We start from the raw sequence: 57,671 nt of genomic DNA, 5'->3' as shown, positions 1-57,671 counted from the left end.
CCGCGAGACGCTGACCCAGCCGGTCCAGTTCGACTACACCCACAAGAAGCAGACCGGTGGTTCCGGCCAGTACGCCAAGGTGCTGGGCCTGATGGAGCCGGCGGGCGAGGGCGAGTTCGAGTTCGAGAGCGCCGTCGTCGGCGGCCGCATCCCGACCGAGTACATCGGCGCCTGCCGCAAGGGCTTCGAGATGTCCCTCGCCGAGGGCATGTACATCGGCGCCCCGGTCCAGGGCCTGAAGGTGACCATGCAGGACGGCGCCGCCCACGCGGTCGACTCCTCGGACATGGCCTTCCAGACGGCCTGCCGCGCGGCGTTCCGCGAGTTCTACATGAAGGGCAAGCCGTCGGCGCTCGAGCCGCTGATGCTGGTCTCCATCGAGGGGCCGAGCGAGTTCCAGGGCGAGGTCATCAAGACCCTGGCCCAGCGCCGCGGCGTGATCGTCGGCACGACCGAGGACGAGGGCTTCGTGCGCGTCGACGCGAACGTGCCCCTGGCCGAGATGTTCGGCTACGCCACGGTCCTGCGGTCGAGCACCCAGGGCAAGGCCGAGTTCACCATGGAGTTCGCCCGCTACGCTCCCGCCCCGGCCGACGTGGCCGAGGAGCTCGTCAAGGCGTATCAGGCCCGCCGGGCCGAGGGCAAGTAGGCACGCAGGACCGGGGTTCCGGGCCCGCGGGCCCGGGACGCAACCACGAGGAAACCATGATGGAAAAACACCTGACCGACCGCAGCCCCGTCCGGATCTTCGAGCGCGCCATGGGCGGCGGCCTGGGCGCCGGCAACCTGGGCGTGGTCCTCTCGCGTCCGGGCGTGGGCAAGACCGCCTTCCTGATCGGCCTGGCCGTCGATCGCCTCCTGCAGCGCAAGAAGGTGCTGTACATCTCGACCAAGGAGTCGGTCGAGCACATCAGCGACTTCTTCGAGCAGATCTTCCACGCCATGGCCGAGGCCCTGGACATGGACGACGTGCCCCGCCGCCAGCTGCGCATGGAGCGCAACCGGCACATCCACGTCTACAACGCGGACACCTTCAGCCTCGAGAAGCTGGAGCAGGCCGTGGACTTCCTGGACGAGGCCATGGGCTTCGTGCCCGAGATGGTCATCATGGACGGGACGCCGCGCTACGCCAAGACCGAGTCCTGGGAGCTGGACGGCCTGCGCACCCTGGCCGGCAAGTGGGGCGCCGAGATCTGGACCAGCGCCAACACCCACCGCGAGGGCCAGGAGACGGACGCGCGGGGCGTGCCGGCCGAGGTCGCCCGCTTCGACGAGCGCCTGGACGTCATCGTGAACCTGGTCCCCGAGGCCGACCACATCAAGGTCAAGCTGATCAAGGAGCACGACAACGCGGTCATCGCGAACGTCCAGCTCGAGGTCGATCCGAAGACCATGCTGCTGCGCTGGCGGTAGCGCCGTGACCGGCGGCACGGTCACCGACAGACTCGCCGCGGTGCGCGAGAGCATCGCAACGGCCTGCGCCCGCGCAGGCCGTTGTGCGTCCGGGGTGCGGCTCGTGGCCGTGTCCAAGCGGGTGCCGCTGCCCCTGGTGCTGGAGGCCGCCCGCGCCGGTCAGCGCGACTTCGGCGAGAACCGGGTCCAGGACGCCCTGGCACGACAGGACGAAGTCCGGACCGCCGTCGGCGGGCCGGAGACGGGCGCGCCCGAACTGGCCTGGCACTTCATTGGCCACCTGCAGCGCAACAAGGCCGCCCGCGTGGCGGGACGCTTCGCCCTGGTCCACGGCGTCGACTCGGTCGAGGCGGCGGCCCGGATCAGCCGTCGCTGCGAGGCCGACGGGACGGCGCAGGCGCTGCTGCTCGAGGTCAACATCTCGGGCGAGGCGCAGAAGGACGGCCTGGATCCGGCGACGGTCGTCGACGCGGTGGGCGCGGTGGCGGGCCTGCCCGGGGTGGACCTGCAGGGTCTGATGGGCATGGCCCGTTTCGACGCCGAGACTGCGGAACTCGGACGCACCTTCGCCCGCTTGCGGACCCTCGCCGCCGACGCGGCCCGCCAGACCGGCCGGCCGCTGCCCGAACTGAGCATGGGCATGAGCGACGACTACGAGGTCGCCATCGCCGAAGGGGCGACCATCGTCCGGGTGGGAAGCGCCATCTTCGGACCCCGCCCTGCCTGAAACCTGTCCAATCCGGCCGCCGGCGGCCAGATCCGGTCCGGAAAGGAGTCTTTAATGGACCTCATCCGCCTCGCCCTCGCCCTGTTGAACGTGTATTCGTTCCTGATCCTCGTGCGGGTCATCCTGTCCTGGGTGAACCCCTTTCCCCGCAACGAAGCCCTCCTGTGGGTGATCCGGCTGACCGAACCGGTGCTCGGACCCATCCGGGCCCTGATCCCCCTGCGGGGCCTGGACCTGTCCCCGATCGTGGCATGGCTCTTGATAAGGCTGCTCACGAAGTTGATTGTCCAGGCCGGTGCCGGGACGGGTTTTTGATCTCAGGTGAGTCGGAGGGACTCGCCGCGCCCGCTCCGCAAGCTTCCGGCTTCCGCCATCCGGAGGATTGCCAAGATGAGGATCACGCCCCTTGACGCCCGCAAGCAGGAATTCAGCAAGTCCATGCGCGGGTTCGACTGCGACGAGGTTCGCGCCTTCCTGAACACCCTGGCCGACGAATACGAAACCGTCCTGGTCGACAACAAGCAGATCCGGGAGCGGGTTCTCGAGCAGGACGAGCGGATCGCGGACTACGAGAAGATGGAGCGCACCCTGCGGGACACCCTGATGACCGCCGAGCGCGTCATGCAGGAGACCCGGGACAACGCCAATCGCGAGGGTGACCTCATCGTCCAGGAAGCCCAGATGAAGGCCAAGGGCATCATGGAGGAGTGCCGCCTGCGCACCGAGGAGCTGCGGCGGGAGATCATGGGTCTGCGCAAGGAGAAGGAAACCTACCTGGCGCGGTTCCGCAGCCTGGCCGAGGCCCAGATCCAGTTCGTGGACAACCACAAGAGCGACTTCGAGGACCTCGACCGGCGCCTCGTCGACATCGTCGATACGGTCGTGACCGGGGTCACCGCCGGCGCCGCCGGGGCGACGGCCGTCCGCACGGCCCCGCAGCCGGCTCCCCGTCCCGCCGCGAATCCGGCCACCGCGCCGATGGCCGCCGTGGCCCCGACCCCGATCCCGGCTCCGGTCAGCACCGAGCAGGACATCTGGCGCGACTACAGCCCGGCGGTGGGCGAGAACGCCGTCCCGAACGCCGTTCCGAACGCCCCCGCCGCCCCGGTCGTCCCGGCTGTCGCTGCGACCGCCGCGCCGGCGGCGGCTCCGGTGGCCGCGTCCGCCGCGAACCCGACCTACGAGCCGGCGCCCGCGTCGCCTCTGGCCAACGACCCCTCCGAGGACGACGTGGCCGGCAATATCGCCGACATCGTTTCCGAATCCCTGGCCGAGACCGGCGACGGCCCGGACGACGCCTTCCGGCCGCCCGTGGAGCCCCTGGACATCGACGTGGTGTCCGACCCCCACCGGCCCGGCCCGGATCCGTTCGAGGAAGCCGAGGAGACCTTCACGATCACGACGGGTTTCTGAGCCGGATTTCGGGAATAGAGCGCACGGAAGGGCGGGAATCGGCAGATTCCCGCTTTTTCCTTGGTCACCTGCGGGGTCCGTGTTAGTTTGTCTCGTCCGGCAGAAACCGTACCCTGAGGCCCCGGGAGGCCCCCCGTGAGCGACATGTGGACCCAGATCGAGGAAGCCGCCGCCTTCATCCGCGCCCGAACCGATTTCACCCCGGAGATCGGCCTCATCCTGGGCACGGGACTGGGCGAACTGGGGGCGAAGATCGACACCGCCTGCACGATCCCCTACGGCGAGGTGCCGCACTTCGTCGAGTCGACGGCGACCAGCCACGAGGGCAACCTGGTCCTGGGCACCCTGGGCGGCCGCCGGGTCATGGCCATGCAGGGGCGCGTCCACTTCTACGAGGGCTACACCATGCAGCAGATCACGCTGCCGGTGCGGGTGATGAAGGCCCTGGGCTGCGGGGCCCTGTTCATGAGCAACGCCGTCGGCGGCATGAACCCGCTCATGGGGCCGGGCGACATCACGGTCATCACCGACCACATCAACCTGATGGGCGACAACCCTCTCATCGGTCCCAACGACGACCGGCTCGGCCCGCGCTTCCCCGACATGTCCGAGCCCTACGACCGGGCCTTCGTCGCCACCATGGAGGAGGTCGCCCTCGCGGCCCGCATCCCCCTGAAGAAGGCGGTCTACGTGGCCGTGGCCGGTCCCAATCTCGAGACCGGCGCCGAGTACCGCTTCCTGCGCGCCATCGGTGCCGACACGGTGGGCATGTCGAGCGTGCCCGAGTGCCTCGCGGCGGTGCACGGGGGCATGCGCGTCATCGGCATGTCGGTCATCACCGACGCCTGTCTGCCCGACAACCTGCATCCGGCCGACGTGCAGCAGATCATCAAGGTGGCCAACGCCGCCCAGCCCCATCTCGAGGCGCTGGTGACGGGCTTCCTGGCCCGGGTCGAGCTGTAGCCACCAGGAGAACCCGGCGCCCGCCCACGGCGGCGGCGCCCACGGAAAGCGACGGAACGATGTCCAGCGATCAACCGAGCAGCCTGTATCCGCCCCTGGCGCGCAAATTCCACGACGCCGAGTCCGAGGCGGCGGTCAGCGCCTTCTGGCGGGAGCACGACATCTTCGCCCGCTCCATCGCGCAGCGGGAAGGGGCGCCGGACTGGGTCTTCTACGAGGGCCCTCCCACCGCCAACGGCATGCCCGGCGTGCACCACGTCATGGCGCGCCTCTGCAAGGACATCATGTGCCGGTACAAGACCATGACCGGCCACCGCGTGCTGCGCAAGGCGGGCTGGGACACCCATGGTCTGCCGGTCGAGCGCGCGGTGGAGAAGGGGCTGGGCATCCAGGGAGCCCAGGCGATCGAGGAGTACGGTCTCGGGCCCTTCAACGACAGGTGCCGCGAGAGCGTCTGGACCTGCAAGGGCGACTGGGACGAGTTCACGACCCTGCTCGGCTACTGGGTCGACCTCGACGATCCCTACATCACCTACGACAACGACTACATCGAGACCGTGTGGTGGATCCTCAGCCGCTTCCACGCCGAAGGCATGCTCTACAAGGGCCACAAGGTCGTGCCCTACTGCCCGGTGTGCGCCACTCCGCTCAGTGCCAACGAGATGGCGAACAGCTACCGCACGGTGAACGACCCGAGCATCTTCGTGAAGCTGAAGGCGGTCGATCCGGCCGGCGACGAGGACGAGTTCTTCGTCACCTGGACCACCACGCCCTGGACCCTGCCCTCGAACGTGGCGCTGGCCGTGGGCGCCGACTTCGACTACGTGCGCGTGCGGTTCGGCGGCGAGGTGCTGATCCTGGCCGAGGCCCGGCTGGGCGTGCTGGAGGGCCTGCACGGCGACGAGCAGCCCGAGATCATCGACCGCTGCAAGGGCGCCGATCTGCTCGGGCGCCGCTACGAGCAGCTGCTCCCCTTCGTCAGCCCGGACGAGGGCAAGCGCGCCTTCGTCGTGGTCGAGGCCGATTTCGTGACCCTCGATTCCGGTACCGGCATCGTGCACATGGCGCCGGCCTTCGGCGAGGACGATTACCAGGTGGGGCAGCGGGAGAACCTGAGCTTCTTCCGGCCGGTCGACGCCAACGGCGCCTTCACGGCCGAGGTCACGCCCTGGGCGGGGGTGCACGTCAAGCAGGCCGACAAGGCCATCATCCGGCACCTCGAGGAGACGGGCCAGCTGCTGAAGGCCATGACCTACAGCCACGACTACCCGTTCCACGACCGCTGCGACAACGCCCTGATCTACTTCGCGACGCCGAGCTGGTTCATCCGCACCAGCGCCATGCGCGACGACCTGGTCAAGGCCAACGCCGAGATCACCTGGGCGCCGCCCGAGGTGGGGGCGGGGCGCTTCGGCAACTGGCTCGCCGGCAACATCGACTGGAGCCTGAGCCGCAACCGCTTCTGGGGCACGCCGCTCAACGTCTGGATCTGCGACGACTGCGGCCATCTGCACCTGCCCACCTGCCGGGCCGACCTCAGCGAGCTGACGGGCGCCGACCAGTCCGGACTCGACCTGCACCGGCCCCACGTGGACGACATCACCTTCGCCTGTCCGGCCGCGGGCTGTGCGGGCACCATGCGGCGCACGCCCGAGGTCATCGACTGCTGGTTCGATTCGGGCAGCATGCCCTTCGCCCAGTACCACTATCCGTTCGAGAACAGGGAGCTCTTCGAGAACCAGTTCCCGGCCGACTTCATCAGCGAGGGCATCGACCAGACGCGCGGCTGGTTCTACACGCTGCTGGTCATCTCGACCTTCCTGATGGGGCGCAGCAGCTACAAGAGCTGCCTGGTGAACGAGCTCATCCTCGACAAGAAGGGCAAGAAGATGTCCAAGAGCGTCGGCAACACCGTCGACCCCATGGCCATCATGCGCACCGCCGGCGCCGACCCGCTGCGCTGGTACATGCTCACCTGCAGCCCGGTGTGGACGCCCACGCGCTTCGACCCCGAGGGCGTCAAGGAGGCGCAGCGCAAGCTCATCGCCACCCTCGAGAACACCTACAACTTCTTCTCGCTGTACGCGAACCTCGACGGTTTCCGCGTGGCGGACGCCGGCGAGCAGGAACTCGACCAGCTCGACCGCTGGATCCTGAGCCGCCTGCAGAGCGTCGCCGCCGAGGTGGCGGCCGACCTCGAGTCGCTCCATCTGACGCGGGCCGCCAAGACGGCCGGCACGTTCTTCATGGACGACGTGAGCAACTGGTACGTGCGCCTGAGCCGACGGCGGTTCTGGAAGGGCGAGATGACGCCGGACAAGCGGGCGGCCTTCACCACCCTGCACACGGTGCTCGGCGCGAGCCTGCGTCTGCTGGCGCCGTTCATCCCCTTCACCACCGAGGAGATCTTCCGCGCGCTGGTGGCCCACGCCGACGCCGGGGCCTCGGTCCACCTGACCGGATTCCCGACGGCCGATCCGGCCCTCGTGGACGCGGAGCTCGAGCGGGCCATGGCCGCGGCCCAGGCCGTGGTCGGGCTCGGACGCAGCCTGCGCCAGGAGTCGTCCCTGAAGACGCGGCAGCCCCTCGGGCGCCTGCTCATGCACGCCGACGACGACCGGGTGGCCCTGCTCATGGCCGACCCGCGCCTGCAGGGCTATGTCCTCGAGGAGCTGAACGTCAAGGAGATCGGCACGGTCGACGATCCGCGCGAGGTCGCGCTGCTCTCGGCCAAGGCCAACTTCCGGGCCCTCGGGCCGCGCTTCGGCAAGCAGGCTCCCGTCGCGGCCAAGGCCATCACCGCCATGACGCCGGAGCAGATCCTCGCCCTGCGCGACCAGGGGCGGGTCACGCTGGCCGTCGACGGCGACCAGGCCGAGTTCACCTTCGAGGAGGTCCAGGTGGTCGAGGAGGGGGTGGCCCCGTTCGTGGCCGGAGGCGCCGGTGGCCTCACCGTGGCCCTCGACACGACGCTGACCGGCGATCTGCTGGCCGAAGGCCTCAGCCGCGAACTCGTCAACAAGGTGCAGAACCTGCGCAAGAAGAGCGGTCTGGAGGTCAGCGACCGCATCCGGTTGCGGATCGACGGCCCCGCAGCGGTCCTGGACACCGTCGCCCGCTTCGCCGACCACATCGCCGCGGAGACCCTCGCCACCGGCGTTGCCGCTCCGGGCGAAATGCCTTATAAAGACACATTCGATATCGACGGCCAGGAGATCAGCATCGCCCTGGACCGGGCCTGAGACCGGCGCCGCGGCGCTGCCATTCGGGGAGGGACCCCATGCGGAAAACGGAACTGGCGAGATTCCGGAAACTGCTCCTGGAGGAGAAGGAGCGCGTTTCCGCGTCGTTGGCCAAGCACGAGAAGATCATCAAGCACACCGACGACCAGTCGGGGCTCGAGATGGGCAAGGCCCACTCCAACCACATGGCCGACCAGGGCTCCGACGAGTACCAGTACGAGACCACCATCAAGTTCGCCAACACCGAGGGCCGCTACCTCTACAACATCGAAGAGGCCCTCAGCCGCATCGAGGACGGCAGCTACGGCAAGTGCACCGAGTGCGGCGGCAACATCGGCATCCCGCGCCTGACCCGGTTGCCGTACACCCGCATGTGCATCGAGTGCAAGGAGAAGGAAGAGGCGGGCACGCTCTGATGTCGTCTTCCCGCCCGATTCTGCCGCCCTGGCTGTGGGCCCCGCTGGTCTTCGTGGTCGATTTCGTGACCAAACGCATCGTGCTCGCCAACGAGGCCGCCTTCCGGGCCCGCATCGAGGTCATCGGCGACTTCGCCCGCTTCATCTACGTCCGCAACGACAGTTCGGCCATGGACCTGTTCCCGGTCGGGCGCTGGCCCCTGGTGGCGGTGAGCGTCATCGCGGCCGTCTTCATCGTCTACCTCTACCGCACGACCGATCCGGTGCACCGCGTCCGCCGCGCCGCCATGGGCGCGATCTTCGGCGGCGCCCTGGGCAATCTGGTCGACCGCATCTTCTACGACGGCAAGGTGGTCGACTTCATCGACCTCGGCCTCGGCACGACCCGCTTCTACACCTTCAACGTGGCCGACATCGGCGTGTCCGTCGGGGGCGCGATCCTCTTCGCCTGCCTGCTCTTCGACCGGGGCCCGGCGCCTGTCGCGGCCGACCCCGTCGATCCGAACGACCCCGCCGGCGGTCCGGCGGGGGATCCGGCGCCGGCGCGCCCCGACCTGCCGTGAGCGCCGCCGCCGCGCCCATCGTCCTGACCGTCGGTCCCGACGACCACGACACCCGCCTGGACCACTTCCTGGTCGAGGCCTGCGACGACGTGTCGCGCAGCCGGATCCACGCCGATCTCGCCGCGGGACGCATCACCGTCGACGGCCGGGCGCGGCCCAAGAACCACCGCCTGCGCGCCGGCGAGATCGTCCGCTACGAGCCGGCCCCGCCGGCCGAGATGCGGGCCGAACCGCAGGACATTCCCCTGGACATCGTCTACCGCGACGACCACCTCGTGATCGTCGACAAGCCGGCGGGCCTGGTCGTGCACCCGGCGGTGGGACACCCGGACGGCACCCTCGTCAACGGACTCCTGCATCACCTGGGGGCCTGGCAGGCCGGCGACGACCCGCTGCGGCCCGGCATCGTCCACCGGCTCGACCGGGACACGAGCGGCCTGCTCGCCGTGGCCCTCGACGAGGCGGCGCACCGGCACCTGGCGGCCCAGCTCCAGGAGCGGCGCATGGGGCGCACCTACCTGGCCCTCAGCTGGGGTCGCTGGCCCGAGGACACCGGCCGCCTGACCGGCGCCATCGGGCGTCATCCCCGCTTCCGCCAGAAGATGGCCGTGGTCGAGCGGGGCGGCCGGGACGCCGCGACCCGCTACGAGGTGCTGGAGGATTTCGCCTTCGCCCAGTACTGCCGCGTCGAGCTCGAAACCGGCCGCACCCACCAGATCCGCGTCCACTTCGCCTACAACGGGCACCCGGTGGTGGGCGACCCGCTCTACGGCGACGACAAGCGGGTCCGGGGCATCCACAACCTCGACCGCGCCCGGGCCGACCGCATGGTGCGCGACGCCACGCGCCAGATGCTCCATGCGACGCGCCTGCGGCTCGAACATCCGGTCACCGGCGAGGCCCTGTCCTTCGAGGCGCCCCTGCCCGCCGACATGGCCGGGGTCCTGGCCGCCCTGCGCGGGGACGACTGACCGCCCGGCGGAGCAGTTGTGGACACGGAACCCGGGTTGTCCTATTGTCTTCTGATCACGGAGCCCGCCGGACGACGGGACGCAGCCGGATCGTCGCGCCCCTGCGGGGGAGCGGCGCGGAACCCAGCAAAGCGAGATGCGAGTGAAGCTCAAGGAACGCAAACGGGACGGCGTGGCCATCCTCGAGATGAGCGGCAAGCTGATGGGCGGCCCCGATGCCGAGTCCTTCGACGAGACCCTCAAGACCCTCATCCACGAGGGCTGCAACAACGTCATCGTGGACATGCAGAAGGTGAAGTGGGTCAACAGCACCGGATTGGGCATCCTCATCTCGGGCTACACCACCCTGAAGAAAAGCGGCGGCGAGCTGAAACTGCTGAAGGTGTCGGACCGTATCGAGAACATCTTCATCGTGTCCAAGCTCTACACGGTCTTCGAGTCCTTCCAGGACGAGGACGAGGCCATCCAGAGTTTTTCCTGAGGTTTTTGCCGAGTCGTCCATCAATCTTCCACCGGTGACAGCGGGCAGGTGAACGTGGCCTCCAGAATCGAGATCAGATTGCCGAGCAACATGGAGTTCCTCGGTGTGCCCGATGCGGTGCTCATGGAGATCGGTTCGGACATGGAATGCTGCCGCCAGTCGCTGGAGGAACTCGGCACCTCGATCATCGAGGCCTGCACCAACGCCATGGAGCACGGCAACTCCCTCGACGACCACCTGCCCATCCAGGTCATCTACGAAGTCGATGACGACAAGGTCACCGTCACCGTGCTCGATGAGGGCCCGGGCTTCGACCACGAACACTGGAAACCGTCCGACGAACTCATGCGCCAGCGGGGGCGGGGCATCCAGATCATGCGCGAGTTCACCGACGAGCTCGAATTCGGCCGCCACGAGGATGGCCGCTTCCTCATCCGCATGGTCAAGAACCTGCAGCCCGCCGCGGACGACGAGTCCTGATCTCCCGGGAACCCGACTGATGCCTGCCTGCCTCGGACTCGACTACGGCCTGCGCCGCATCGGCGCCGCCGCCAACGACGCGGGGTCTTCCCTGGCCCTCGCCCTCGGCACCCATGTCGAGGGCCGCGACGGTTCCGTCTTCACCTGGCTGGCGGACCTCGTCGCCGCGCGGGGGATCGAGCGCATCGTGGTCGGACTGCCCCTGACCGCCGACGGGCGCGAAGCCGAACTGGCGGTCCGGGCCCGCGAATTCGCGGCCAAGCTCGGCGCGCGGCTGGGGCTCGAGGTCGTCCTCTGGGACGAGCGCTACTCGAGCCAGGAAGCCGACCGCTGGGTCGCCGGGGCCCGTCGCCCGGAGCCCGGAGCCCGCGACGCCGTGGCGGCGGCGATCATCCTGCAGAGCTACCTCGACCACCTGGCGGCCGCGGGGGAGGAGCGGTCGTGCTGAGGCGCCTGCTGCTCGTCGTGCTCGCCGGGATGGCGGTGGGGCTGGCCGTCCTGGCCTGGGGCTGGTCGCGCTGGACGGGACCCGGGCCCGGCGCCGGGGGCACGCCGGTGGTGGTGCGCATCCCGCCCGGAATGACGCTGGGCGCGGCGGCCGACACCCTGGTCGCCCGGGGCCTGCTGGCCGACCGCCGGGTGCTGCTGGCCGGGGCCCGCCTCACGGGCCGCGACCGGGGGCTGCGGGCCGGACTCTACGAGTTGAGTCCGGGTCAGGCGCCGCGCGATCTGCTGGCCGACCTCACCGCCGGTCGCTCGATCCAGGTGGCGGTGACGATTCCCGAGGGACTCGACGCGGGGGAGATCGGGGCGATCGTCGCCTCGGCCTTCGGCTGGCAGGCGGACGCCTTCCTGGCCGCCGCCGATTCGCTGGCGCGTCTCGCCACGGAGACCGGCGGCTGGCTCGGTCCGGACCAGGCGGCGCGTCTCGATTCGCTCACGGCGGCCACGGCCGCCGCGGGACCACGCCGCTTCCGCTGGTGCGAAGGGCTGCTCGCACCGGACACCTACCGCTTCGCGACCGGCACCGGCCCCGACGTCGTGGCGGCCCACCTTGTGGACACCCAGGCCGCCCGGCTCGGGCAGGCCGTGGAGGCGGCGCGGGGTGGGGTCAACGCCGCCCTGACCCCGTTCGAACTGCTCACCCTCGCGTCGATCGTCGAGGCCGAAGCCCGCCGCGACGACGAGCGGCGGTTGATCGCCGCGGTCTACACGAACCGGATGCAGCGGGGGTGGCGCCTGGAGGCCGATCCCACCGTGGCCTTCCTGCTCGACCGCAAGGGACAGCGCCTCTACTTCAAACACCTGAAGACCGACTCGCCCTACAACACCTACCGTCGCCGGGGGCTGCCGCCGGGCCCCATCGGCACGCCCGGTGTGGCGAGCCTCGCCGCGGCGGCGACGCCCGACACTTCCTGCGAGGCCCTGTACTTCGTGTCCGACGGCGCCGACGGCCACGTCTTCAGCCGCACCGCGCGCGAACACGAGGACGCGGTGCGCCGGTTCCGGGCCTTGCGCTCCGGCGACCGGGCGGCGGATTGACGGAACCGGGCCCCCCGGTTATTGTTCTGCCCCGGACGACAGGCTTCGTTTCCCGCACGCCCGCACACCCGCACCTCCGGATGGTCGGAATCCATGGACATGTTGCGCAGATTCGGATTGCTCGCCGCGGCCGTGGCCGCCATCCTGGCGGGATACGCCACCCTCGCGGCGGGCATGCTCTCGACCGGACCGCTCCTGCTCGTGGCGGGCTATTGCGTGCTGCTGCCGTTCTACCTGTGGCGCTCGTTCCGCCGCAGCGTCGGCCGATGAATCCTCCGGTGGGCGAATAGTTCAGCTGGTCAGAGCGCCTGCCTTACACGCAGGATGTCACAGGTTCGAATCCTGTTTCGCCCACCATCTCCTTCCTGCCGCGCCGCCGCTTCCGCCGTCGCCGGCCGCCTTGGGCGACCGGGCGGCGGTTTTTGTGCTTTGATCCGCGTTTTTTGCTGCGATTTCGTCAGGAAATCCTCTTTCACGGAAAAAAAATAGGGTTTCACGCGGGCTCTTGTGATATCATCGGTGGCGTCAAGTGCTCGCTCTGCGAGTGGGAAGGAGAGCACATCACCACACGTTCACCCTCAGCTTGGGCTAGCCACCCTCGCATCCCGAGTACCCCATTGGAGGTATCCAAATGGCATTGAAGAAGATCATGGGTATTTTTGCCTGTACCCTGATTCTGGGTTCGGCCGCCCTGGCGACTGCCGGCGTGCCCGACCTTGCTCAGTCCACGGCCGCGCGCGCCTATCTTGGCCCCGAGACCGCGGTTCTGTTCAACGCGCCCAACGGTGGTGGTTCGGCGTTCACCGAAGCGGTCATCCCTGGTGGTGCCGTGGTTGACGCGACGATCACCCTGCACCTCGTGGACGGTTCCGGGGCTGATATCCCGAACTTCCCCTTCGAGGATGCCTGGATCGAGTCCGCCGATGGCGGCATGGTTGCTTGTATCGGTGGCGCGACGGCCGACGCCAACACTGATGCCGGCGGTCTGACGCAGTGGCAGACGCCCCTGCAGGCCGGTGGTGCCAGCCAGGCTCTGACCGTGGTCTACGTCTCCGGTGCTCCGCTGACCAGCGGCGCTGGCGTGGCTGTGAGCCACAACAGCACCGACATCAACGCCGACGGCGTGGTCAACCTGACGGACGTGCCTCTCTTCGCCGGTGACTTCTACGGCGGGCTGAACCCGTTCCGTTCGGATTTCGCCTACGACGGGTTCGTGAACCTGTCGGACGTGGTGAAGCTGGCCCAGTCCCTGGGTGCTTCCTGCCCGTAAAGCGGACAACCGCTTTTGAGGTCAGTTCTCTTGATTCTTCGACTGCGGTCGAAGACGGGAAATTTCGAGACGACGCACTTTCCGGTTCGACGACTCGGACATCCCACCGGTGAAAGAGATCCCTGGTGGCCCTGCAGATGCAGGTTGTAGGGCCACAATTGACTCGCCCGCCTCAACGCGGCGAACATCAATCGATCCTGCGTCTTTTGAGGAGATTCAACATGAAGAAGTTGGTAGTTCTGCTGCTTGTCAGCCTGATGGCGACCTCGGCCTTCGCGGTCGTGGATCCCGACACCGACATGATCGGTGTGTACTTCGACCTGACCGCTGACAACAACTGCACCACGGCGTCCCCGAGCATTCCGTTCTTCGCCTACGTGACGATCACCAACCCCTCGGCTTCGGAAGTCTGGGGTCTCGAGGTTGGTTACGAGCTCGTCTCGAGCGCTGGCGTGGGCTCCATGTTCCGTCTGGCGAACACCCTGCCGGCCGGCGCGGTCGATCTGGGCACCAGCACCGACCTGTACGCGGGTGACTACGTGGTCGGCCTGGCGAACCCCCTGCCGGGTGCGCCTGCCGTCCAGTTCATCACCTGGCAGTTCCTGCTGCTGGCCCCCCAGACTGTCGAGATCTTCCTCGGCCCCTCGGTCGTGCAGTCGATCGACGATGGTCTGCCGGCCTACGAGATCGGTGGCTCCATCCGTTCGCTGGGTCTCGCTGCTGGCATGGGCAACCCCGTTGCCACCGTCAACGGCGACTGCCCGGTGGCGGTCGAGGACGCTTCCTTCGGCAGCGTGAAGAGCCTCTTCCGGTAGGGAGTCGGCACTTCGCCTGACGGCAGAAGTCGCGGCCCGGGTGGGAAACCACCCGGGCCGTTTTTTGCGTTCCGGTGCGGTCCCTTGGCGGGACCCGAACTTGACAGCGCCGAGCCGATTCCTGATCATCATGGCGGCTGGGGGCCCGGGACGAGACAGGCCGGATCGGGGGGACGGCACCAAACGCCATGCGTAAAAATGGAGTCATCCCCCAAATCTGTTCTTGTCCGTCCCGACGGTTGCCTGTATGTTACCGACGATGCGAGTTGGTGGTCCGTATTCGGGGTCACTTCGCGGCGTCGTCAACGCCATGGAACTTTGCCTGAGGGCGTTCGCCGTGACCAGCCTGCCCAGCCGGTTCACCATGGTCCCAGGGCTGAGAAATCGATTTTCCTAGAAAGGGGAAACCGGAAATGAAGAAACTGCTCTTTGCTGTCTCCGCGCTGGCCGCGCTTTCGCTGCTGGCCCCGAGCGCCGGCTTCGCTCAGACGGCCGCCAACCAGTTCGGTATCTACACGAGCCAGGACGGCGCCCCTGCCTCGGCCAATGCCACCGCGGTCGCCAACCAGCCGGTCACGGCCTACCTGGTGCTGACCAACCCGATCAACCACACCTACCGCGCCGTGTCCACCGATCCCGATTCGGAGCGCGCCGTGAACCTGGTCGACGGCTGGGAAGCCAAGGTCATCAAGCCGACCGCGCCCACGTTCTTCGCCCTGACCGAGAATCTCGGCCCCCAGGCCATCGACATCGGCACCAAGCCCGACTACGTCGTGGGCTACGCCTCGCCGCTGTCCGTCAGCGCCGCGGCCGTGACCCTGTGCACGTGGTCGTTCCTGCAGCTCGACGGCGGCACGTACGAGTTCTTCCTCGACGTGACCGACATCCCGGCGATCGTGGGCACCATGGCCTACCAGGACGGTGAGGACGCGCACCAGCCCCTGGTGTCGGCCTATCCTTCGTCCGGCAACTCGGCCAACCCCGTCTTCACGATCAACGGCGCGGCCGTGGCCGTGGAGGACGAGACCTGGGGCGGCGTGAAGGCCCTGTTCAAGTAGCAGCCTCTTCCGATCCCCGGATACTCTACAGGAAGCGGGCCCAGGGCCCGCTTCCTGTTTTTTGTGCCCCGTCGCCGGGGGGCGCCATTGACCGCAACCGCTTGTGGTTCTATACTAAAGACAGCGCCGCCGTGCGCATTCCTGCCCCTGATCGCCATTTCAGCCGAGAACCACCCAGGAGAGAGACATGGGCCGTTTCGCATGCATCGAAACCGGGCGTGAAATCGCATTGAGGGGGCTGCTGGCGGCGGCCCTGCTGACCGTGGGGGCGACGGGCGCATGGGCGGGACCATCCGATCTGCAGGTGGCGTCGAGCACGTCCGAGGCGATCCGCTTCTCCCTGGCGGGACTCGAACCCGTCTGGCGCGCGCTGGACACGTCCGGCGACGAGGAGGCCCGCTTCGCCCTCGACCTGCCGGGCTTCGTCGCGGCCGGGGCCGTGGGCGAGCCGCGGGTGCCGGGGCGCGGAGGCTGGCTCGTGGTGCCGCCGGGCACGCGTCCGGTGGCGCGGACCATCCGGGAGGACTGGACGGCGGTGGGCGACCGGCTGCTGGCGATCATGCCCACCCCGGTCATCATCGGCGAAGGGGCGGAGCAGACGGTCGGGGAGATCGTCGTCCTGCCCGGCGAAGAGATTCCCGCCGGCCTGGCCGTACCGGAAGGCGCGCGGGCCCAGCTGGACAAGCGCGGCGTCGACGTCGCGGCGCCCGGCCTCACCCTCGGCGAAATGAGCTGGTGGCGCGGCCACCGCGTGGTGCCCTACCGCCTGACGGGCGCCCGGGTCGATGCCGGCGGCCGGGTCGCCGCCGTCCTGGGCGGTGGCGAGTGGGAGGTCCGCTTCGTCGCCGACAAGGCCCTCGGTTCGGCCGACATCCCTCCCCTGCAGCAGCGACGCCGCTCGAACGAGCATGATGACCGCTTCGCGGGCACGTTCCTGAACGGCCATCTCCTGGGCCGGATCCCCACGGCCGCGAGCCACTTCCAGGTCACGCCGCCGGCGGCCCCGGAAAAGGTGGCGGCTGCGCGCGGCGCCAAGCGCGGCACGCTCCTCGGCAACGAGAGCCGCCTGGCGGTCACCAGCACGCGGCTGCACCGGGTCACCTACCAGAGCCTCGCGGCCCGCGGCCTGCTGCCCGACGTGCCCGTGCAGGAAAGCGAGATCCGCCTCTACCAGCGGCGCTATCTGGCTTCGCTGGATGACGGCCAGTCGGTGCCCTACGTCGAGATCGAGGTCCCGATCCACATGATGGGCGAGGGCGACGCATTCGACGGCGACGACCAGTTCGTCTTCTACGGCCTGCGCCTGCGCGACGACACCGGCTACGTGGCCGACCTCGGCGATGGCGTCGTGAACGTGCCCGGCTGCGGCGACAATTTCGAGCAGGACAACGAGGCCAACGTGTACTGGCTGGCGGCGAGCACGCCGGCGGCGGGAGAGCCGTGGTCGCGCATGGCGGTAACGACGCTGGCGCCGGCGGGCGGCACGCCGCGCGCGTCGTACCGGCGCACCGACCACGTGGAGGAGCAGGTCGGCTTCCGCGAGAACGTCCGCACCAACGCCACCGACCGGCTCTACTTCAACAACTACCAGGCGTCCGAGGTGACGGCCGTCATCAACCCGCTGTACCCGGCCGATCCGGTGCCGCCCCTGGCGCCCGAGCTGAAGGTGGGCATCGCGGGCTGGAACAACCTGTCGCGCAGCCTCCGCTTCGAGATGGAGCAGAACGACGTCATCGTGCACCTCGAGGACTACGCCCTGGCGACCATGAACGAGGTCGTGCGGACGTACACCCTGCCGCCCTCGGCCCTGCAGAGCGACACCGCCATCGTCCGCATGATGAAGGCCTCGGGGACAGGCTACATCTACGCCTACCTGAACTGGGTCGAGCTGTCCTACGACGCCCTCTACCGCACCCGCTTCAACCGGATCGATTTCAACGGCGGACCGGCGGGTCAGATCGCCTCGGTCGAGGTGACGGGCTTCGACACCTCCGACATCGGGCTCTACGAGATCACCGATCCGCGCCAGCCGGTCATCGTCCAGGTGCAGCCGACGAACCTGGTCGCCGACGGCAGCGGCTGGAAGCTCTCCCTGAGCATCGACCAGACCGCCGGCCAGCGGCGTTTCGCGGCGGCGGGCGACGCCACGACCGACGGCATCGGCGAGTACGTGACCTTCCTCTCGACCGTCGCATCCGATCCCGTCGACCCGACCGACACCGGCGGCACCACGCCGGATGTCCTGGTCATCACCCACGGCGATTTCCGGGCCGGCCTCGACCGTTGGATCGACCACCGTGTGGCGCGGGCCGGCGGCGACCTGGACATCCACGTGGTCGACGTGCAGGATGTCTACGACTGGTACGGCGGCGGTCTGCGCGACGACTGGGCCCTCAAGCGGATGGCCAACCACGCCATCACCGCATGGGGGACGTGGGCGCTGGTCATCGTGGGCGACGCCAACGAGAACTCCCTCGGCAAGCAGGTGCTGCCCCAGGCGCGGGCCTGGTCGCGCGACTGGGTCCCCACCCACTACCACGTGCAGCAGGCTTCGGTGTACGCGCCGGAGCTCATGGCCTCGGACAAGTGGTACACGAGCCTCGAGGTGGGAGCGAACTACCCCACCGACACCTTCCCGTACGACCTGACGGGGCCCTACGACATGATCACGGGCCGGCTGTCGTGCAACTCGCTGGCCGAGCTGAACGTGATGATCGACAAGATCATCACGGTCGAGGCCATGGACGGCAACCAGGACTGGCGGCAGCGCGCGCTCTTCATCGCCGACGACGAATGGTCGAACGGCCTCGGCATCCTGGCCCTCACCCAGCTCGAGTACAGCGCGGCCGAGACGATCTTCGCCCGCAACGAGCGCGAGATCGCCGCGGCCTGGGCCGGCATGTCGGCCGTGCCGCTCGATTCGGTCGTCATCACGCTGAAGCCCTACATGGACGCGGTGTTCCCGCCCTACACCCTGCCCGACCCGGCTCCGCGCTCCCTGACCACGGCCCGCAGCCAGTGCGCGGCCACCGCGGTCGATCCGCTGATCTCGGTGCTGAACCAGGGCGGCCTGATCGCCCACTTCCAGGGGCACGCCAATCCCTACCTGCTGGCGTCGGAGGTTTGGTTCGAGGATCGCCGCGAGACCCCGGGACGCCAGGACATCGACCGCCTCAGCAACACCAACCGGCCCTGGCTCTTCATGGGGCTCGGCTGCCACATCGCCGACTGGGCCCAGAACGCCTTCCGCACCGAAGTGGCCGCCAACGAGCCCAGCCTGGCCGAGAAGATGCTGCTGCGCTCGGGGCGGGGGGCCAGCGCGGCGTACGCCAGTTCGGGTTTCGAGTTCATCACCGCCAACTCGGTCATCAGCACCTACATCTTCGACCGGTTCGTGGCGAACCCGCCCGTGCCGGGCGACGTGGGCGGCGGCAGCGCCATCGCCAATCCGCGCAACCGGTGGCTCACGGGCGAAGTCTTCTGGGCCGCCGAGGCCGACCTCAAGGCCCAGTACCCCAACTCCTACCCGTACCGCGAGGCCATCACCCAGTACGTGCTGCTGGGCGACCCCCTGATGACCCTCGACGCCGGCGCGCCCCGGGTCACGGCGACCCTGCTCGGCGAGGGCGACCAGGAGATCTCGGGCGAGGTCGACCTCGTGGCCCTGGACGCCACGAACCTGCGCCAGGTCACGGTCGAAGCCCGGGACGAGGCGGGCATCGACCGCCTGGAGGTCATCGATTCGACGGGCGCCGACCTCACTTCGCAGGTCGCCGTCGAATCGCGGCCGGTGGGCGCGACCACGTGGGGTGTGGTGAACTACGACCTCTCGCTGCCCGTGCGGCCCTTCGACCACAGCCTGACGGTGCGGGTGTACGACACCGCCGGGCATCTCGCCGGCGACCGCCACTACGAACTGGTGCTGAACGTGGCCCAGACCGCGGCCTTCCTGGTGGAGGGCGAGGCCGTCGATCCGGACACCTGGGTCTTCCAGGCCGGCGAGCCCGTGGCGATGGTGGCCGAGATCACCAGCGCCGCCCAGCTCGACGGGGCCATGGTCGCGACCCTCACCAGCGAGACGCTGGTGCTGTCGGACATCAGTTTCGACTTCGCCGCCAAGGGGCGCGAGCTCGACGTGTCGTTCACGGCCGTGGCCAACACGACCGACCCGGACCAGCGCCACGCGGTGGTGCTCACCCTCGACGGCTACCCGACCGAGTTCACGGTGCAGACCGGCGCCAAGGCCGGCGCCATCGACGGCATCAGCCAGGTCTACAACTTCCCCAACCCCATGCACGGCGAGACGCGCTTCGTGTTCGACAGCGACGCGCCGGCGGGGTCGGGCATGATCCGGATCTTCTCGGTGGCGGGGCGGACCGTGGCCCGCCTGCCCTTCTCCCACGGCGGCAGCCGCAGCGTCGTGCCCTGGGACGGCCGCGACGGCGAGGGCGACGAGTTGGGCAACGGCACGTACCTGTACCGCGTCGAGCTCGATGCTCCCGGGGGCAGGATCGTCAGCGACATCCAGCGCCTGGTCGTCATGCGCTGATCCGACCCGGGAATCCGCGGCCCGTGCGGCGGGCCCGACTTGACGGGATCCGGGCTGCCTGATAAAGCTGGGGTCCCGTCTTTTTCATCCTGAGGAGAGCCAGGAGAAGTGCCATGAGAAGGATCTCGGCATGGCCGCGCCGCGGACTGGCGCCCGTGCTCGTCGCGTGCGGCCTGCTCGGCGCGCTGTCCGGCTGCGCCGGCCCCAAACGCGTGCCGCCCGTCGCCACCGGCCCCCGCATCCCGCCGGAGACCCGCCCCGAGCCGGGCGTCCCGGCCCTGCTGGGGGTGGGCCTGGTCGAGAACGCCGACGAACTCGTGGTCTCCGGCCTGGGGCCGGCGCGGCTGCTCGACGCCGCCGACGGCCGTCTGCTGGCCGATCTGGGTGGCGGCGAGAAGGTCACCCTCGGCCGCGACGGTGCCGTGGTCCGCTGGCGCACGCCGTCCGGATCGGGTCGGGCGGAGAACATCGTGCTCCGGCCGAACGACGTGTCGACCCGGGTCCACCATGGCGAGCACGAGTACCGGGGCGAGCTGCAGGTTTTCGGGTCGCCGCGGGGCGGCGGCCTCACGCTGGTCAACGCGGTCGATCTGGAGTCGTACCTGAAGGGGGTCGTGCCCTGGGAGATCGGGCGCCACGGACCCGAGAAGATGGCGGCCCTCCAGGCCCAGGCCATCGCGGCCCGGACCTACACCGTCTCCCACCTGGGCGCCCGGCGCGAGCGCGGCTTCGATCTCTTCGCCAGCGTCATGGACCAGGTCTACAAGGGTGCCGACGGCGAGGACCCGCGCTGCAACGAGGCGGTCGACTCCACGGCCGGCCTGGTTCTCCGGCACGCAGACGAGGAGATCGAGGCCTACTACTCGGCATGCTGCGGGGGTGTCTCGAGCGCGATCGAGGAGGTGTGGGCCCGCGGGGGACGGCCCTACCTCGCCGTGGCCAACGATGTGCCCGACGACGGGAGCGCCGCCTACTGCGCCGAGTCCGCGCACTTCCACTGGCGCGAGACCTGGACCATCGGCCAGCTCGAGGACATCGTCGCCGAGACCCTGCCCGAGTACCTGGACTGGCTCGCGGAGAGCCCCCAGCGGCAGGCGTGGGCCGGTCCGGTCTTCACGCCGCGCAGCGGCGCGAGCAACGCCCGCCGTCCCGGCCGCGTCTGGAATCTGGAGATCACCGACCGCACCACGAGCGGGCGCGTGGCCGCCCTGGAGATCAGCACCGACGCGGGCGTGTACACGGTGCGCGGCGACCGGACGCGCTGGGTGCTGCGCCCGGTGAGCGGGCACCCGTTCATCATGCGGAGCGCGCTGTTCGACCTGGAGCTGGAGCGCGACGGCACGCGCCTGACGCGCGTCGCCACCCGCGGTCGCGGGTACGGCCACGGCATCGGCTTGTGCCAGACCGGAGCCCTCGCGCGCGCCGCCCGGGGCCAGACATTCGCCGAGATCCTCGCCCACTACTATCCGGGAGCCCGTCTCATGGCGGCCGGTGCGGGGGGCGCGCCGTGAGCGCGGCCGATCTCGCACGGCGCCTCGTCGTGGGTCTCGGCGGGCCGGTGCCGAGCGCGGAGGAGCGCGCCTGGCTGGCCTTGCACAGGCCGGCTGGGGTGATCCTGTTCTCCCGTAATTGTATTGAATATAGTCAGTTGTCGAAATTGTGTCAGGATCTGCATGAGCTCTGTCCCGGGCTGGAGATCATGGCGGACCACGAAGGGGGACCGGTGTCGCAGTTGGCCGCGGCGGTGGGGCGGCCGCCTGCGGCCTGGACCCTGGGTGTCCTCGACGACGCCGCCCTGACGGCCGACGTGCACGCCGAAACCGCCCGTCGCCTGGCGGCGGTGGGCGTCGACCGCGTGCTCGCGCCCGTGGCCGACGTCCTGGTCGCGCCCCGGAATCCGGTCATCGGCAGCCGCGCCTTCGGCGACGATCCCGGCCGGGTGGCGCGGCAGGTGGTCGCGGCCGTGACCGGCCTCGTGGACGGCGGGGTCCGGGTCTGCCTCAAGCACTGGCCCGGCCACGGGGGCAGCGAAGCAGACACCCACGAAACGACGGCGGCGGCGGGGGCGGGCGCTCTCGCCGCACCGTTCGAAGCCGGCCTGAACGCCGGGGCCGACGCGGTGATGGTGGGTCACGTGGGCGTGGGCGAGACCGGCCTGCCGGCGACCCTCGACGGGGGGCATCTCGCCGAGGCCCGGGCGCGGCTCGGCGCCGGCGGCGCCCGGCCGCTGCTGTTCGCCGACGACGTGACCATGGGGGCTTTGCGTCCGGCGCTGGCCGCGCAGGGCGTCGTGGTCCCGGGCGCGCCCCGCGGCCTGCTGGAACCGACCGTGCTGCCCCTGACCTGGTTCGAAGCCCTGGCGGATGCCGGATGCGACCGGTTCCTGGTCCGGGGTCTGCCCCTCGCCGCCTGGCCCGTGGCCGGGGAAACGGCACCGCCCGCGACGCGGCGAGTGGCGCCGTCCGGCCGCTCGGCAGCACTGCCGGAAGCTCCTGCCTGGGCCCGGGTCCGCGAGCGGGCCTGGCGGACATCGGGCGCCGGGTTCGGAGATCGGGGTGCCGACCTGCTGTGGTGGGACGCCACGGTCGGCGACCGCTGGCAGGTGGCCGGGGGTGATCGCGGCACGACGCGGGAACTCCTGGGCGACCTGCTGACCGCCCGGTTCCGCAGGGTCCGGATGTGGGGGGACGCGACCGCGCCCGCCGGCGCCGCGACCCGTCTGCTGGTGTGCTCGCACCGGCCCCTCGACCCGTCCGGAAGGCCGGATCCGGGACTCGCCAGGGAAGGCGTGGCGCTGGCTCTCGGACACCCGTCCCTGCCGGCCTCGCTGCGGTCGTATCTGCCTGCGGGATGGCGGGTTGGACACCTCGCGGACATCGCTCCCGAGGACCTGTTCCGGGACCCCTGACGGACGCCACCGGCCCGGAAAACAAAATTTGACAGCGCCACGGGGTGTCGCTATATTGCGGCTTCGCTAAAGTCCCGGCGGGGGCGTAGTTCAGTTTGGTTAGAACGCCGGCCTGTCAAGCCGGAGGTCGCGAGTTCGAGTCTCGTCGCTCCCGCCACGCACTTCATGCCGACTCTGCGCGCCGCCGCCGTGACCCCCGGGTCGCGGTTTTTTTTCGTTCCCGACTCTGCTAGAGTGGCGCCCGGAACCCCGCCCCCCTCCAGCCCAAGGAGCCCCAGATGTCCCGCATCGCCTGGTCCCTGCTGCTCGTCGCCGCGCTCGCGGCGGGCTGCGGCTCGCAAGAAGGAGCCCGGATGAGTGAGAACACCCCCGCCGAGGATTGCGCCTGGGTCGCCGAGGGCGATCTGGCGATCAGTCCGGAGTTGTCGACGCGCCTCGCGGGCTACGTGCCCACCGAACTCTCGCCGGACATCTCGCACCTCTCGGCTGTCGACGTGCAGGTGCTCGACAAGCTCGTCGCCGCCAGCCGCATCATGAACGACATCTTCGCCCGCCAGGCGACACCCTGCCGCGCGGAGATCGCCGCGCGCATCGCGACGTTGCCCGCGGCCGAGCGGGCCGAGGTCGAGCGCTACTTCCGCATCAACGTCGGACCCTGGGATCGCCGCTTCCACTCCGAGCCGTTCGTCGGGAGTTGGACCCATCCGGAAGGCGCCAACTTCTACCCGCGCGACCTGACCGCAGCGGAGAAGGACGCGATCGGCGCCGGCGGGAACGGGCTGGACGATCTGTTCACCATGGTCCGGCGGGTCGACGGCCGTTTGCAGGCGATTCCCTACTCGGAATTCTTCGCCAGCGAGCTGGCCGCCGCGGCCGATCTGTTGCGCGAAGCGGCCGACCTGACGGACAACGCGAGCCTGCAGGCGTTCCTCCGCAGCCGGGCCGACGCCTTCCTCAGCGACGACTACTATGCGTCGGACATGCTCTGGATGGATCTCGACAGCGCCGTCGAGATCACGATCGGCCCCTACGAGACCTACGAGGACGGCCTCTTCGGCTACAAGGCGTCCTTCGAGTCGTTCGTCACCGTGACCGATCCGGTCGAGAGCGAACGCCTGGCCGCGTTCAAGGACGAGCTGCCGTGGCTCGAGCGCCAGTTGCCGATCCCCGACGAGCACAAGAACCTCGACCGGGGCAGCGACTCGCCGATCCGGGTCGTCGACGAGGTCTACTCCGGCGGCGACACGCGCGCCGGCATCCAGACCATCGCCTTCAACCTGCCCAACGACGAGCGCGTCCGCGAGGCCAAGGGCAGCAAGAAGGTGCTGCTGCGCAACGTCATGAAGGCCAAGTTCGACCAGATCCTGGTGCCCATCGCCGAGAAGCTCGTGGCGGCCGACCAGGTCGGCAACCTCACCGCGGAGTCGTTCTTCCTGCACACGCTGTGGCACGAGATGAGCCACGGCCTCGGCCCCGGCAAGATCACCGTCGGCGGCCGCGAGACCGAGGTTCGCCTCGAACTGAAGGACACCTACTCGACCATGGAGGAGGCCAAGGCCGACGCCATGGGCGAGTGGGACATCTTCGTGCTCACCCGCGCCGGCCGGGGCTACTTCTCCGGGAACATCCTGGCCGAGCAGGCGGCCACCTACCTGGCCGGGCTGTTCCGCTCGGTGCGCTTCGGCATCGCCGAGGCCCACGGCCAGGCCAACGCCATCCAGTTCAACTACCTCGTGGAGAAGAAGGCCATCGGGCACGACGCGGCCACCGGCACCTTCCGCATCGACGTGCCGGTCTTCGAACGCGCGATCGCCGATCTGGTGCGGGACATCTGCATCATCCAGGCGGAAGGCGACTACGCGGCGTCCCAGGCCTTCATCGCACGCTACGGGGGCATGGCGCCGGTCCTGGCCCAGGCCCTGGAGAAGCTCGAGGGGATCCCGGTCGACATCGAGCCGGTCTTCACCCGCTACGAATAGCGGTATGCCGGCTGTCGGATATGGCTGAGGCGGGCCCCCGGTGGGGCCCGCCTCCCTTCGTCACGGGCGGTTCCGGCGCGGTCAGGGCGCCGGGAATTTCTCGGCCAGCAGGGCCTGGAGGGGCTCGTAGATCTCCGGCGCCAGCGGCGGCACCGTCTCGACGAGGTCGACGCCCGGTGCGCCGGCCGTCGGCGGCGGGACGGGATTGCGGGACGCCGCGGCCTGGAACGCCGCCAGGAATGCGGCCGGCGAACGGTGCACCCGGCGGAGTTCGTCCTCGCCGGCATGGTGGCTGATCACCGCGGCCATGGCGAGCCCGGTGCCGGTGAAGGCGTTGCCGCCGGCCAGGCGGCGGGCGAAACTCTCGCCCCGCGCGACCATCTGGGTCCGGTCGCCGAGCAGGGGCCCGAGGGCCGTCGGGAACGACTCGATGGTGTCGCGGGCCTTCACGAAGAAGTCCTCGGGAATGATGCGCACCGAACCGAGCGTCGGATGGTCGGGTGAGAAGTGGATGCCTTCGGTCTGTTCGATGTGGCTGGCGACGCCTTCGTTCATGATGATCCGGAAGCTCTCGGCAACGGCATCGGCGCCGGACATCTGGAGCGGATTCTCTCCGGGCAGGGCCTCGCGGTTGCGGTAGAGCAGGGCGGCCACATGCCGCACCGTCTGGTCGATGCCGCTGGCCGCGAGCAGACCCGTGTCCACGAAGATCTCGGATTCCTCGACGCGGACCTCCGGCCGATTCGGCAGGAAGACGAGGCGCCAGCCGGCAGGCATCCGTTCGGGTGCCACCCACGAGGCGGCGAGGTCATGGATGCGGCAGGCGGCATCGCCGGCGGTGAATTCGGCGAGCAGGCCGTCGATACGCTGCCGCTGCTCCTGGCTGTAGCGATAGGTCCGGCGGAACTCGGACCGGTTGGCGTTGGCCTTGTGCGCGTCGGTGCGGCCGAGTTCGTCCCACCACGCCGCTTCGAGCCAGTTCGCCACGTTCCCCGCGGTGGGGGAGTTGGGGGTCTGCACGCGGCGCCAGGCGGCCACCGCGGGAAGGGCGGCCCAGGTTTCGAGCTCGGCCCGCGGCACGCCGTGTCCGGCGGCCATGCTGTCGGCGAGGGGCACGAAGCCGGTCCAGGCGCTCCCGTCGACGGTGACGCCGCAGGCGGCGGGACCGGCGCCGGACGCCCCGGCACGACCACCGGCGGCCTCGTCGCGGCCGCCCTGATCGCAGCCGGCGAGAATGAGCGGGATCGCGACCGCGGCCGCGAGAACCGTGGAGCGCCCTCGGGCGGGCCTGTTGTGCCGCCCCGAACGATGGATTATCTTACGCAACTCGTCACTCCAGTCTGTGGCGCCCCACGAGGCGCGACCACCGATGATCGGCAGGCCATGCTCCTGATCAATGAAATATATCCGGCCATCTGCGGCGAGTCACGCTTCAGTGGCCGCCCCTGCACGCTGGTGCGCCTGACGGGCTGCCACGTGCGCTGCGCCTGGTGCGACTCGGCCCACAGCTTCAGCGGCGGGGAGTCGCTCACCGTGGGCGACGTCGCGGCGGCGGTCCGCGACCACGGCTTTCGCACCGTGCTGGTGACCGGCGGCGAGCCCCTCCTGCAGCGCGATCTCGTGCCGCTCTGCGAGGTCCTGCTCGACGACGGCCGCACCGTGCTGCTCGAGACCAGCGGCACCCTGGGCCCGCCCAACATGCTCGCCCTCGCCGAAGTTCCCGCCGGCGTGCACCGCATCGTCGACCTCAAGGCGCCGGCCAGCGCGATCCCGGCCGATCGCATCGACTGGGACGGGCTCAAGGGCCTCGGCGCGGCCGACGACGTGAAGATCGTCTGCGCCGACCGCGCCGACTACGAGTGGGGGCGCGACATCGTCCGGGCCGGCGAACGCATCCCGCCGGCAGCCCGCGTCTGCTTCTCGCCGGCCCACGGTGCCCTGGCGGCGCGCGAACTGGCGGGCTGGATCCTGGCCGACGGCCTCGACGCCGACTTCCAGATCCAGCTCCACAAGGCCGTCTGGCCCGACGTCGCGAGGGGCGTGTGATGGCGGCCGCGCGTCCCCTGGTGATCGCCCTGGTCAGCGGCGGCCTCGACTCGGCCGTCTGCCTCGCCGAGGCCGTGCGCGACCACGAAGTCGCCGCGCTGCACATCAACTACGGCCAGCGCACCGAGGCGCGCGAGTTGCAGGCGTTCCATGCCCTGGCCGACCACTACGGCCTCGCGCGGCGGCTCGTGGCCGACATCTCCTACCTGCGCGAGATCGGCGGCTCGTCCCTGGTCGACGCGGCGCTTCCCGTGGAGACCGGACTGCCCGACGGCAGCGGGGGCATCCCCTCGACCTACGTGCCCTTCCGCAACGCGCACATCCTGTGCGTCGGCGCGAGTTGGGCCGAGGTCATCGGTGCCGGGGCGCTCTACATCGGGGCGGTGGAAGAGGACAGCAGCGGCTACCCGGACTGCCGACGGGAATTCTACGACGCCTTCACCGCCGCCATCGACGCGGGCACGAAGCCCGCCACCCGCATCGCCATCCGCACCCCGCTGATCGCCCTGGACAAGGGGGCCATCGTCAGGCGGGGCCTCGAACTCGGGGCCCCGCTGCACCTGACGTGGTCGTGTTACACGGAGTCCGACCGCGCGTGCGGTGCGTGCGAGAGCTGTCGCCTGCGCTTGCGCGGGTTCGCCGCGGCCGGCGTCGCCGACCCGATTCCCTACCGCTGAGCGCCGCCGTCGACCTCGAACCGCGAGAAGTCGTAGCCTTCGTAGGCGTTGCAGCGACTGCAGAGATGGATCAGGTCGCGCCGCCCGTCGTCCAGGATGCCCCGCAGGCACTGGGCCGCATAGCCCTCCCAGATCTCCGTCACCGAGGATTCGTTCACGTTGCCGATGACGGCCTTCTCGTGCACGTCCCAGCAGCAGATGGTCGCGTTGCCGTCGGTGTAGAAGAACATCTCGTCCAGCACCTTCAGGCAGGGCTTGAGCACCACGTCCTCGGGCTTCTGCCCGGTCCAGGGCCACTGGTACATCTGGGTGACGAGCACCTCGGTGCACTTCGGCCCCCAGAAGTCGCGGTAGGCCGCAATCTCGTGGCGGTTCTCCGGCACCTCGATCATGCGCAGTTCCGTGAAGACCTTGTCCCGGTAGCCGCCCTCGTCCCACAGTTCGAGGAAGCGCACCGTGCGCTCGAGCACCGTCCCGTACCTGATCCCCACCCGTGAGGGCTCGTAGGTCTCGGGGCTGAAGCCGTCGATGCTGAAGCGCATGATGTCCACGCCGGCCTCGAGCAGTTCGATCGCCAGCTTCTCGGTCATCAGTTCGCCGTTGGTGTTGAACTCGACCCGGGCCGTGGGGTCGTTCTCCTTGATGTAGCGCACGATCTCGGGCTGCCGCTTGTCGACGAAGGGCTCGTTGGTCAGGAAGGGCCGGTAGGTGATGCCCCAGCCCCGCGTGTCGTCGACGATCTTCTTCCAGGTCGCCTCGGGCATGCGGGCCGGATCACGCACGATCTCGTTCTGGGGGCAGAACGGGCACTTGGCATTGCACTTGGTGACCGTCTCCATCTGGATGTAGCGCGGCCGCTCGAGGTAGGGCATGCGCCAGCGCGCGCCCTCGCGGGCCAGGGGCAGCGACGAGTCGAGGGTGGTGGCGTTGGCCTGGTCGGGTCTCAAGGCGGTCCTCCTGGGGACGGGTTCACGCGGGCGCGCCGAGGTAGGGGGCGATGGCCGCGAGGCTGCGGGCCGTGGCGCCGCGCTGGTCGAGCACGACCCGACGGGCCAGTTCGCCGCGGCGTTCCAGTTCCCCGGCCGTGCCGAGCAGTTCCCGGGCCCGGGCGTCGGCCGCCGCGGGCGTCTCGAGCACGAAGCCGGCGCCGCGCCGGACGAGTTCGCCCGCCTCCTCGGCATTGCCGATGCGCGGGCCGAAGAGCACGGGCATGCGGGCCACCGCCGGTTCCATGGTGTTGTGGACCCCGGTCGTGAAGCTGCCGCCCACGTAGGCAAGATGGCCCGCCCGGTAGATTTCCGCCAGCACCCCGATCGAATCGACGAGCGCGACCCGCGTGGGGTCGGCGGGCGAAACGTCGCCACCCTCCATGAGGGCCGAAAGGCGCACGTGGGGGATCGCGGCCCCGTCGAGGGCGGTCGCCAGGGCCTGCAGGCGCTCGGGCAGGGGTTCGTGGGGAGTGAGCACCACGCGCAGGTCCGGAAAATCGGCGAGCAGTCGGCCGAGCCCGGGCAGCCAGAGGTTCTCGTCCGGCGGCCAGGTGCTGCCCAGGACGAGCAGACGTCCGCCCCACTGCCGCAGGCGCGCGCAGGTGGCGCCATCCTCGCTCGCTTCGTAGCGCAGGATCACCTGCTCGACCCGCGTGTCGCCGGTCACCGTGACGGGCGCGCCGGTGCCGAGATCGGCGACGAAACGGCGGCGGTCCTCCTCGGTGCACACCCCGATGTGGGCGAAACGGTCGAACATGTCGCGGAAGAGGGGGCGGGCCGCAGGCCGCAGGCGGGCGCTGCCGGGCTGCAGGCTGCCCGCGAGCAGCACCACCGGCACCCCGGCGGCATCCGCGGCGAGCACCTGGTTCGGCCAGCAGTCGAACTTCACGAAGACGAGGAGCCGGGGCCGCCACGCGGCGACCAGCCGCTTCATGTCGCCGGCGTCGTCGAACGGCAGGTAGTCGTGCAGGTCGGCGCACGGGCGCCGTCGGGCGAACTCGTAGCCCGACGGCGAGAAGTGGGTCACCGCGACGGGCAGTGCGGGGTGCCGCGCCCGGATGGCCGCGATCACCGGTCGCGCCTGCTCGTACTCCCCGACCGAGGTCACGTGGAACCAGACGCCGCCACGCACCGCCGGGGCCGCCGCCAGCAGACGCTCCATGAGGCCCCGGCGTCCGGCCACTCCGGCGGCCAGCTTGGGCATCCAGGGCGCCGCGAGTTCGGCCGCGCGGATCAGCGCCGGGCTCAGCGACCGGTACAGGCGCAGGGGGAATCCCGGTGCTCGGTTCATGCCGGCACCTCCCCCCGCAGCACCGCCGCCGCCGCCGCGGACACGGCCCCGGGCGCGATGCCGACCAGGCAGGCCAGATCGCCCCGGTGGCAGGCCCGTTTGCCGTTGCGGGAACAGGGGCGGCACGCCAGGTCGCTCTGCAGGACCCGGCTCGTCGGCAGCAGCGGGAAGTAGCCGAACTCCCTGACCGTGGGGCCGAACAACGCCACGACCGGGGTGCCCACCGCCTCGGCGACGTGCAGCAGGCCGCTGTCGTTGGTCACCAGGGCGCCCACGCCGGCGAGACCCGCCGCGACGCCGGGCAGGTCGGCGTCGCGCACGATTTCCACGCCGGTGTCGCCGCCGGCGGCCCGGGCCAGCGTGCTGCCCTCGTACCAGGTCTCCTCGCGCGGGCCGAGGAATATGCGCACGCGGCCGCCCTCTCGACGGTGGGCCGCCAGGACCTCGGCAAAGCCGGCCTCGGGCCAGCGCTTGGTGTCCCAGCGAGCGCCCGGGGCAAGCCCCAGCAGCCCGGCATCCCGCGGGGTGGGGGTGTCCGGCTCGCACGGCGGCCGGGTCGGGTCGCCGACCGTCCCGACCGGCACCACCGCATCCAGGGCCTCATCGAAGCGGTCGAGCATGCGCAGGTCGAGGCGGGGCGAGGGCCGGCCGAAGGTCATGAAGGCCAGGCGGGCTGCGGTGTCCTTCGCCAGGCGCGCGTCGGGCCGTCGGCCCAGCAGGCCGAGCAGCAGGTGCGACCGCAGGATGTTGTGGGCGTCGATCACGAGATCCCAGCGGCGGGACCCGATCCGGTCGGCGAGTTCGCGCAGTCCGCCGGATTCGTCTTCCGGCAGGACCAGCACCTCGTCCACGCCCCGCATGCGCGCCATGAGCGGCGCGAAGCCGGCCTTCGTCACGAGCGTGACGCGGTCGCGGCCGGGGCCCGAGCGGTCGGCCAGGCGGGCCAGGGCCCAGCCGAGCACGCACAGGTCGCCCAGGGCGCCGAAGCGAATGACGAGGATCTCGCGCATGGGACCTTTCCTCGGGCGCCGCAGGGCGCGGGGATCGGGCGGAGGCCGGAGGGGCATCATACCCACAAAGCCGATGGGGGAAAATGGTTTTCCGGCCCGGCGGGGGCAAGTCCGGCGGGGCCGGTCCGGCGGCGCCGGATTCGCGAGGCGCTCCTTGCCGCCGGGCCGGACAGACGTTACGATCCCGCCGCGCCGCGGGATCGGTCCCGCGGGCATGGGGCGCCGCCGCGCCCGCGGAGGGCCCCGGCCATGGAACTCGTCCTGCTGATCATCCTGCTCGCCCTCTCGGCCGCCTTCTCAGGCACCGAGACGGCGTTCTTTTCCCTCGGGCCGGCCGATCTGGCCCGCCTCGGGCGGCAGGGAGGCGGCGCCGGCCGCAAGGTGGCCGAGCTGCTCCGCCGGTCCCACGATCTGCTTTCGGCCCTGCTGATCGGCAACCTGCTGGTGAACATCGCCTCGAGCGTCGTGGCGACGAGCCTGGCCCTGGCGTGGTTCGGCGCCAACGGAGTCGTCATCGCGGTGCCCGTCGTCACGGTGGCCCTGCTCCTCTTCGGCGAGATCACCCCGAAGATGCTGGCCCTGCGCTTCCGTGAACGCGCCGCCGTGCTCGGGCAGCCGCCGCTGACGATCTGGCTCCTGGTCACCGGCCCCCTGGTGCGCGTCATCGGCGCCTTGACCTCGGGCCTCGTCCGCGCCCTGCCCCTGGACCAGACCGGGTCGGTGCCCCTGTCCATGGCCGAGCTGCAGACGGCCTGCGACATGGCCGTCGCCGAAGGCACCCTGACCGAGACCGAGGGCCGCAGTCTCGCGCGCCTGCTGCTGCTCGAGGACCTCGAGGTGGCGGCGATCATGACGCCCCGCACGCAGGTGGTCGTCCTGCGGCAGGACATGTCCCTGCGCCAGATCCTGGCCACCGCCCGGCGCGCCGGCTTCAACCGCTACCTGGTCACGGGCCCGGACGACGACCGCCCGCGCGGTCTGTTCCACCTCAAGGACCTGCTGGCCCATGACCCGGTGCCGGAGCAGCCGCTGCTCGGGCCCCTGCGCGAGCCGCTGTACGTGCCGGAGAGCAAGGACGTCGCCGCGCTCCTGGACGAGATGCGCGCGGGGGGCACCCACCTGGCCGCCGTCGTCGATGAGCACGGCGACTACACGGGCATCGTGACCATGGCCGACTGCCTGCAGGCGCTGCTCGGTCCGGTGGCCGACACCGCCGGCCGCGGCGAGGAGGTCGTGCCCCTCGGAGGCGGGCGCTGGGTCATCGGCGGCCGCACCGATCTGCGCGAACTCGAGGAGGCCTGCGACCTGCGCCTGCCCCCGAGCCGCGATTACGTCACGGTGGCCGGCTACATGATGACGACCCTCGGGCGGGTGCTCGCGCCGGGCGACCGGGTCACGCTCCCGGAGGCGCGCCTGACGGTGCTCGAGATGACCGGGCACCGGGTCGACCGCGTGAAAGTTACGCTGCTCGCCGCCGAGCGGGCCGGCGAAGGGGGCGGCGAGTCGTGAGCACGCTCCAGCTGATCCTCGTCCTGGGCGTGAGCCTCGCGGCGACGGCGTTCTTTTCCGGCGCCGAAACCGGCTACATGAGCGTCAGCCGCATCCGGCTGCGTCGCGCGCCCGATCCGGACGGCCGCTCCATCGCGCGCCTCCTGTCCCAGCTCCGCAACATCGAGGACCCGATCCTCACCTGCCTGATCGGCACGAACCTCTTCAACGTCCTCTTCACCGCGGTCGTCACCGCGGCCCTCACCGCGCGCTTCGGCGAGCATGGGGAGTGGCTCAGTCTCATCGTCAGTTCGGTGGTGATCATCCTGCTGGGCGAGATCGTGCCCAAGGTCCTCTACCGCGAATTCCCCGAACGCCTGGCCGTCCGCTCGGCCGGCATCGTCGCCGTGGCCATGGTTCTGCTGACGCCGGTGCGGTGGCTGCTGCGCGGCTACACCGCCCTGTGGCGGCGCATCCTGCCCGAGGACGACGCCCGCATCCAGGGCATGGACCGCCGCGATCTGGCCGCGCTCCTGCTCGCCAACCCGACGCCGGGCACCGATGACCGCCGGTTCGCCGAGACCCTCGACCGCTTCCTCGAACTGGCCGGCCATCCCCTCACCGGCATCCTGCGCCCCCTGGACGCGGTGGTCCACGTGGGGCCCGACGCGACGGTGGCCGAGTGCCTCCGTGTCGCGGCACGCTCGGGCTTCAGCCGGCTGCCCATCTCGCGCGAGGACGGCCGCGACCTGCAGGCCTACGTCCTGGTCCGCGACCTGATCTTCCTGTCCCGGGACGAGCACGAGCGGCCGGTGCCGCGGAAGCTGTGGCGCACGTTTTTGCTGGTGGACGAACGCATGTCGCCGTACGAACTTTTCGAGGACATGCGCGCCCGCGGCCGCCAGGTGGCCGTGGTGGTCGACGCCGCCGGGAACCCGCGGGGCCTCGTCACCCTTGAAGACCTGATCGAGCGGGTCATGGGCTCGATCCGCGACGAATTCGACCATGGGCTGGGTGCCCTCACCCGGCCCGTTCCAGCCGAGGAGGCATCATGAGCCAAGGCGAACTGAGCAGGCACGACCACGTGCTGGCCGGCCTGGTTTTCAGCCTGCAGGCGGCCGCCATGCAGCAACTGGGGAAGATCCAGAATCCCGCGACCGGCGAGACCGCCGTCGACCTCGACCAGGCGCGTGCGACGATCGACGTCCTGGAGATGCTCAAGGCCAAGTGCCGCACCGACACGCCCGAGGCCCTGCTGCGCACCCTCGACGGGGCGGTCATGGACATCCAGCTCAACTACATGGACGAGTTGAAGAAGAGCCGGCGCGGGCAGGCCGCGGACGACGCCGCGGATCCGGCGGCGGCCGCTCCCGCCGACGGGCCGGACGCGCCTCCCGTGGACGGCGCCGGATCTTGAGGAACGCGCGTCGGCAGTCCGGATGCCTCGCGGCCCTGGCCGTGACCCTCCTGCTGGGCGGGATCGGGCCGGCGGCCGCCCAGGACGACGTGGTCCCGCCGCCGCCCATCGCGGGCCCGGCCGGTCGCGACCCGTCGCCGCATCAGGATTCGGTCCGGCTGACGCGGGCCACGTCGGCCAAGCTGCCGCCCGACGGGCTGTTCACCTTCGGCCTGCAGTTCCACAACGGCAGCACGGTCTACATCCTCGACGATTTCCTCTACCGCATCTCGCAGCGCGACGTGACGGCCAGCCTCGAGGCGGGGCTGCTGCCCTGGCTCCACGTCTGGGGCGAGGTGCCGTACCGGACCTGGTCCGGCGGCCGCGAGTGGATCCCGGAGTCGGGTTCGGGGCTGGCCGACGGCCGCTTCGAGGTCGTGGCCGGCAGGGGGCTGGTGGGCGAATCGGTCCACGCGGCCCTCATCGGCGGCGGCAACCTCCCGGTGGGCGATGCCGGCGCCGGATTGTCCGAGGGCGTCTTCTCGCCGCGGGTGGCCGCCGCGCTGACCTTCAGCTTCTGGACCCACGCCACCCTGCCCGAAATGCGCCTGCACCTGAACTACGGGCGCACCTGGAACCGGGCCGAGGAGGCCGGCTTCGGCTGGGGCGAGGACACGTTCCAGCCCTGGCCGCCCCGCTACCAGCCGGCGGCCGTGGCCGGAGGCGAGGGCGCCAACGACACCGACGACCTGGCTCTCGCCCTCGAGTTCCGCGCCGGCACGACCAGCCTCTGGGTCGAGTACACCCGCTCGCGCTTCCGCGGCAACGACACGGTCGGGGACTCCGAACAGCTGAGCCTCCTGGGTGCGGGGCTCCGCTGGGGCGTGGTGGAGGGGTGGGCCGTGCAGGGGGACTATCTGGTCAGCCTCGCGGACGACGACGAAGGGACGTCGTGGTGGCCCGCCTTCCCGGACCACGTGATGAGTGTCGGCTTCTCCCGTCAGTGGGGCTTCGGCGGGGCCGATCGCGATGGCGACGGGGTCCGCGACCGGGACGACCGCTGCCCGGACGAAGCCGAGGACATCGACGGCTTCCAGGATGCCGACGGCTGCCCCGATCCGGACAACGACATGGACGGCGTGCCCGACGTTGTCGACGAGGCGCCGAACGATCCCGAGGACTACGACGGCTTCGAGGACGAGGACGGGGTGCCCGACCGCGACAACGACCGCGACGGCATTCCCGACCGCGACGATCTCTGTCCCGACGAACCCGAGGACGTGGATGGCCGCGCCGACGACGACGGCTGCCCGGACGACTTCGCCGACCGGGACGGCGACGGGATCGAGGACCAGGACGACGCCTGTCCCGACGAGGCCGAGGACGTGGACGGATTCGAGGACGACGACGGCTGCCCCGAGGACGACAACGACCTCGACGGCATCCCCGATGCGGACGACGCCTGTCCGGACGAGGCCGAGGACTACGACGGGCAGGCCGACGACGACGGCTGTCCCGACCTGCCCCCGGCCGCCGAGGATGGCGCCGCGGGTTGACCCGGGGCGGCCCTGCGGCCTATCTTCCTCGCTCGACGCCGCCGCACACCCGCGGCGGTCGCCCGGCCGGCGACCCCGGTCCGCACCCCGCGGAGGCCCCATGTTCGACCGCCAACAGGATCTCAAGACGATCCGCCGCTGCAAGCGGGGCGAAGAGGACGCGTTCGCCGAGATCCTCGGGCGCTACCGGGGGCCCATCTACAACCTCTGCTACCGGATGACCCGCAACGCCGAGGATGCCCGCGACCTGGGGCAGGAGGTCTTCATCAAGGTCTTCTCCCTCCTGGACCGCTTCGACGAGAACTACGCCTTCAGCAGCTGGCTCTTCCGCATCGCCACCAACCACTGCATCGATCACCTGCGGCGCAACCGCCTGCGCTTCATGTCGCTCGATGCCGGCGTGGGCCAGGACGGCGAGGAATTCGAGTTCCAGCTGCCGTCGCCGGGGCCGGAGCCGGATACCGTGATCCAGCGCAAGGAAGCCCTCGAGCGCCTCGAGGAGGTCATCGACGCGCTGCCGCCGCACTACAAGGCCATCACCCTGCTGCGCCACGACCAGCAGATGAGCTACGAGGAGATCGCCGAGACCCTGTCGCTGCCCCTGGGCACGGTCAAGGCGCGGATCCACCGGGCCCGGCAGCAGATCCAGCAGCTGCTGGCCGTGCGCTCCTACGACATCTGAGGAGGCCGGTTTTTTTTCGGATTTTCGGAGAACCGGTGCAACAAAGCCCCGGAGTGGGCGTAGACGGGGATCAGACAGGTGATCATGTCATTGTCGGGGGATACGACACCTGTCCCATAAGGGGGTGAAGCGGAGTGGAAGTTCCGCCTCGCTTCCCCCCTCAAACGATTTCCGGAACCGCCGTCACATCCCATGGCCCCCCGACGGGCCGGACGGTGGGGAAGAAGGAGCCGAGATGAACGGCAAGGAACTGGACACCGGTCGCGACGACGCCCCCTGCGGGTGCGACGATTGCCGGACCGGCCTTCAGGAATACCTGGACGGCACCCTCGAGAAGAAGGCGTCGCTCCGGATCTTTCTGCACCTGAGGGACTGTCCGGGCTGCGCAGACGAGCACGCGGCCATGCAGGGCCTGTTCCACATGCTGGACAGCCTGCCGGCGCGCGAGGTGCCCGCCGATTTTGATGATGCAATCCTCGCTTCCGTCCCTTACGCTGCCTACCGCGCCATGGAACCGCTCCGTCGCGAGCGGGTCCCGGTCTATCTGGAGGAGCACTTCCTCCCGGCCGTGGTGCGTTCGCCGGCGACCCGCCTCGTGGGCGTCGCCGCTTCGTTGCTCGCGGTCGTTGCGGCCGCGGCGTTCGAGGTCCCTGCCTGGTGGCCCGTCGTGGTCGCCGCGGGCCTGGTGCCGGAACTGCTGGTCCGGGCCCAGGGGTTGGGGCGCAGAGTGGTCGCGTTGCGAAGGGCGGAAGGCTGACAGCGATGTCGCAGGATTGCGGGGCAGGCGCCGGACCGGTCGGCGGTTCCAGCGGGAACCGCATTTCCCTGATCCCGCGTCGCCGTGACCTGATCTTCCTGCTGGCCCTGGGCCTGTCGGTCCAGGGCCTCGTGCTGTCGGCAAGGGCCGGGACGGTGGCCGAAGTTTCCCGCACCGAGGACGTTCCCCGGGCACCCGCAGCGCCTCCGGCGGAAGTCCGCCTCGCCGAGCGGGATTCCCTCCTCTCCGAGATCCGGATCTATTCCGAGATGATCAGTGCGCTGAAGGACTCCCTGACCGGTCAGGGTGGCGTCCTGGCGATCACACCGGCCCGGCGCGAGATGATCGAACAGAGCGTCGACGACCTGACGGGAGCCATCGACCGCGTCGCCAAGCAGTTGGCCCGCATGGAACTGCAGATCAAGGACAACCGCATCTCCTTCCTCAACGAGGAGGGCGAGGGCATCGTCTTCAACGTGCCCGAAGATCTGGACGACCAGGTCAGCCAGGGCCTCAAGGCCTTCACCCAGGTCATCCTGAACGACCTGCCCGATTCCACGGGCTTCGACCACGCCAAGCGGTGGGACTGGAAGGGCTTCCGGCCCGAACCGCCCCCGCCGGCGCGCCGCATCATCAACGGCAACATCGTCAAGGTGTGGCAGGACGTGCAGATCTCCGCCAAGGAGGACGTCCGGGGCAACGTGGTGGTCATCTTCGGCAATGCGCAGGTGGCCGGCCGGGTCGATGGCGCGGTGGTCACCGTGTTCGGCAACCTGCTGCTCGATGACGGGGCCGAAGTCACGGGCTCGGTGGTGACGGCCGGGGGCTACCTGGACCAGGATCCCGGGGCCACCGTCGACGACGTGGTCGCCATCGACCCCCTGAATCGCGGACGCGGCGAAGGGTGGCAGGGGCTCTTCCGCCACGATGGCCTGACCTTCCTCATCAGCCAGGGCCTCTTCCTGCTGACGCTGCTGCTGGCGGTCGTAGCCGTCGTGGCGACACCGCGGCGCCGCTTCGAGGTCGTTGTCGGAGCCCTCACCGGGGCGCCGTCCGCGAGCTTCGGCCTGGGTGTCCTGGTGGCGCTCGGGGGCCACGTGGTCGTGGCCGTCCTGATGGCGGTCCTGATCATCACGGTCATCGGGTTGCCGCTCGCCCTGCTCGTCGCGGTGGTCCTGGCCATCGCGGCCGTCCTGGCCGTGGCCGTGGTGGGCGCCGTGCTCGGCGACCTCATCTGCCGCCGGCTCGGCGGGCGCTGCCACGCTCCCTGGCTGGTGGTGGTGGTCGGCATGACCGCCCTGCACGTCGTGAGCTTCGTGGGTTCGCTGCTGGGCCTGATCGGCAGTCCCGAGACCCTGGCCTCCCTGGTGGTCGTCCTGGGCATGACCATCAAGATCGCCGCCTATGTGTTCGGGCTGGGAGCGCTGGTGCACAGCCGCTTCGGGCTGCGCCCGACCGGGGCCTGATCCCCCTCGCCTCCGTTGCCACGTCGGAGTCCCGCACTGGACAACTTCCGTCCATTTCCCTATCTTGATAGGTGAGGAAAAATTCCCGCAAAACGGGGAAATATCCACACATTGGCCCGGTGCGAGCGCGTGTTTGCCCAACAACGCGGCGACCGGTGCGGGTCCAGGTGCCGTGTCCGGGCGGTGTCCAACCTCGCAACTTCCTGCCCTGTAGGAACATCCGTTTGAGGAAGGGATTCCTCCGCGGCACGGCTGTGCCTGTCGGATATTTTTGATATTTAGGCACAAATGCTGCGAGTTTGTTCGCAAAGACGGAGGCGGAGGCGCGGCGGGGCGCATCGTATCCGGACCGGGCCGAAACGACCGCAAGAGGGACGATCATGGCGCACAGGGGATTCTCCACCACGATGAAGCGAGCGGCCGGCCTGGTCGCGGCGCTGCTGTTCGTGGCGGCGTCCGGCGCCGGAGCGGTGGAGGTGCGGTCGTACGCCAACGGGATCCGGGCCACGATCTACGGGCCCGGGGAGATCCTCGGCACCATGAAATCCGGCGACGTGCCGGGTGGAGTGGAGATCGTGACCCGCAACGGCACCGTCGTGCTCGCGGGTGATCCGGACAAGCTCGTGCCGTTCGACCTCGACGTGGTCGACGGAGCCCTCGGCGCCATGGGCGGTTTCCACGCCCTCGTCGACGTGAACGTCTATCTGCTGCCCCTGACGCCGAGCGAAGTGGGCAGCAGCTTCGCCCGCCAGGACGGGATCTACCTCGCGCCGGGCACCGGGCCCGTCGCCGTCTCGACCCAGGCCTACATCGCGACCCACGAGATGGGCCACGTGCTCACCTGGGCGTTCGTGGACAGCGACCCCGCCCGCTGGAAGCAGTACCTGACCCTCCGCGGCCTCGACCCGGTGCTCAACGGCGCGACCGCCGACCACGCCGACCGCGCCCGGGAGATCCTCGCCGAGGATCTGCGCCACCTGTTCGGCGGCCCCGAGGCGACCGCCACCAACAGCATCGAGAACCACGACCTCGCCCTGCCTGAGCGGGTCGCGGGGCTCCGGGAACTGCTCGTCTCCTTCCTGTCGGACCGGCCTGCCGGCCCGACCGCGCAGCAGGCCACCGCCTACCCGAATCCCTGCAATCCCCTGACGACCATCGCGATGGCCGTGCCGGGTTCGGTCGGTGCGGCTTCGTCCATCGAGCTGCGGGTGTACGACATCCGTGGCGCCCTGGTGCGGACCATCGCCGGGGGCCACGTGGCCAACGGTCGGGTCACCGTCCAGTGGAACGGAGCCGACCAGTCCGGCGGCGCCGCCTCGTCTGGGCTCTACCTCTACGTCCTGCGCGTGGACGGCCTGGTCGCGAAGGGATCGGTCAACCTGGTCCGGTGAGCCAGGGCGGGCCCCAGCCCGCCGCCTTCACCGACTCTCGCCACACGTGCCGATGACCGCCGGCGGGCACCCTCGGGGACCGGCCGGCCGGTCCGGAAGATGCTGGATCCGGGGTGGACACCCCGACGACAGGAGAACCGGGACATGAACATGCATCTGATGAGGGGGGCGGCACTGCTGCTCCTGGCGGGAACGCTGGCCGGCTGCAGCGGGGACGACGCGCCCGTGGCGGCCGACGCCCCACGTCTGCCGGACGCCGTGCAGCTGACCACCAACGACGACGTTTTCGAGGCGAATCCCATCTACTCGCCGGACGGGCAGTGGATCCTGTTCGAAGCCGAGGTGGACGGCAACCGGGATCTCTGGCGGATGCCGGCGGCCGGGGGCGATGCCGAACGCCTGACGAGCGACCCCGCCTTCGACAGCTCGCCCTACTGGGCGCCCGACGGCGGCGCCATCGTCTTCGAGTCCGACCGGGACGGCCGCAAGCACATCTGGATCCTCGACCTCACCACCCCGGGGGCGGCCCCGACCGCCCTGACCTCGGGTGACGGCGACGACGGCAGTCCGGCCTGGTCGCCGGACGGCACCCGGATCGTCTACGAGTCGAACCGGGAGCGGCGCCTGGGCACCGACCTCTGGGCCTCCCCGGTCGCCGGCGGCGAAGCCGAGCGCCTGACCAAGTCGGACGACGGCGTGTACCACCGGTCGGCCGACTGGTCGCCGGACGGCACCGAGATCGTCTTCGAGGCGAACCTGGACGCGGGCAGCGTGGCGCTCCACATCCTGCATCTCGAGAGTGGCGAGATGCACCGGATCACGCCGCTGCCGGGCTACGAAGGGCATCCCTCGTGGTCGCCGGACGGGGCGCGGATCGCCTTCGAGGCCATGGTGAACGGCACCATGGAGATCGGTGTGGTCGCCGCGACGGGAGGCAAGGTCCGCATGGTGACCGACACCGGCGGCTACTGGCCGCGCTGGTCGCCCGACGGCCGCACCATCGTGTACGGCTCCTTCGGCGCCAACGAACCGAACCTGTGGTGGATCCCGGTCGAGTGATCCGTCGGCGGAACGGCGAACGAAGAACGGCCGCTTCCCGGAGGAAGCGGCCGTTTCGTATTTGGCATCCCCGACGGGGATCGAACCCGTGTTGCCGCCGTGAAAGGGCGGTGTCCTAACCACTAGACGACGGGGACGCCGAGCTTCAGCGCCAAAAACTAGTGCGGGCCCGTCCGGATGTCAAATGGCGCGAGACGGGCCCGTCGCCTCCCTAGCGCGCCGCTTCGGCGAACAGGGCGGCCGTGGTGCGGGCGCCCCGCCAGAAGTTCTCCAGGTGGAACTTCTCGTTGGGCGAGTGGATGTTGTCGGTCGCCAGACCGTAGCCCAGCAGCAGCACCGGGGCCTTCAGGCAGGCCTGGAACGTGCCCACGATCGGGATCGAGCCGCCCTCGCGGATGAAGACGGGCTTGGCGCCGAAGCCCATTTCCAGGGCCCGCATGCCGGCCTGGACCATGTCCGAATCGCGGGGGACGAGCACCGGCTTGGCGCCGTGGTGGTCGATCACCTCGACCTTGACCCCCGCCGGCGCGATGTCGTGGACGTAGCGGGTGAAGGCCGCCGCGATCTCGGCGGGATCCTGGTTCGGCACCAGGCGCATGGACACCTTCGCGAGGGCCTTGGCCGGGATGATCGTCTTGGCGCCCTCGCCGCCGTAGCCGCTGGCCAGGCCGTTCACGTCGCACGTCGGTCGGCCCCACATGCGCTCCAGCGTGGTGTAGCCCTTCTCGCCGAACGGGGCGCAGGCGCCCGTCTCCTGGAGCAGGATCTCGTCGGTGTAGCCGAGGGCGGCGAAGCCGTCGCGCTCGTCCCGATCGAGGTCGAGCACCTTGTCGTAGAAGCCGGGAACCAGGCATCGACCGTCGGCATCCTTCAGCCGGGCGACGATCTCGGCCAGGGCGTTGGCCGGATTCTGCACGGTGCCGCCGTAGCTGCCGGAATGGAGATCCATGGCCGGGCCCTCGAGCCGGATCTCCATGTACGCCAGCCCTTTCAGGCTGTAGCAGATGCCGGGTGTCGTCTCGTTGTAGAGGGTCGTGTCGGAGATGACCACCGCGTCGCAGGCCAGCTTGGCGGGATTCTCCTCGGTGTACTCGTAGATGCTGTGGCCGCCGCACTCCTCTTCGCCCTCGATGATGAACTTGAGGTTCACCGGCAATTCGACACCTGCGCGCACGTAGGCCTCGAGGGCCTTGAAGTGGGCGTAGACCTGCCCCTTGTCGTCGCAGGCCCCGCGCGCGTAGATCACGCCGTTCTCGACCCGCGGCTCGAAGGGCGGCGTGTCCCACAGATCGAGGGGATCGACCGGCTGCACGTCGTAGTGTCCGTAGAAAAGGAGGGTGCGACGGTCGGGACGCTGCTCGGTCTCGGCGTAGACGAGGGGGTGTCCGCCCTTGTCGATCTTCTCCACCGCGAGACCCAGTTCCCGCAGCTCGGCGGCGACGAAGTCGGCGGCGCGTGCGATGTCCGGCTGGTGCGCGGACACGGAACTGATGCTCGGGATGCGGAGGAACGCGGCCAGCTGATCGACGTGCTGCTGGCGATGGGCGTCGAGATAGGCGAGCACTTTTTCGCTGGCCATGAAATGCTCCTTCTGCTAGTTTTCGGGCACTGTGAGCCGATTGCGGTGTGTATTCCCTTCCGGCTGCAGAGGGCTCGACAGCCGGTTTCCGGTCGTATTCACCCGGGAAAACTACTCTTGACAGGGACCGCTGTCGAGGCGATTGTGTCGCAGCTTGCCGGACGCCCGGTTCTCCGGGACGTTGAATCTACGGATTGATTCCGGCGCTGGAATTCCAATTCTTCCGCCGACGCCGGCCGTCGTCGTTCCGCGACGGGGGACGTGGGCAGAACCACCTAGCTAGGGAGGACCCCAATGGCTGACATGATCATCAGCAAGAGCAAGACCAAGGAATCCGTCAAGGAGTGCAACGTGTCCGGCGAGTTCTACTCCGCCCTGGACGGCAAGGTCCGCGAGCTGATCAAGGCCGCCGAGAAGCGCGCGGTCGAGAACGGTCGCAAGACCGTCCGCCCCTGCGACCTGTAAGAGCAGGTGGGCCGGCCCGACGGCCGGTTTGATTCGGAATCGACGGGAGCCTCGCGGGGCTCCCGTTTCCCTTTGCCCCCGGACGTCGCGCGGTGGCGCCGCGCGGGGACGGTTTCCCCCCGACGGTCGCCTCGCGGCCACCTCTCCCTGATCTTCCTGCGCGAGTATCCGGTCCGGGCGGCCCCGTCGGGACTGTCCGCGGTTCGGCTTCCCGCTTGCACGGTGCCCCTCGCGCTGTGCGCGGAAAGGAGGGGCCATGGCCGCCAGGAGAATGGCCCGGGTCGCCACCGGGGTGCTCGACGGCATCGACGGGGTGGTGGTCACGGCCGAGATCGACATCACGCGGGGGATGCCCGGCTTCCACCTGGTCGGGCTGCCGGGCGCCGAAGTGCGCGAGAGCCGGGAGCGCGTTCTGTCGGCCCTGCGCCACAGCGGCCGCACCGTGCCGCTCGGCCGGATCACCGTGAACCTGGCCCCGGCCGGCCTGCGCAAATCCGGGGCGGCCAGCGATCTGGCCATCGCCCTGGGCATCCTGGCGGCGGGGAAGCAGGTCCGGCTGGGGCCGTCACGCCGCACCGGGGCCGCCTTCATCGGCGAGCTGTCCCTCTTCGGCGAGGTCCGACCGGTGCGGGGGCTGCTGGCCCTGGTCCTGGCCCTGCGGGACCAGGGGGTGATGACGATCGTCGTGCCCCGGGCCCAGGCGGCCGAGGCCCGCCTGGCCGCCGGGACGGAAGTGGTGGGGGTGCGCGATCTGGCCCAGGCCGCCGCGTGGTGGGAGGGCGGGCCGGCGCCCGCAGGTGGGAGGCACCCGGTCGCCGCCACCGAGCCCGCAGAACCGTCGCAGCCGCTGTGGCCCGATCTGCAGGGGCAGCCGGATGTGCGCCGGGCGGCCATGCTGGCGGTCGCCGGCCGGCACCACTGCCTGCTGGTCGGGCCGCCGGGCACGGGCAAGACCCGCCTGGCCCGCAGCCTGGCGCGGCTCGGACGGCCCCTCACGCCCGCCGAGGCCCTCGAAGTGACGCGCATCCACGGCGCGGCCGGCGGCAGGCCGACCACGGGCCTGGTCCGGTCGCGGCCGTTCCGGGCTCCCCACCACACGGTGACCCGGGCCGGGCTCGTCGGCGGCGGGGCCCCGCTGCGACCGGGGGAGGTGACCCTCGCCCACCGCGGTCTGCTCTTCCTGGACGAGGTGACGGAGTTCGCGCCCCAGGTGCTGGACAGCCTCCGCGAGCCGCTGGGCGACGGCACCGTGGCCGTGGCCCGCGGCGGGGGCGCCCGGTTGTATCCGGCGGACTTCCAGCTGGTGGCCGCCATGAACCCGTGCCGATGCGGGCACCTCGGCAGCGGAACGGTGCCGTGCACCTGCACGCCCGCCGAGATCCAGCGGTTCCGGGCGCGCCTGTCCGGGCCGTTGCTCGACCGCATCGATCTCTTCGTCGAGGTGGGGGCGTGGGACGGCGCGTTCGTCGGCGCGGCGGCCGTTGCGGTCCCGGGGCCGGATCCTGTCGCCGCGGGCCCCGACTGGCGCGTGCGGCCCTGCCGGGCCGATCTGGAGCGGGCCTGGCGCGCCCGGGCCGAGGGCCCGGATCCGCGTGCACGGCTGGAACAGGCGGGCGCGGACCTGCTCGAGACGTCCCGGCGGACGCTGGGCCTGTCCCTGCGCGGAATGGAACGGTGTCTGGCCGTGGCGGCCACCGCCGCCGACCTGGACGGCGCCGCTGCGATCGGGGAGCACCACGTGCGGGAGGCGCTGGCCTACCGGCGCGAGGCGGTCGGCCTGTGAGGGCGAGGCGGGGCGGGAGCGGAAACGCGACAGGGCGGCCCGGAGGCCGCCCCGTGGTCGTGCGCGCGACGCGGATCAGAAGGAGCCGTGGATGCTCAGCGTCCAGTGCAGGATCGTCATGTCGTTGGCTTCGAATGCGGTGACCGGGCGCTCGGTGATCGTGTTGTTGACCTCGGGGTACTCGTTCAGCGGCACGCGCGTGGTGCCCTCGTTCAGCTCCGTGAAGTAGTCGGCCGGCGTCCACTCCAGGGTGTTGCGGTGCAGGATGACCTCGGCCCGCACGGAGATGTTCCGGTCGGCCAGGAGGCGGATGCCACCGCCCAGGTTCAGGTCGAGGGCCGAGGCGGTGTCGTTGGTGTAGTTCGAGTTCATGTTGTACCACATGTTGCCCACGCCACCGGTCAGGTACGGATGCCAGCTGCCGCTGGCGTCGCTCATGGCCAGGGGGTACCACAGCGCGTTGACGCCGGCCTGCAGCGTGATCAGCGAGCGCGTCTCGGCGTCGAACTCGCCGAGGGGCGGATTGTCGACGACCGGAGCGTTGGGTTCGTTCTTGCGGCTGTGGGTGTTCTCGATGTTGCCCTGGTACTCGGAGATCGAGACGCCGCCCCAACCCTCGATGGCGAACCACTCGGTCAGGTTGTAGCCGATGCGCAGCGTGGGCGCGAAGGCCGACTCGCCTTTCAGTTCCACGTCGCCCCAGTAGGTCGAATCGGTCGTGTACTTGTAGATGATCTGGTCGTGTTTCAGGAGCGTGGTGTTGAGATTCATGAAACCGATGCCCAGGCTGATCTGCAGCGCGCCGCCCTTGAGGGCCGGATCCCAGGCTTCGGCCTCTTCGTCGGCCAGGTCGAGGTCGTCCGCGGCCGTGCCCTCGTCGCGCAGCAGCTTGAAGGTCTTGCCGGCCGCCGGCGCGGGCTTCTCCGCCGCCTGGCCGTAAACCACGGTGCACGAGAGGGCAAACGCCAACAGAACGAGGGCGGACATGACAAATCGGGACATGAATCGGCTCCTGTCCGGGGCAACGCCCGGGGCTCGCGGGGATGCAGCCTGATGTGCTTGTGGATAAATTTCAGGTGCGACGCCTTGGGTGTCAATATTTAATGGCAACCCTTTTGGCGTTCGGGCGTGTTCTCCGTATCATCATGCACCCCGACGCCAACGAAAGAGCATGCGTGTGATTTCCAGCTTTCCTGCTGCCGATCGCTCCCTGCGGTCCGCCCGCCGCCACCCGGCCCGCGGCCGCCGCCGCTGGGTTCTCGGATTCGCGCTGGCGTTGCTGTGCGGCGGTCCGGATGCCTTCGGCGTCGAGTTCTTCGGGCCGGCCACGTTGCCCCAGGACGGGGACGCCCTGAGCGTCCTGGGCGTGCGGTTGCCGGGCCGCGACCAGGACGAGTTCGTCACCGGGAACGGGGCCGGTTTCCTCAATCTGAACCGCTACAATCCCACGAGCGAGTCCTTCACGCTGCTGCACCGGTTCTTCGTCGGAGGCCGGGTCGAGGCGATCGTCCCGTGGCTGGGGCGGCCGGCGTCGGCACCCGGGGTGGTGGCGGCCGTGGCCGACCCGGACCGACTGGTCTTCGTCGAGATCCAATCCACGGCACCGCAGTTGCGGATCGCGGCCGAGGTGGCGCTGGACGAGGATCCCGGCGCCCTCGGCTTCGTGGGCGACATCACGGCGGAGACGCGCGAGGTCGCCGTCACGCTGCCGGGCATGGACCGGGTGGCCATCGTGCGGGGCGCCGCGACGGCCTGGGCCCTGGTGCAGACGGTCGATTGCGGCGACGATCCGACCGGTGCCGCCAGCATCGACCTCGACGGCGACGGCAGCAACGAGTTCGTGCTGGCCCAGACGGGGCCCCTCGCCGGGAACCTCGGCGTGCTCCGGCGTCAGATCGACGGCACGTATACCTTCGGCTCCCTGCCCCTGCCCGGCGTCGTGCCCGACTTCGTGGCCGCGTCCGACATCGACACCGACGGTCGGGACGAGCTGCTCGTGGCGCGCAGCGAACCCCCGGCCGTGCTGGTCTGCGCCGCGGTCGGGGGTGCACTCGTCGTGGAGGAGACGGTGCCGCTTTCGGTGCCCTCGGGCGATCTCGTCGCGGGTCTGCTGCCCGACGGCGCCATGGGGCTGATCAGCGCGAACGGAGAGCGGGGTCTGGTCGAGTACGCCGCACGCCAGGCCGGCAGCTGGGTGCGCCGCGACATCCTCTATCCCGGCTGCCGGGCGGTGGGCCTGGCCCTGGCCGATGTCGACGGCGATCTGCGGCCCGACCTGCTGGCCGCCGGGGGCGTTTCGCAGGTGGCGACCCTCATGCTGGGTACGGCCACGGGCCAATTCGCGGGCATCCGGGCCCTGAGCCTGTCCGCGAGCCCCGGCGCCTTCTCCTTTGCCGACGTGGATGCCGACGGCCACGCCGATCTGGTCGTGGCCGACTCGAACGCCAGCACCGTGCGGGTCTTCGCCGGCGACGCGGCGGGCGGGCTCGAACTCGAGGCCCGGGTCTGGGACGTGGGCTTCGTGACCGGTCCCTTGACCTGTCTGCAACTGGACGGCGATCCGGACCTCGAACTGGCGATCCTCGACGTGATCGGCAATCGGGTGGTGGTCTACGACCTGGACCTGGTGACCGGGCCGACCCCGGTGTCGAGCACGCCGACCGCGACCTTCCCGTTCTTCCTCGGCAGCGCCGACATGGACGACGACGGGGCGCTCGACCTGCTGGTCGTGACCCAGGCGACGCCCGACGTGACGGTCCTTTTCGGGGACGGTGCCGGCGCGTTTCCGAGCGCCACGTCCTTCGCCTTCGACCGGTCGGTGGATTGGCTGGTGGCGCTCGACCTGGACGCCGACGGGCTGCCCGACCTCGCCGGGACCGACGGCACCAGCCGGGTCTGGACCCGTCTGAACGACGGCGCCCGGGGCTTCGGCGACGAGCGGTTCGTCAACGCCGGGCTCGGCGCCTTCGCCATGGACACCGGCGACCTGGACGGCGACGGCGACGACGACCTGGTCGTGGCCAACCGTTCCGAGAGCAGCCTGTCGTTCTTCGAGAACGACGGGTCCGGGGGCCTCGTGCGGCGGATCGGGGCCCACAGCCTGCCGAGCCGGCCGGCGGGCGTGGTCCTGCGCGACTTCGATCAGGACGGCCGGCCCGACGCCCTGGCCAACCTCGCGTCGGCCGGGACGCTGGCCCTGGTGTTCGCCTCGGGCGCCTGGCAATTCGCGCAGCCTGCGGAGATCCAGGGCGGGCCGCAGATGGTCGATGTCGACGCGCCCGACCTGAACGGCGACGGGGCGCCGGACATCCTGACCCTCGACCGGTCGCTGCTGCTGAGCCTGAGCCTGATCAATGTCGATCCCGACATCGTGGCGGTGGCTCCCACGGCCGTGGCCGCGGCCTGCAACGGCGAGGGCTGGGAAATCCGCATCAGGCCCGACCGCCCGGGGCCGTGGGAACTGGAACTGGGCCGTGGATCGGCGTGGCGTCCCCTCATGGCCAATGGCCGCGCCCAGGCCGGAACCGTCGCCTGGGATGGCGAGGGGTGGGTGCTCGACCTGCCCCTCGGCGTGGCTGCGGCGTGGCTGCCGGGAGCCGGTGGCGACTGGCGCGTGCGCCTGAGCGCGGGAGCCGATGGCGACCGGGAGTCGGCCGTCTGGAACCTCCCGTCCGACTGCCTGGCCGCAGACGGGCGTCTGCCCGCCCGGCTGGCCTGGGAGGCGCGCCCGTGGCCGAACCCGTTCAATCCCGCCGTGCAGGCCCGCTTCCGGCTGGGGCAGGCGGGCGAGGTCGAGGCGGTGGTCTACGATCTGGCGGGGCGGCGGGTCGCTACCCTGCTGCGGGGCGAACTGGCCGCCGGCGACCACGGCGTGCGCTGGAACGGTGACGGGCCCGAGGGGCCGGCGGCGGCGGGGCTCTACCTGCTGCGCATCGCCACGCCCGGCGCGGTGCTGCGGCACAAGCTGATTCTGGTCAAATAGAGGGCAGGCGGGGGTTGTTGCCGCCGAGGTAGCGCACCTCGGGCACGAGTTCGACGCCGAAGCGGTCGCGCACGGCCGCGCGCATGCGCTCGGCCAGCCGCAGGACGTCGGCGCTCGTGGCCTGGCCGGCGTTGACGATCATGTTGGCGTGACGGGCGAAGACCCGGGCGTCGCCCTCCCGGAACTCCTTGGCGCCGACCTGTTCGAGCAGGACGCCCGCCGCCCGGCGGCGTTCGCCGGGGGCGGCCGGGGGCAGGTTGCGGAACCAGCTGCCTGCCGACGGCAGATCGACCGGATGCTTGCGCCGACGATCGGCGATGTGCTCGTCCCGTTCCGCGGTGGCGGCCGCCAGGTCGCCGCGGGCCAGCCGCAGCCGGACCCCCAGCAGCACGTTGCCCGTCTCGCGCAGGTCGGTTTCCCGGTAGCGGAAGCCGAACGCGGCGGGACCGACGGTGCGGACCTCGCCGTCCGGCGTCAGCACCGTGGCGTCGACGACGAATTCCCCGATCTCGTGGCCGTAGCAGCCGGCGTTGCCCATGACCGCGCCGCCGACGGTGCCCGGGATGCCGCTGGCGAACTCCAGTCCCGTCAGGCCGTCGGCGAGGGTGCGGGCGATCAGGGCGTCGAAATCGTGTCCGGCACCGCTGGAAACCACCTCGCCCACGCGTTCGTAGTGGGAGTCCCTGACCTGCAGGACCACGCCGCCGAAGCCGCGGTCGTCGGCCAGGACGTTGCTGCCGCCGCCGAGGATGAAGACGGGCAGTCCGGTTTCGCGGGCCAGGGCCTGGAACCGAACCGCCTGGACGGGGTTGTGGATCGGGCACAACAAGGCCGCGGGGCCCCCCACCTGCAACGTGGTCAGTTCGCGCAGGGCGACATCCGTACGGACGAGCGCCTGCAGATCCGGGTCCAGTCGGGCGATCAGGTGCTGGAATTCCACGTTCGAGGCGCCTCCGCCGGTTTCCGGGGCCGCGGCCGGCCGGTCCGGTTGCTGAATCGCCGCGGCTGGAAGCGATTCGTGACCATCCCGGCTAGGATGGACCCGGTCCGAACTTCCGTCAACCCGGGTTGGCAACGGCGGGGTTCGCAGGGTACATTCTGGCGACCGTCCGCCCCCCAGATTCCGCCGCTCCGAGGACGCCCAAGTGACCGAAGCCCGCACCATGACCCCGGCCCTGTCCGGCAGCCCCGAAACCGACCGGCGGATCATCCGGACGGCCCTCGTGCTGTCGGTGCTCCTGCACGTCGTGCTGGTGCTGGGGCTGCGCGAGGTCGACTTCACGCCGGATCCGGAGGAACTGGCGCGGCTGCGGGAAGGCCGTGAGGTGGAGGTCTATCTCGAGCCCGATCCGGAGACCGCCGCCGACGAGAAGGACTCGACCCTGCCGGACACCTACGCCTCGGTGCCCGACCGCCACGCCCAGCCCGAGGCGCCCGACGATCCGCAGTACCTGGCGCTGCACCATTCGGTGGCGGCGGACAACAAGCTGGGCGACGGCGATACGCCGTCGGCCGACGCCGAGGGCGAATTCAACCAGGTGGAGATCCGGCGGGAAGACCTGGCCGGCGCGGCGGGCGTGCAGGTGACGACGCCTCCCGTGCCCGAGCAGGCGCCCGCGACGAGCCGGCAGCAGGCCGGCGCACCGGACGGCGACGCGACCGCCGCCGAGGGCGAGACCCAGCCGCCGGGGGGCGAGTGGGCCATCCCCGAGGAGACGCAGCAGGCGGGAGGGGAGAGCGCCGGCAACGGGAAGGACGCCGAGACCGTCGATCAGCCCGAGCTGGAGGAGTGGTGGAACGGCGCCCGCAACCCGTCGATCCTCAAGGAAGGGAGCGAAGGCGCATCCGGCGATCGCGGCTTCGACTTCGACCAGAAGGCGATGGGGGCGACGACCTCGGGCGTGGCCATCGTCGACGATTTCCAGCTGAGCACCGTGGCCTGGGACTGGGCGCCGTGGATCCAGGTCTTCGGCAACGAGCTGCACCGGCACTGGGTGCCGCCCTACGCCTACCGGCTGGGCCTGATCAACGGCCAGACCGTGATCCACCTCGTGGTGGAGAGGGACGGGCGCCCGAGCAAGATGGAGATCCTCGACCAGACCGGACACCAGTCCCTGCACGACGCGTCGCTGGCGGCCCTGAAGGCCTTCGCGCCCTACCTGCCGCTGCCGGACCACTTTCCGGACAAGAATCTTGAGATCACCCTGATCCTGCACTATCCTGCGTTCCGGCGTTGAGATGGTGGCGCACGGCAGGGACCGGGGTTCCTGCCTTCTTGGTATGTCGGAGGTTTGACTGCACATGTGGGAAATGATCCTCGCCGGACGCTACATGATGATCCCCATCGCCATCGCGTCCCTGGTGGGCATGACGGTGATCATCGAACGGATCCTGGTGCTGCGCCAGGGGCGCATCGTGCGGCCGGAGATCGCCTCGGCGGTCGAGACGCTGTCGGCCAGCCCCGACCTGTCGACGGCCTACGCCACCTGCGACCGGCACCCCGGACCGTTCGCCAACATCGTCCGGGCCGGCCTCGACCACGCGGACAACGACTGGACCATCATCCGTGACGTGCTGGAGGAAGCGGGACGCCAGGAGGCCACGCGCCTGACGCGACGGCTGGGCATCCTGGAGACGGTGGCGGCGGTGTCGCCGCTGCTGGGGCTGCTGGGCACGGTGCTGGGCATGATCCGCGTCTTCGCGACCATCTCGCTGGCCGGGCTGGGCAATCCCGAGACCCTCTCGAGCGGCATCTCCGAGGCCATGGTCACCACCGCCGCCGGCCTGATCATCGGCATCCCGGCCCTGGTGGCCCACAACTGGCTGAACGGCCGGGCCGACCGCATCATCTTCGATCTCGAGTTCTACTCGTCCAAGGTGCTGGACACCCTGCGGCGCCGGCGTCAGGCCGCCCGCGACGGACGGTCGGCGGGATGAGGTTCCGGCCGCAAAAGAAGGGTCGCAGCCTGATCATCAACGTCACGACGCTCATCGACGTGATGTTCCTGCTGCTCATCTTCTTCATGGTCACCTCGACCTTCAAGAACCAGCCGGCGGTGAACCTCGTGCTGCCGCGTTCGGCGACGGCCACCGAGACGGTCGACACGCCGAGCGTGCTGTACCTGACGCGGGACGACCGGATCTTCCTCAACGACACCGAGGTTGACGAGACGCGTTTGCCGGAACTTCTTGGGCGTCTGCGGGCTTCGACGGGGGAGGACCGGATGGTCCTCCGCGCAGACGAGGCGGCGTCCCACGGCCGCGTCGTGGCCCTCATCGACACCATCAAGCAGAGCGGATTCACGCGGGTCAGTCTGTCGGCCCGCGGCGGGCCGGGGCGTTGACCGCGAAGGAGCGGAATTGAAGGACGCGATTCACACGCAGGGAAGCGGACGCGGCGGCGCGGTCGTCCTGGCGGTGCTGGTCTGCCTGGCCTGGGCCGGCAGCCTGCTGCTTTCGGGCTGCACGAGCGATCCCGCCAGCCTGGTGGGGGCCGGACTCGTCGAGACGCGGATCGATTCGACCCTGCTTTCCCTCGAGGTGCGGCAGGTCAGCGGTTTCGCCGGCCTGCCCCTGGTCGACCGGGACCGCACCCTGACCGAGAAACAGGCGCTCTATCTGGGCGTCGAGGGCGGCGCCCGGGCTTCGTTCCTGGCCGAGTACGACCTGACCGACCGCAACACCACGCTCTACCCGGACTCCCTGTTCACCGCGGCGAACATCCGGCGCGTGAAGCTGGGGCTGACCAAGTTCGAGACGTACAAGGCGGCCAACTTCGTCGAACTCGTGACCTGCCTGGAGGACTCCATCTTCTGCGCGCGGGACACCGTCGTCTGCGACACGGTCGGCGGCGTGGTGACCTGCGACACCTTCTGCGTGGCCTGGGACACGGTGTGCGTCGACTCCATGATCACCATCGTGCCCGAGCCCATCGAGGGCCGGCCCCAGGTCTTCCACTACTTCGTCCACGAGCTCGACGCCCCGATCGTCCAGGCGGATTTCGAGAACTACCCGGCGACGCTCCCCGACTACGACCAGCTGCCGTCCAACAGCGACTACTTCGAGTCGGACCAGAGCGACGAGCCCGAGCTGTCCCTCTTCCCGGAGGATCTGCTGGCGCGCTGGTTCCCCGACGGGCGGGTCGGGTTCCTCGTGCAGCTCGGCGACCAGTCCGACCCCGGTCTGACGGGCTACGCCTCGCTCGATCTGCTCTCGACCAACTACAACGAACTCGCCGACCTGAAGGTGGGGTCGGTGCCGGCGCCCAACCTGATCATCGAGTTCGTGGACGGCCTGGTGGACCAGAACCCCAACGACAACGTCGACCAGGATTTCCTGCTGCTGGCGCCTTCCTTCGACTGCACGGTGTGGGAAGAGGTGCCGACCCTGCCCGAGGATGCCGGGAGCGCGGCCGACGGCTTCACCCTGCGGACCGGCCTGCGCTCGTATCCGTCCCTGCGCTTCGACACCGCGAACCTGCCGGTGAACGCGCGCATCAACCGGGCCATCCTCTCGGTGACGAACGATCCGGAGACGTCGTTCGGCCCCGCCATGTCGCTGCAGGTCGTCGAGCTCGATTCGGCCTACGCCGTGCCGGGCCTCGGCTCGGACGTGAGCGTGCTGCGGGACGAGGACCTCGTCTACGCCCTGGACGTGGCCACCAGCAAGGAGCCGAAGATCGACACCACGATCGAACTCGACGTGACCCTCTTCGTGCAGCGCGAGGTGAACGGCACCAACGCCCAGACGCGCAGCCTGCTGCTGACCTGCCGCGAGTACAAGGACGTGTTCCCCACCTTCTCGAATCCCGACCCCACGTACGGGGACTTCTACTACCGCGTGTGGAACTTCCACGGCCTGGCCGATCCGGATCCGGACCTGCGGCCGTTCCTGAAGGTGTGGTACACCGTCGACGGCGAAGTGACGGGAGGCGGCCGATGAGCGCGCGCAACGTGAGGACCGTTCTCGTGGCGGTCGCCGTGCTGGTGCTGGGGGCGGGCCTGGCCCGGTCCCAGACGCCGTTCGCGGCCACGAACATCGGCCAGCGCATCCGGCCCGACGACGCGCGGGTGATCGCGCGCGGGGGCTGGGGCATGGCCGTGGCGGATACGACCCATCCCGGCTTCAAGAACCAGGCCTCGCTCACCTACCTGCGGCACGTCGCCCTGCGCTACACGGGCTACGGCGAACGCACGACCTCGACCACGGCGAGCGGCGAGCGCAAGACGGCCGAGGTGTACTCGCCGGGCATCCAGGTCGCCCTGCCCATCGTCAAGACGCGGCTGAGCTTCACGGCGGGCTTCAACATGTTCGGCAGCACGCGCTGGGACACGAGCGAACCGGCCGTGTGGCTGGTCGACGGCGAGGAGATAAAGGGGGACAAGGTCTCGACGCGCCAGGGCACCCGGTTCAACGTGCCGCTGGGGGTGGCGTGGCGCCCCTTCGGCGGATTCTCGTTCGCCGGCTCGGTCAACCTGGAGAGCGGTTCGGTGCTCGAGCAGTACACCGAGCTCTTCGCGGCGGGGACGGGCCTCTCGGAGAACATCCTCGAGACGCGCAACCTGTACGAGGGCACGTCCTACACCCTGTCGGCGCTGTGGGTGCCGTTCGACAGGCTGCACCTCGGCGCGTCCTGGACGCCGGCCTACGATCTGGACGTCGACCGGACGGCGATCCTCTCCAACGTGACGGTGGCGGCGCGGTCGACGTCGCAGATGCGCATCGCCGACGAGTATCGGGCCGGGCTGCAGCTGCGTCTGATCCGGCGCTGGCAGATCGGGGCGGACATCCAGTACATGCCCATGACCGAGGCGTCCCTGTACGCGCCGTGGCAGGAAGAGGCCGAGGACGAGTATACTCTGGGCGTGGGGCTCGAGCGCCTGAAGGCCCGCGAACGCCGCGCCGGGCTGCGCAACCTGCCGCTGCGCCTGGGGGCCAACCTGCATCGCTGGGGTTATCGTTTCGGGGGCGAGCCCGTCGACGAACTGACGTTCAGCATCGGCACGGGCTTCGCGCTGGCCAACGATCTGGGCCAGCTGGACATGGCTTTCTCGTACGGCGTGATCGGGGATCTGGAGAAGAACGGGGCCGAGAGCACCGTGTATCGTCTGGGCATATCTCTCACCGGCCTGGAGGCCTGGTGGTAGGAGCGGGAGGAAGACGCATGAATCGCATCGAGGGGAATTCGACCGGGGCCACCACCGCGACCGGCCTGCTGCTGGCCCTGGTCGCCGCGGGCCTGCTGCTCGGCCTGACGGGTTGCAAGGAATCGGTGCCCGAGTCGGACCTGGACAAGTTCATCGCCCGCACCGAGACCCTCGACGGGCAGGCCCTGGAGGACACCCTGCAGGCCCTGGCCGCGGGGCCGGCCCCCTTCAGCGCCTACGCCCACTACCTGCTGGGCAACCGCGCCTATGCCGCGGCCGGCGATTCGGCGGCGACCGTGGGCTGGGGTGACGACGGTGTGGGCGTGCTGCTGGCCACGGCCGAGGAGCACTTCACGGCGGCCATCGCCCGGGACAGCACCTTCATCGAGCCGATGGTGAACCTGGGTTCGCTGTGGGACGACCGCTCGGAGCAGATGGGCAGCCGCGCCGAGCGCGACGAGCGCATGGACAAGGCCCGGCTGTACTACGACATGGCGCTCAAGGTCGATCCGACCGACGAGAAGGCCCGCTGCAACCTGGGGGCGCTGTACCTGCGCCAGCGCCGGGTGGGCGACGCCCTGCGCGAGTTCAACACGGCCCTCGAGCACGACGACCGCAGCGCCCTGGCCCACTACAACCTGGCGATCATGTTCGCGGAGCAGAAGGTGTACCGCGAGGCGATCGTGGAGTGGGAACTGGCGGCCAAGTTCGATCCCGACGGGGACATCGGGGGCCGCTCGCGCGACAACATCCGCATCGTCAGGGACCTCATGAACGCGCCGGATCCCGCCGGCCACTGATGGCGTTCCCGCTGGACATCCCGCCCGGGGTGCGTGAGCGCCTCGGGCCCGGGACCACCGTCCTGCTCGGCATCAGCGGCGGCGTCGACAGCGCGGTCAGCCTGGCGGTGCTGCGCGAGCTGGGCTGCGACGTCCAGTGCGTGACCTTCAAGAACTTCTGCTATGGCGACGCGTCGGCCGACCTGACCGACAAGTCGTGCTGCTCGCTCGAGGCCATCGACGACGCCCGGCGCCTGGCGGCGCGCTTCGACGCGCCGCACTGGGTCGGCGACGTGGAACGGCCCTTCCGCGAGGCCGTGATCGACCCCTTCATCGCCGACTACGCCCGCGCCGAAACACCCAATCCGTGCCTGGACTGCAACGGCACCGTGCGCTTTCCCGAACTGGTGCGGCTGGCCGCGCGGCAGGGGTGCGCCTTCGCGGCGACGGGGCACTACGCGCGCATCGCCGCGGTGGACGGGACGATGCGGCTGCTGCGCGGCGTCGATCCGGCCAAGGACCAGAGCTACTTCCTGCACCGGATCGATCCGGAGCTCTTCCCGCGGCTGGTGTTCCCCCTCGGCTGGGCGGACAAGACCCAGGTGCGGGCGGCGGCGGCGGCGCTCGGGCTGCCGGTGGCGACCAAGCGCGACAGCCAGGAGATCTGCTTCGTGCCGGACGGCGACCGCAGTTTCCTCTTCGCCGAACACGCCGACGGTCCGGCCACGCGGCCGGGGGACATCGTCGACCGGTCGGGGCGGGTGCTCGGCAGGCACCGTGGCCTGATCCACTACACGGTGGGGCAGCGCAAGGGGCTGGGCGTGGCCGCGCCGGAACCGCTGTACGTGCTGGAACTCGACCTGGCGGGAGGGCGGCTCGTCGTGGGCGCCCGCGAGGAGACCCTGCGCACCCGCGTCGTGGCCACGGGCTGGCAGGCGGCGGGGCCGCAGCTCCCGGCACAGGGCGAGGTGGCCGCCGGCGACGAGCCCGTCGTGGCCCGTATCCGGCATCGTCACGGCGGAGCGCGCGTGGCGGCCTGGCGACTCGCGGCGGGGCGCCTCGAACTCGATTTGGCCGAACCGGTCGACGCGCCCGCGCCGGGTCAGGCCTGCGTGCTGTACCGCGGCGACGTGGTGCTCGGCGGCGGGCGGATCGCGAGGGAGGCGGACCATGGCTGACGGGCGCCGCAGGCGCACGCTGCTGCTTGGGCTGCTGGCGGTGCTGGCGGCCGGGGCCGTGCTCGGGATGATCGGGCAGCGGCTGGTGCCGCGCGAAGAGGTCACGGGCCGCCTGCAGGAGATCGTCGCCGCAAGGACCGGCGGGATACTCACGCCCGGACGGGTCGGTGTGCGGATCTGGGGCGGACCCGGGGTCGTGCTGCGGGACGGGCGCCTGGCGGGCACCGGGGCGGACCTCGCCGCCCGGACCGGACGGCCGAACGACCTGGGGCCCTACGAGGTGGAGTACCGGCGGCTGGAGGTGCGGCTCGACGCGGCCGCGCTGCTCGCCGGGCGGCTCGAGTGGTCGGGCGCGCGGCTCGTGGCGTCCCGGGTGGACGTCGCCTGGGGCGGCGACCTGCTGAAGGCCCGCGATGTGGAAGTCGCTCTCTCCGGGGTGACGGGTGCGACCGCCGAACCGGGCGACCTGGTCGCGGACGGGGATCTGCGGGCCGCGACTCTCGACCACGACGGCTGCCCGTGGCGCGACGTGCGGCTGACCGGCCACTGGGCGGCGGGCCGCAGCGAAGACATCCGGCTGCAGGCCGACCTGGGCGATGGTGGCCTGGAAGCGGACCTGGACTGGAATACCCGGGCGGACCGGGGTGGTCGCCTCTCCGGGCGCGTGGTGCTGACCGCGGCGCCGGCGGCGGAACTGCTGGCACCCTATCTGCCCGACCTGGCGGCCCGCCTGCGCACCGACCTGAGCGGCGAGATCACGGGAGGCCTCGACCTGGCCGACCGCGACGTGCGGCTGGCCAGCCTCGGCCTGACCGGGCGGCTGCGGGGGACGCCCGGCGAACTGGACGCCGCGGATTGGCTGCGCGAGGCCGGCCCCTACCTGGGCGACCGCCCCGACCTCGTGCACATCCGCTTCGACCGACTGGAGCACGATCTGGTGGTCCGCGGGGGCGTGTACCGGCTGGAGCGGCTCGAGCTCGCCGGCCCGGACACCGAGTGGAGGGCGACGGGCGCGGTGGCGTTCGACGGGAAGCTGGACCTCGCGGTTCACGTGCGGTTGCCCGCGGGCTTCACGCCCGAACTGGGGGCGTTCTCGTTCCTGGCCGAGTCCCTGCGGGACGACGACGGGCGTGTCGGCCTGGGACTGAAGGTGGGCGGAAC

Annotated in this window: 51 protein-coding genes and 3 tRNA genes (1 of these 54 running past the window's edge); 46 read left to right on the top strand and 8 right to left on the bottom strand. The window is 70.3% G+C overall.

Annotated elements, in window-relative coordinates:
* The 24 genes from KDM41_00270 to KDM41_00155 form a co-directional block, all read left to right on the top strand.
* Positions 1–649, top strand: the end of a protein-coding gene (locus KDM41_00270; protein ID MCB1181845.1) for an elongation factor G. It extends 1,439 nt beyond the left edge of the window; the window shows 649 of its 2,088 coding nt (coding positions 1,440–2,088); the start codon falls outside the window, past its left edge; its stop codon occupies positions 647–649.
* A 56-nt stretch (positions 650–705) separates the two neighbouring features.
* A complete protein-coding gene (locus KDM41_00265; protein ID MCB1181844.1) occupies positions 706–1,413 on the top strand; it encodes an AAA family ATPase in 708 nt (235 codons plus the stop codon).
* 4 nt (positions 1,414–1,417) lie between these two features.
* A complete protein-coding gene (locus tag KDM41_00260) occupies positions 1,418–2,140 on the top strand; it encodes a YggS family pyridoxal phosphate-dependent enzyme (GenBank protein MCB1181843.1) in 723 nt (240 codons plus the stop codon).
* 54 nt (positions 2,141–2,194) lie between these two features.
* Positions 2,195–2,455, top strand: coding sequence for a YggT family protein (locus KDM41_00255; protein ID MCB1181842.1), 261 nt, complete (start codon positions 2,195–2,197; stop codon positions 2,453–2,455).
* A gap of 75 nt (positions 2,456–2,530) precedes the next feature.
* The gene (locus KDM41_00250; protein ID MCB1181841.1) at positions 2,531–3,553 is read left to right on the top strand and encodes a DivIVA domain-containing protein; all 1,023 of its coding nucleotides are present in this window, start codon (positions 2,531–2,533) and stop codon (positions 3,551–3,553) included.
* Positions 3,554–3,688: 135 nt separating this feature from the next.
* Complete coding sequence (locus KDM41_00245; GenBank protein ID MCB1181840.1) at positions 3,689–4,516, top strand: purine-nucleoside phosphorylase; 828 nt, start codon at positions 3,689–3,691, stop codon at positions 4,514–4,516.
* Between the two features lie 59 nt (positions 4,517–4,575).
* Positions 4,576–7,758 carry an isoleucine--tRNA ligase gene (locus tag KDM41_00240; protein ID MCB1181839.1) on the top strand — a complete coding sequence of 1,061 codons (3,183 nt, stop codon included), beginning with the start codon at positions 4,576–4,578 and terminating at the stop codon, positions 7,756–7,758.
* 38 nt (positions 7,759–7,796) lie between these two features.
* Complete coding sequence (locus KDM41_00235; protein ID MCB1181838.1) at positions 7,797–8,174, top strand: TraR/DksA family transcriptional regulator; 378 nt, start codon at positions 7,797–7,799, stop codon at positions 8,172–8,174.
* A complete protein-coding gene (lspA, locus tag KDM41_00230; protein ID MCB1181837.1) occupies positions 8,174–8,737 on the top strand; it encodes a signal peptidase II in 564 nt (187 codons plus the stop codon). The genes KDM41_00235 and lspA overlap by 1 nt, the downstream gene beginning before the upstream one ends.
* Entirely contained in the window at positions 8,734–9,708 is a 975-nt protein-coding gene (locus KDM41_00225; protein ID MCB1181836.1) for an RluA family pseudouridine synthase, read from the top strand. The genes lspA and KDM41_00225 overlap by 4 nt, the downstream gene beginning before the upstream one ends.
* A gap of 136 nt (positions 9,709–9,844) precedes the next feature.
* Positions 9,845–10,189, top strand: coding sequence for an STAS domain-containing protein (locus tag KDM41_00220; GenBank protein ID MCB1181835.1), 345 nt, complete (start codon positions 9,845–9,847; stop codon positions 10,187–10,189).
* A gap of 78 nt (positions 10,190–10,267) precedes the next feature.
* Positions 10,268–10,669, top strand: coding sequence for an ATP-binding protein (locus tag KDM41_00215; protein ID MCB1181834.1), 402 nt, complete (start codon positions 10,268–10,270; stop codon positions 10,667–10,669).
* A gap of 19 nt (positions 10,670–10,688) precedes the next feature.
* Positions 10,689–11,117, top strand: coding sequence for a Holliday junction resolvase RuvX (gene ruvX / locus KDM41_00210; protein MCB1181833.1), 429 nt, complete (start codon positions 10,689–10,691; stop codon positions 11,115–11,117).
* Positions 11,111–12,211 carry an endolytic transglycosylase MltG gene (gene mltG / locus KDM41_00205; GenBank protein MCB1181832.1) on the top strand — a complete coding sequence of 367 codons (1,101 nt, stop codon included), beginning with the start codon at positions 11,111–11,113 and terminating at the stop codon, positions 12,209–12,211. The genes ruvX and mltG overlap by 7 nt, the downstream gene beginning before the upstream one ends.
* Before the next feature lie 99 nt (positions 12,212–12,310).
* Positions 12,311–12,481: a hypothetical protein gene (locus tag KDM41_00200; protein MCB1181831.1), complete on the top strand. Its 171-nt coding sequence runs from the start codon at positions 12,311–12,313 to the stop codon at positions 12,479–12,481.
* Between the two features lie 10 nt (positions 12,482–12,491).
* Positions 12,492–12,568, top strand: a tRNA-Val gene (locus tag KDM41_00195).
* Between the two features lie 274 nt (positions 12,569–12,842).
* Positions 12,843–13,481, top strand: coding sequence for a hypothetical protein (locus KDM41_00190; protein MCB1181830.1), 639 nt, complete (start codon positions 12,843–12,845; stop codon positions 13,479–13,481).
* 221 nt (positions 13,482–13,702) lie between these two features.
* Positions 13,703–14,296 (top strand): hypothetical protein, encoded by a 594-nt coding sequence (locus tag KDM41_00185; GenBank protein MCB1181829.1) that lies wholly within the window; start codon positions 13,703–13,705, stop codon positions 14,294–14,296.
* A 413-nt stretch (positions 14,297–14,709) separates the two neighbouring features.
* Complete coding sequence (locus KDM41_00180) at positions 14,710–15,354, top strand: hypothetical protein (GenBank protein ID MCB1181828.1); 645 nt, start codon at positions 14,710–14,712, stop codon at positions 15,352–15,354.
* A 187-nt stretch (positions 15,355–15,541) separates the two neighbouring features.
* A complete protein-coding gene (locus KDM41_00175; protein MCB1181827.1) occupies positions 15,542–19,903 on the top strand; it encodes a hypothetical protein in 4,362 nt (1,453 codons plus the stop codon).
* 113 nt (positions 19,904–20,016) lie between these two features.
* Positions 20,017–21,414 (top strand): SpoIID/LytB domain-containing protein, encoded by a 1,398-nt coding sequence (locus KDM41_00170; protein ID MCB1181826.1) that lies wholly within the window; start codon positions 20,017–20,019, stop codon positions 21,412–21,414.
* On the top strand, positions 21,411–22,811 hold the full coding sequence (locus KDM41_00165) for a glycoside hydrolase family 3 protein (GenBank protein ID MCB1181825.1): 1,401 nt from the start codon (positions 21,411–21,413) through the stop codon (positions 22,809–22,811). The genes KDM41_00170 and KDM41_00165 overlap by 4 nt, the downstream gene beginning before the upstream one ends.
* A 79-nt stretch (positions 22,812–22,890) precedes the next feature.
* A tRNA-Asp gene (locus KDM41_00160) sits at positions 22,891–22,968 on the top strand.
* A 196-nt stretch (positions 22,969–23,164) separates the two neighbouring features.
* A complete protein-coding gene (locus KDM41_00155; protein ID MCB1181824.1) occupies positions 23,165–24,790 on the top strand; it encodes a hypothetical protein in 1,626 nt (541 codons plus the stop codon).
* Positions 24,791–24,871: 81 nt separating this feature from the next.
* Here KDM41_00155 and KDM41_00150 read toward each other — a convergent pair whose 3' ends face one another.
* Positions 24,872–26,116 (bottom strand): hypothetical protein, encoded by a 1,245-nt coding sequence (locus KDM41_00150; protein ID MCB1181823.1) that lies wholly within the window; start codon positions 26,114–26,116, stop codon positions 24,872–24,874.
* 57 nt (positions 26,117–26,173) lie between these two features.
* Between KDM41_00150 and KDM41_00145 the strand changes: the two genes are divergently transcribed.
* Positions 26,174–26,836 carry a radical SAM protein gene (locus KDM41_00145; protein MCB1181822.1) on the top strand — a complete coding sequence of 221 codons (663 nt, stop codon included), beginning with the start codon at positions 26,174–26,176 and terminating at the stop codon, positions 26,834–26,836.
* Positions 26,836–27,513 (top strand): 7-cyano-7-deazaguanine synthase QueC, encoded by a 678-nt coding sequence (gene queC / locus KDM41_00140; GenBank protein ID MCB1181821.1) that lies wholly within the window; start codon positions 26,836–26,838, stop codon positions 27,511–27,513. Before KDM41_00145 ends, queC begins: the two co-directional genes overlap by 1 nt.
* Here queC and KDM41_00135 read toward each other — a convergent pair.
* Genes KDM41_00135 through KDM41_00125 form a run of 3 tightly spaced genes read right to left on the bottom strand, consistent with a single transcriptional unit; the run spans position 27,504 to position 30,803 of the window.
* Entirely contained in the window at positions 27,504–28,460 is a 957-nt protein-coding gene (locus tag KDM41_00135) for a radical SAM protein (protein MCB1181820.1), read from the bottom strand. The two genes, queC and KDM41_00135, sit on opposite strands and share 10 nt — an antisense overlap.
* Before the next feature lie 22 nt (positions 28,461–28,482).
* A complete protein-coding gene (locus KDM41_00130) occupies positions 28,483–29,793 on the bottom strand; it encodes a hypothetical protein (GenBank protein MCB1181819.1) in 1,311 nt (436 codons plus the stop codon).
* Positions 29,790–30,803, bottom strand: a complete 1,014-nt coding sequence (locus KDM41_00125) for a glycosyltransferase family 9 protein (GenBank protein MCB1181818.1) — start codon at positions 30,801–30,803, stop codon at positions 29,790–29,792. The genes KDM41_00130 and KDM41_00125 overlap by 4 nt, the downstream gene beginning before the upstream one ends.
* A gap of 249 nt (positions 30,804–31,052) precedes the next feature.
* Here KDM41_00125 and KDM41_00120 point away from each other — a divergent pair, with 249 nt between their 5' ends.
* The 9 genes from KDM41_00120 to KDM41_00080 all read left to right on the top strand — a co-directional run bounded on the left by KDM41_00120 (position 31,053) and on the right by KDM41_00080 (position 40,598).
* Positions 31,053–32,312, top strand: a complete 1,260-nt coding sequence (locus KDM41_00120) for an HlyC/CorC family transporter (protein MCB1181817.1) — start codon at positions 31,053–31,055, stop codon at positions 32,310–32,312.
* On the top strand, positions 32,309–33,346 hold the full coding sequence (locus KDM41_00115) for a DUF21 domain-containing protein (protein MCB1181816.1): 1,038 nt from the start codon (positions 32,309–32,311) through the stop codon (positions 33,344–33,346). Before KDM41_00120 ends, KDM41_00115 begins: the two co-directional genes overlap by 4 nt.
* Positions 33,343–33,708: a DUF1844 domain-containing protein gene (locus KDM41_00110; GenBank protein MCB1181815.1), complete on the top strand. Its 366-nt coding sequence runs from the start codon at positions 33,343–33,345 to the stop codon at positions 33,706–33,708. The genes KDM41_00115 and KDM41_00110 overlap by 4 nt, the downstream gene beginning before the upstream one ends.
* Complete coding sequence (locus KDM41_00105; protein ID MCB1181814.1) at positions 33,705–35,243, top strand: hypothetical protein; 1,539 nt, start codon at positions 33,705–33,707, stop codon at positions 35,241–35,243. Before KDM41_00110 ends, KDM41_00105 begins: the two co-directional genes overlap by 4 nt.
* Positions 35,244–35,343: 100 nt before the next feature.
* Positions 35,344–35,925 (top strand): sigma-70 family RNA polymerase sigma factor, encoded by a 582-nt coding sequence (locus KDM41_00100; protein ID MCB1181813.1) that lies wholly within the window; start codon positions 35,344–35,346, stop codon positions 35,923–35,925.
* Between the two features lie 235 nt (positions 35,926–36,160).
* The gene (locus KDM41_00095) at positions 36,161–36,682 is read left to right on the top strand and encodes a hypothetical protein (GenBank protein ID MCB1181812.1); all 522 of its coding nucleotides are present in this window, start codon (positions 36,161–36,163) and stop codon (positions 36,680–36,682) included.
* Between the two features lie 5 nt (positions 36,683–36,687).
* Positions 36,688–38,148 (top strand): hypothetical protein, encoded by a 1,461-nt coding sequence (locus KDM41_00090; protein MCB1181811.1) that lies wholly within the window; start codon positions 36,688–36,690, stop codon positions 38,146–38,148.
* Positions 38,149–38,528: 380 nt separating this feature from the next.
* The gene (locus KDM41_00085; GenBank protein MCB1181810.1) at positions 38,529–39,539 is read left to right on the top strand and encodes a hypothetical protein; all 1,011 of its coding nucleotides are present in this window, start codon (positions 38,529–38,531) and stop codon (positions 39,537–39,539) included.
* A 144-nt stretch (positions 39,540–39,683) separates the two neighbouring features.
* The gene (locus KDM41_00080) at positions 39,684–40,598 is read left to right on the top strand and encodes a PD40 domain-containing protein (protein MCB1181809.1); all 915 of its coding nucleotides are present in this window, start codon (positions 39,684–39,686) and stop codon (positions 40,596–40,598) included.
* 62 nt (positions 40,599–40,660) lie between these two features.
* Here KDM41_00080 and KDM41_00075 read toward each other — a convergent pair.
* Together KDM41_00075 and KDM41_00070 are read right to left on the bottom strand one after the other, a co-directional pair.
* Positions 40,661–40,735: transfer RNA gene (locus KDM41_00075), tRNA-Glu, on the bottom strand.
* A 74-nt stretch (positions 40,736–40,809) separates the two neighbouring features.
* Positions 40,810–42,177, bottom strand: a complete 1,368-nt coding sequence (locus KDM41_00070; protein MCB1181808.1) for a dipeptidase — start codon at positions 42,175–42,177, stop codon at positions 40,810–40,812.
* Between the two features lie 294 nt (positions 42,178–42,471).
* Here KDM41_00070 and KDM41_00065 point away from each other — a divergent pair, with 294 nt between their 5' ends.
* A complete protein-coding gene (locus KDM41_00065; GenBank protein MCB1181807.1) occupies positions 42,472–42,642 on the top strand; it encodes a DUF1931 domain-containing protein in 171 nt (56 codons plus the stop codon).
* Between the two features lie 271 nt (positions 42,643–42,913).
* The gene (locus tag KDM41_00060) at positions 42,914–44,425 is read left to right on the top strand and encodes a YifB family Mg chelatase-like AAA ATPase (protein ID MCB1181806.1); all 1,512 of its coding nucleotides are present in this window, start codon (positions 42,914–42,916) and stop codon (positions 44,423–44,425) included.
* Positions 44,426–44,500: 75 nt separating this feature from the next.
* Here KDM41_00060 and KDM41_00055 read toward each other — a convergent pair whose 3' ends face one another.
* Complete coding sequence (locus tag KDM41_00055) at positions 44,501–45,427, bottom strand: hypothetical protein (GenBank protein MCB1181805.1); 927 nt, start codon at positions 45,425–45,427, stop codon at positions 44,501–44,503.
* 169 nt (positions 45,428–45,596) lie between these two features.
* Between KDM41_00055 and KDM41_00050 the strand changes: the two genes are divergently transcribed.
* Positions 45,597–48,407: a VCBS repeat-containing protein gene (locus tag KDM41_00050; protein MCB1181804.1), complete on the top strand. Its 2,811-nt coding sequence runs from the start codon at positions 45,597–45,599 to the stop codon at positions 48,405–48,407.
* On the opposite strand, the gene murB is transcribed toward KDM41_00050, so the two are convergent.
* Positions 48,400–49,347: a UDP-N-acetylmuramate dehydrogenase gene (gene murB, locus KDM41_00045; GenBank protein ID MCB1181803.1), complete on the bottom strand. Its 948-nt coding sequence runs from the start codon at positions 49,345–49,347 to the stop codon at positions 48,400–48,402. The two genes, KDM41_00050 and murB, sit on opposite strands and share 8 nt — an antisense overlap.
* A gap of 205 nt (positions 49,348–49,552) precedes the next feature.
* Here murB and KDM41_00040 point away from each other — a divergent pair, with 205 nt between their 5' ends.
* The 8 genes from KDM41_00040 to KDM41_00005 all read left to right on the top strand — a co-directional run.
* The gene (locus KDM41_00040; GenBank protein MCB1181802.1) at positions 49,553–50,644 is read left to right on the top strand and encodes an energy transducer TonB; all 1,092 of its coding nucleotides are present in this window, start codon (positions 49,553–49,555) and stop codon (positions 50,642–50,644) included.
* 64 nt (positions 50,645–50,708) lie between these two features.
* Positions 50,709–51,344 carry a MotA/TolQ/ExbB proton channel family protein gene (locus tag KDM41_00035; GenBank protein MCB1181801.1) on the top strand — a complete coding sequence of 212 codons (636 nt, stop codon included), beginning with the start codon at positions 50,709–50,711 and terminating at the stop codon, positions 51,342–51,344.
* Entirely contained in the window at positions 51,341–51,751 is a 411-nt protein-coding gene (locus tag KDM41_00030; protein ID MCB1181800.1) for a biopolymer transporter ExbD, read from the top strand. Before KDM41_00035 ends, KDM41_00030 begins: the two co-directional genes overlap by 4 nt.
* Positions 51,752–51,767: 16 nt before the next feature.
* Entirely contained in the window at positions 51,768–53,348 is a 1,581-nt protein-coding gene (locus KDM41_00025) for a hypothetical protein (GenBank protein ID MCB1181799.1), read from the top strand.
* Positions 53,345–54,553, top strand: a complete 1,209-nt coding sequence (locus KDM41_00020; protein ID MCB1181798.1) for a hypothetical protein — start codon at positions 53,345–53,347, stop codon at positions 54,551–54,553. Before KDM41_00025 ends, KDM41_00020 begins: the two co-directional genes overlap by 4 nt.
* Positions 54,554–54,570: 17 nt before the next feature.
* A complete protein-coding gene (locus KDM41_00015) occupies positions 54,571–55,353 on the top strand; it encodes a tetratricopeptide repeat protein (protein ID MCB1181797.1) in 783 nt (260 codons plus the stop codon).
* Entirely contained in the window at positions 55,353–56,510 is a 1,158-nt protein-coding gene (gene mnmA, locus KDM41_00010; GenBank protein ID MCB1181796.1) for a tRNA 2-thiouridine(34) synthase MnmA, read from the top strand. The genes KDM41_00015 and mnmA overlap by 1 nt, the downstream gene beginning before the upstream one ends.
* On the top strand, positions 56,503–57,671 hold a 1,169-nt coding region (locus KDM41_00005; protein ID MCB1181795.1), incomplete at its 3' end, for a hypothetical protein. The genes mnmA and KDM41_00005, both read left to right, overlap by 8 nt.

This window comes from bacterium (assembly GCA_020440705.1).
GTDB lineage: Bacteria > Krumholzibacteriota > Krumholzibacteriia > LZORAL124-64-63 > LZORAL124-64-63 > JAGRNP01.
The sequence above is the reverse complement of the archived record's forward strand: the minus strand, read 5'-3'. Positions and strand labels throughout refer to the sequence as shown.

Excerpts from the sequence above, each read along its gene's own strand:
- KDM41_00220 (MCB1181835.1), top strand. The coding sequence starts at position 9,845 with ATGCGAGTGAAGCTCAAGGAACGCAAACGGGACGGCGTGGCCATCCTC.
- KDM41_00070 (MCB1181808.1), bottom strand. The coding sequence starts at position 42,177 with ATGGCCAGCGAAAAAGTGCTCGCCTATCTCGACGCCCATCGCCAGCAG.
- KDM41_00125 (MCB1181818.1), bottom strand. The coding sequence starts at position 30,803 with ATGCGCGAGATCCTCGTCATTCGCTTCGGCGCCCTGGGCGACCTGTGC.
- KDM41_00050 (MCB1181804.1), top strand. The coding sequence starts at position 45,597 with ATGCGTGTGATTTCCAGCTTTCCTGCTGCCGATCGCTCCCTGCGGTCC.
- KDM41_00065 (MCB1181807.1), top strand. The coding sequence starts at position 42,472 with ATGGCTGACATGATCATCAGCAAGAGCAAGACCAAGGAATCCGTCAAG.
- KDM41_00145 (MCB1181822.1), top strand. The coding sequence starts at position 26,174 with ATGCTCCTGATCAATGAAATATATCCGGCCATCTGCGGCGAGTCACGC.
- mnmA (MCB1181796.1), top strand. The coding sequence starts at position 55,353 with ATGGCGTTCCCGCTGGACATCCCGCCCGGGGTGCGTGAGCGCCTCGGG.
- KDM41_00110 (MCB1181815.1), top strand. The coding sequence starts at position 33,343 with ATGAGCCAAGGCGAACTGAGCAGGCACGACCACGTGCTGGCCGGCCTG.
- KDM41_00015 (MCB1181797.1), top strand. The coding sequence starts at position 54,571 with ATGAATCGCATCGAGGGGAATTCGACCGGGGCCACCACCGCGACCGGC.
- ruvX (MCB1181833.1), top strand. The coding sequence starts at position 10,689 with ATGCCTGCCTGCCTCGGACTCGACTACGGCCTGCGCCGCATCGGCGCC.
- lspA (MCB1181837.1), top strand. The coding sequence starts at position 8,174 with ATGTCGTCTTCCCGCCCGATTCTGCCGCCCTGGCTGTGGGCCCCGCTG.
- KDM41_00240 (MCB1181839.1), top strand. The coding sequence starts at position 4,576 with ATGTCCAGCGATCAACCGAGCAGCCTGTATCCGCCCCTGGCGCGCAAA.
- KDM41_00090 (MCB1181811.1), top strand. The coding sequence starts at position 36,688 with ATGTCGCAGGATTGCGGGGCAGGCGCCGGACCGGTCGGCGGTTCCAGC.
- KDM41_00255 (MCB1181842.1), top strand. The coding sequence starts at position 2,195 with ATGGACCTCATCCGCCTCGCCCTCGCCCTGTTGAACGTGTATTCGTTC.
- queC (MCB1181821.1), top strand. The coding sequence starts at position 26,836 with ATGGCGGCCGCGCGTCCCCTGGTGATCGCCCTGGTCAGCGGCGGCCTC.
- KDM41_00030 (MCB1181800.1), top strand. The coding sequence starts at position 51,341 with ATGAGGTTCCGGCCGCAAAAGAAGGGTCGCAGCCTGATCATCAACGTC.
- KDM41_00200 (MCB1181831.1), top strand. The coding sequence starts at position 12,311 with ATGTTGCGCAGATTCGGATTGCTCGCCGCGGCCGTGGCCGCCATCCTG.
- KDM41_00080 (MCB1181809.1), top strand. The coding sequence starts at position 39,684 with ATGAACATGCATCTGATGAGGGGGGCGGCACTGCTGCTCCTGGCGGGA.
- KDM41_00100 (MCB1181813.1), top strand. The coding sequence starts at position 35,344 with ATGTTCGACCGCCAACAGGATCTCAAGACGATCCGCCGCTGCAAGCGG.
- KDM41_00155 (MCB1181824.1), top strand. The coding sequence starts at position 23,165 with ATGAGTGAGAACACCCCCGCCGAGGATTGCGCCTGGGTCGCCGAGGGC.
- KDM41_00130 (MCB1181819.1), bottom strand. The coding sequence starts at position 29,793 with ATGAACCGAGCACCGGGATTCCCCCTGCGCCTGTACCGGTCGCTGAGC.
- KDM41_00250 (MCB1181841.1), top strand. The coding sequence starts at position 2,531 with ATGAGGATCACGCCCCTTGACGCCCGCAAGCAGGAATTCAGCAAGTCC.
- KDM41_00265 (MCB1181844.1), top strand. The coding sequence starts at position 706 with ATGATGGAAAAACACCTGACCGACCGCAGCCCCGTCCGGATCTTCGAG.
- KDM41_00035 (MCB1181801.1), top strand. The coding sequence starts at position 50,709 with ATGTGGGAAATGATCCTCGCCGGACGCTACATGATGATCCCCATCGCC.
- KDM41_00055 (MCB1181805.1), bottom strand. The coding sequence starts at position 45,427 with ATGTCCCGATTTGTCATGTCCGCCCTCGTTCTGTTGGCGTTTGCCCTC.
- KDM41_00095 (MCB1181812.1), top strand. The coding sequence starts at position 36,161 with ATGAACGGCAAGGAACTGGACACCGGTCGCGACGACGCCCCCTGCGGG.
- KDM41_00170 (MCB1181826.1), top strand. The coding sequence starts at position 20,017 with ATGAGAAGGATCTCGGCATGGCCGCGCCGCGGACTGGCGCCCGTGCTC.
- KDM41_00235 (MCB1181838.1), top strand. The coding sequence starts at position 7,797 with ATGCGGAAAACGGAACTGGCGAGATTCCGGAAACTGCTCCTGGAGGAG.
- KDM41_00060 (MCB1181806.1), top strand. The coding sequence starts at position 42,914 with ATGGCCCGGGTCGCCACCGGGGTGCTCGACGGCATCGACGGGGTGGTG.
- KDM41_00180 (MCB1181828.1), top strand. The coding sequence starts at position 14,710 with ATGAAGAAACTGCTCTTTGCTGTCTCCGCGCTGGCCGCGCTTTCGCTG.
- KDM41_00175 (MCB1181827.1), top strand. The coding sequence starts at position 15,542 with ATGGGCCGTTTCGCATGCATCGAAACCGGGCGTGAAATCGCATTGAGG.
- KDM41_00085 (MCB1181810.1), top strand. The coding sequence starts at position 38,529 with ATGGCGCACAGGGGATTCTCCACCACGATGAAGCGAGCGGCCGGCCTG.
- KDM41_00020 (MCB1181798.1), top strand. The coding sequence starts at position 53,345 with ATGAGCGCGCGCAACGTGAGGACCGTTCTCGTGGCGGTCGCCGTGCTG.
- KDM41_00190 (MCB1181830.1), top strand. The coding sequence starts at position 12,843 with ATGGCATTGAAGAAGATCATGGGTATTTTTGCCTGTACCCTGATTCTG.
- KDM41_00120 (MCB1181817.1), top strand. The coding sequence starts at position 31,053 with ATGGAACTCGTCCTGCTGATCATCCTGCTCGCCCTCTCGGCCGCCTTC.
- KDM41_00185 (MCB1181829.1), top strand. The coding sequence starts at position 13,703 with ATGAAGAAGTTGGTAGTTCTGCTGCTTGTCAGCCTGATGGCGACCTCG.